The sequence below is a fragment of the Caballeronia sp. LZ033 genome, assembly GCF_031451265.1.
In the GTDB taxonomy this organism is placed as follows: domain Bacteria; phylum Pseudomonadota; class Gammaproteobacteria; order Burkholderiales; family Burkholderiaceae; genus Caballeronia.
In genome coordinates this window covers 57672-115342 of the sequence record NZ_JARUXQ010000002.1, presented here as the reverse complement: position 1 = coordinate 115342, position 57671 = coordinate 57672, and the positions used below count along the sequence as shown (strand labels likewise).

Sequence of the window (57671 nt, the reverse complement as noted above, 5' to 3'; positions counted from 1 at the left end):
ATGAGCATCGAGCGGCGGATACGCATCATTGCGGCCTCCGCGTCGAAGCTCGATGAAACAGCGCCGGAAGGCGCGGAGAGAGCATGCACGTACGCATTCGGTCGTCTCCTGAAGAAGCCCGCCGGGTCACTGCCGGCGGGTCTGCAATTCATTCTGTCAAGCTGTCGACAGTCGGACGATAGGGGTAAACGCGCCGCATCCTGCTTTTCCCGCAGTACGGCACGTTTCGCTGCAAGCCTTACAGCACAAGGGTTTGCGCGCCATGAACACCCGTGCGCTATGCGGTTCCTGCATAACAGGTATTCGAGCGTTTGCGTCGGGCTATCAATACGCTCCACCGAAACAACCCGCCATTGACGAACCATCCGGGAGGAGATACCCATGAGCATCGACGCAATCGACGGCGCCGCCGCGCAGTCCGTCGACGAAGGCAAGCTGTACAAGAAGCTGTTGTGGCGCATCGCGCCGATCCTGTTCCTCTGCCACACGTTTTCGTTTCTCGACCGCGTCAACATCGGCTTCGCGAAGCTGCAGATGCTCGGCGATCTCAAGATCGGCGACTCGGCCTTCGCATTGGGCGCGAGCATGTTCTTCATCGGCTATATCGCGCTGGAGATTCCGAGCAATATCGTGCTGCACCGCGTGGGCGCGCGACGCTGGATCGCGCGCATCATGCTGACCTGGGGCCTGATTTCCGCCGCCACGATGTTCACCGCCGAACTCGCGAAACTGTTCGGCGTCGAGAACGCGACGATGTTCTACATCCTGCGGCTGCTGCTCGGCTGTTGTGAAGCGGGCTTCTATCCCGGCGTGCTGCTGTACATCAATTACTGGTTCCCCTCCGACCGTCAGACCAAGGTGACCTTCGGCCTGTTGCTCGCGCTGCCTACCAGCCTCGTGCTCGGCGGCCCGCTGTCCGGCTGGCTGATGCAGCATTCGCACGGCTGGATGGGTTATAGCGGCTGGCAATGGATGCTGCTGATCGAAGGCGTCCCGGCGATGGCGCTCGCGTTCCTCGTCTACTTCGGTCTCGCCGACAAGATCCATCAGGCGAAGTGGCTCACCGACGCCGAGAAGCGTCTGCTCGACAAGAACGTCGTCACCGAAAACGCGCACAAGGAATACAAGTTCGGTCCCGCGCTGCGTGACTATCGCGTATGGCTGTGCGCGGGGATCATCTTTACCTACGCGACCGGCTGGTACGGGCTGTCGTTCTGGCTGCCGTCCATCGTGCGCGAGTCGGGCGTGAAGGACACGTTCCACATCGGCCTGCTCACGGCGCTGCCCTTCGTCTGCGCCGCCGCGACGATGCTCTTCAACGCATGGCATTCGAGCAAGACCGGCGAGCGCCGCTGGCACGCCGCGATTCCCGCGTTCGTGGGCGGTACGGCGCTCATCATGAGCGCGGCCTGCGCGGGCAATCTGCCGGTTGCGATGATCTGCCTGTGCGTCGCCGCATCGGGTGTGCTCGGACTCACGCCCGTAGTGTGGACCTATCCGGGCAGTCTGCTGTCCGGCACGGCGGCCGCCGCCGGTTTCGCGATGATCAACTCGTTCGGCAGCCTCTCGGGCATCGCGGGATCGTGGATCACCAGCGTCATGAAGCAGGTGACCGGCAACATCAACAACGGCACCTATGCGCTCGGCTGCGTGCTCCTCTGCACCGGCATCCTCGTGCTGTGCATGCCCGCGGCGACCTTCGTGCGCGGCGGCGCCCGGAAGGCGCCTGCCGGGCCGAACGTCGCGAACGATGCGCTGACCGATTCGCCGGCTTGAGGCGCTAAGGCCGTTCGTCGATCGCGCGCCAGACGCCGTTTCGCACCAGCGATTCGGTTTCCTGGCGCACGATGCGATACAGCGCCTTCATCGCGAGCGTGGCTTCCTTCTTCGGCGAGAACGCAATCGACAGCACGCCGGACAGCGACGGCTCGCGAAGGCGCCGCGCCTTCAGCGTGCCGCGTTCGAGGCGTTTCTCGATCGCGGCAAACGGCGCGATGCTGAAGCCCAGCCCCGCTTCGACGAGATCGAAGATGCCCGCCATGGCATCCAGCTCGACGACGATGTTCAGTTGCAGTCCCTGCGCGGTCGCGGCATCCTCGGCGAGCGTGCGCAGACCATGTGGACGCGGCGGCAGGACCCATTGCAGGTCCACGGTTTCAGCCAGCGCGATGGAGTCCGCCGAGGCATTCAGCACCTCGGCATCGGGCGGGCCGATCAGCAGCATCTCGTCCGACAGCAACGGCTCCACGCCGATCGTATTCAGCGACGTCACGTTGTACAGCACGCCGATATCGAGCTTCCCGGTCATCAGCCATTCGAGCAGATAGCCGCTCACGCTTTCGCGCAGCTTGAGCCGCACGTCGGGAAACTCCGCGCGGAAGCGCCTGGTGAGCGGCACCAGCAGGAATTCGCCGAGCATCGGCGGAATACCGATCGTCACCGTGCCGCCCGGGTTCGAGCGCAGCGCCTGCATCTGGTTCAGGGCGCTGTCGGTGCGCATCAGGATGTCGCTGGCAGAGGCGAGGAAGGTCTTGCCGCCGTCGGTCAGCGACATGCCATGACCGTTACGGTAGAGCAGCGCCAGGCCGAACTCCTGTTCGAGACTCTGGATATGGCGTGTCAGCAGCGACTGGCTCACGCCGAGCAGTGTCGCGGCGCGCGAGAGACTGCCTTCACGCGCGACGACCTCGAAATACCGCAACTGTTTCAGTTCCACTTGCGCACCCTCCGGACTTGCCGGTATTGTCAGCGGCGACGGATTTCAGGTTTTGCATAACTGGTATGCAAGCGGCGCGGATGTCGCGTCGCTACGCTTGCCTCGTTCCATTCGATCAAGATCAGGAGAGTGCATGCTGCCGAAAGCACCGGGCTTTTCATTGCATGGCAAGACAGCGTTGATCACCGGCGGCGGACGCGGCATCGGCCTCGCGGCGGCGGCGGCGCTGGCTCAGGCGGGCGCGCGCGTGACGCTGGTTGCGCGTTCCGCCGATGAACTCGAACGCGCGTCCGGCCAGATCAACGAGGAAGGCGGCCAGAGCGACTTCATCGCGTTCGACATCACCGATTCGGCCGCCGTCAGCGCCGCCATCGAGGCGCGCGAGCCCTACGACATCCTCGTGAACTGCGCGGGCACCAATCGCCCGAAGCCGCTCGTGGAGGTGACCGATGACGATATCAACGCGATCATCGACCTCAATGTAAAGTCGGTCTTCCATGTGTCGCGCGCGGTCGCGAAGGGCATGCTGCGCGCCGGGAACGGCGGCTCGATCATCAACGTGTCGTCGCAGATGGGGCACGTGGGCAGCCCGGGCCGCACGGTGTACTGCGCATCGAAGCATGCGCTCGAAGGCATGACCAAGGCGCTGGCATGGGAGCTCGGGCCGCACGCCATTCGCGTGAACACGGTGTGCCCCACGTTCATCGAGACCGTGCTCACGGCAAGCATGTTCGATGCGCCCGGCTTTCGTGACTGGGTCACGCAGCGCATCGCGCTGGGCCGCGTGGGACGCGTCGAGGAAGTGATGGGCGCCATCGTGTTCCTCGCCAGCGATGCCTCCACGCTCGTGACCGGCAGCGCGCTCATGCTCGACGGCGGCTGGACGGCTGCGTGATATAGACCATAACTCAAGCGAGACAATTGATGAACGTAGCGAAGATGAAGCTGGACAAGCCCGTTGCCATCATCGGCGCGGGGCTCGTGGGCGCGGGCTGGGCGATTGCCTTCGCGCGCGCCGGGCTGAACGTGCGCGTGTACGACGCGAATCCGCGCACCGCCGACAACGCCATTCCGTGGGCCGCGAACCAGTTGGCGGCGTTGCACAGGCACGGTCTCATCGACGAAGCGCCGGAGACCATCGCCGCCCGCCTGACGCTCGCCGATTCGCTCGCGCAAGCCATCGACGGTGCTGCGTACGTGCAGGAGTCGGTGCTCGAGCGCGTCGATGTGAAGCGCCAGCTGATGCTGGATCTCGACAAGGTGGCGGACGCCGATGTGATCATCGGCAGTTCGAGTTCGGGCATCAAGGCCTCCGACTTCGCCTGCGACCTCGCCATCTCGCCGCGCGTGCTAATCGCGCATCCGGTCAATCCGCCGTACCTCGTGCCGGTCGTCGAACTCGTGCCGTCGACGCAGACATCGTCGGCGACGGTCGAGTTCACCGATGCCCTGATGCGCGGCATCGGGCAAAGCGTCGTGCATGTGCGCAAGGAGATCGAGGGCTTCGTGCTGAACCGTCTGCAGGCGGCGCTGCTGCGCGAAGCGTGGGCGTTGCAGCGCGACGGCATTGCGAGTTGCGAGGATATCGACAAGACCGTGCGCGACGGCCTCGGCTGGCGCTGGTCGTTCATGGGCCCGTTCGAGACGATCGACCTGAACGCGCCGGGCGGCGTGGCCGATTATGCGAACCGGCTCGGACCGCTGTACCACTCGATCGTCAAGTCGCGCGTCGATGACGGTCCGTGGGATGAAGCGCTGATAGCACAGGTCGAGAAGGACCGTCGCCAGCATCTCTCCGCCGATGACCTCGCCGCGCGCCGCGACTGGCGCGACGAACGGCTGATGCAGTTCGCGGCGCAGCGGGCGAAGGAAGACGGCGAGCGTTAAGCGGCTTTAACGGCGGGCTTCGGTCGCCATTCTGAGCGCGAGGCCCGCGAGCACGGTGCCCATCAGCCAGCGCTGGATGAGCAGCCACGCAGGCTTGCGCGCGAGAAACACGGCGATGGAGCCCGCGGTCATCGCCACCGACGCATTCACGGCGATGCTCAGCGCGATCTGCACGAGGCCGAGCATCATCGATTGCGCGAGCACGCTGCCGTGTTGCGGATCGATGAACTGCGGCAGCAGCGACAGATACAGCACGGCAATCTTCGGATTCAACAGGTTGGTCACGAAGCCCATCGTGAAGAGCTTGCGCGGGCTGTCGACGGGCAGATCGCGCACCTGGAACGGCGAGCAGCCGCCGGGCTTCACGGCTTGCCACGCGAGCCAGAGCAGATACAGCGCGCCGCCGAAGCGCAGCGCGTCATAGGCGAACGGAATGGCGATCAGCAGCGCGGTGATGCCGAAGGCCGCGCACAGCATGTAGAACACGAAGCCCAGCGCGACGCCGCCGAGCGAGATCAGGCCGGCCGTGCGGCCCTGGCAGATGGAGCGGGAAATCAGGTAGACCATGTTGGGCCCGGGCGTCAGGGCCATGCCGAGCGCGACCAGCGCGAAGGCGATGAGGTGGGATGTCTGGGGCATGAGGGCGGGCTCCGGTGGGACGGGTGGAACATTGTCCCGTGCCAGGAGGTGGCGGGACAGGGACACATGCTGTGCGTGCCTTCGATACACTTGCCCACGGGTTTCAGCGCTTCAAGTCCGTGAAATGAGTTCCTGCACCAGCTTGCCGAGCCGCTGGCCCGTGTCCGCGAGCGCGGCTTCCTCCACCGGCGCGCCGGACGCCAGCAGCTTGCGCAAGGGCGTCACGTCGCCCCCGCTGTTGAGCGCGACCGCCGCCACTGGGCGCGCATCCCGCAGTCCGATCCACACCGCGCGAGCGCTGTTCTGCGTCGAGCCATCGCGCACGATCCAGCGCATGTCCGGCGCGAGCGGATCTTCCAGTCCCAGAAACTGCATGTTCCAGTCGGCCTGATCGGTCCAGAACCACGGCAGCAGCGTATAAGGCGTCTCGATACCGAGCGCGTTGGCCGCCGCCGCGCGGCTCTGCTGCTCGGCGTTCTGCCAGGACTCGACGCGCACGCGCCGCCCGGTCTCGCCAAACGGAAAGCTCACGCAATCGCCGGCCGCATACACGTGCGGCGCCGACGTGCGGCAAAGCCGGTCCACCGCGATGCCCGTATCAGTGACGAGCCCCGCCTGCGCCGCGAGTTCGACGTTCGGCAACTGGCCAATGGCGATCAGGCAAAGATCCGCGTCACAGGTCTCGCCGTCACGCAGTGAGACGCGCAACGGCTTTCCCGGTTCGTCGACGATCTGCTTGATCTGCCCGCCGAAGCGAAAGCGGATGCCGCGCGCCTCATGACGCTTCAGCAATTGCGCGGAGAGCGCGGCGGGCAGCTTGTCGGGCAACAACGAATGGCGCGATTCGATCACGGTGACGTCGATGCCCTGCGCACGTGCGGCGTCGGCACATTCGAGCCCGAGAAAGCCGCCGCCGATCACGATCAGCGAGCGCGCCTGTTGCAGGCGTTCGCGCAGCACGCGTGCATGCGCGAGGCTGCGCAACGTGAGCAAACGGGCGCCGTCGCCGCGGATGCGTCCCGGCCACGGGCGCGCGCGGCCACCGGTCGCGAGAATGCAGCGGTCATAGCGGAGCGTGCGGCCGTCGTCGAGATCGATGGCGTGTTCATCCGCACGCAGCTGCAGCGCGCGCGTGCCGAGCAGCAGGTCGATCCGCGCGTCGTCGTAACGAGCGGCTTCGTAGAGGTGTACGCGCGTGGCGCCGGCCTGCGCGCCGAGCATCGCCTTGGAGAGCGGCGGGCGTTCATAGGGCGCGTCGGGCTCGTCGCCCACCAGCGATACCGCGCCGTCGTAGCCGAACTCGCGCAGCGCATGCGCGCACCGCGCGCCCGCCTGCCCGGCGCCGACGATCACGACATGCGCCGGCGCGTTCATGCCGCGTCGCCGAGTTCGACCAGCACCGCGCCCGCCTCCAGCGCCACCCGATACACGCGCAGTCCGCGATCGACCGGGCCGCATTGCGCCGCGCCGGTGCGCACGTCGAAACGCGCCTGATGCAGCGGACACTCGATGCAGCCGTCCTCGAGATAGCCCTCGCTCATCAGCGCGTATTGATGTGGGCAGACGTTCTCCGTCGCGAAGTATTCCTCGTCGATGCGGTAGATCGCCACCTGCCGGCCGTCGATCTCCACGCCAAGCGGTTCGTCGTCCGGTACGTCGGCGGCATTCACCGCGTATACAAAGCCTTGCTCCATCCATTCACCTCGCGTGAGACGTTATTCATGTCCGCGTGTTTCAGCTTGTGCTTCAGCGCCTGCCCGCCGACGGCACCAGCAAGCTCAATCCGATCCAGCGCTGCATCACCAGGATGCCGGCCGCCGACAGCACCACGACGAGCGTCGAAAGCGCCAGGATCACCGGCTCGAAATCGAACTGCAACGACTGGAAGACCTGGACCGGGAACGTCACGTTGCCGTCGCTCGCGAGAAAAACGGTGACCGGCACGTCGCCGAAGGACACGATGAAGGCATAGAAGAAGCCCGCCACCACGCCGGTTTTCATCGCCGGAAAGACCACGCGCCAGAAGATGGTCCAGCGGGTCGCGCCCAGGCTCTGCGCCGCCTCTTCCAGCGCAGGATTCAGGCGCGTCAGCACGGCGGCGACCGTGCCCACCGCGTAGGGAATCGTGAGGAACACATGCGCGATGATGAGGCCGGTGAGCGTATCGATGAGATTCACGCCGCTGTCGGACAGACGGTAATAGAACTGCAGGAACACCACGCCCGTGACGACCGAAGGCACTTGCAGCGGCAGCCGGAAGAAGCTCTGCAAGGCGCCCTTGCCGCGATACGTGCCGCGCACGATGCCGAGCGCCGCCATGCTGCCGATGACCGTCGAGATGAGCGCCGCGCTCAGGCCCACGATCAGGCTCGTCTGCAACGAATGCAGATACTTGACGGGCAGATGCCGGTACCAGTGCAGCGAGAACTGCTGCGGCGGGAAGCGAAAATAGAACGTCTGGCTGCCGTCGAACGACGCAATGGCCACGGCCAGGATCGGCGCGAGCATAAACGCGTAGACGAGCGCGGTGATCGTGGTCAGGACGACGCGACGCGACGTGCGCCAGTGACGGTCGGCCAGCCGCGCGAGCGGAAGAGGCATGGACAGGTTCATCGCGGCTCCCTGCGGCGGGCACGGAAGAAGAAGGCGAACGCAGCGTTCAACGCCAGCACGAAGACGAGCAGGATGGTCGACAGCGTCGCGCCGGTGCCGTAGCTCACGTCCTGCACGATCTTCTGCTGGATCAGCAACGGCAAGGTCAGCACCTTGCCGCCGCCCAGCAGGACCGCGGACGTGAAGGCGCCCATGTTCATGTTGAACGTGATCAGCGCGCCGTTGATGATGCCCGGCGCGGCGATCGGCAGGACCACGCGGCGCAGCGTGCCGAGCCAGCTCGCACCGTGGATCTCGGCGGCTTCCTCCAGGCTTTCGGGAATCGTCTGGATCACGCTCAGCAGGATCATCACGAGCAGCGGCAGCGTGTACTGCACGAGCCCGATCACCACGCCCACGCCGTTGCTCGTCAGCTGCAAGGGCTCGTCGATCAGGCCGATACCGCGCAGCGCCGCGTTGATCAGCCCTTCGCGGTTGATCAGCAGCGACAGGCCCAGCACCTTCACGACCAGCGTGATGAACGACGCCATCAGCAGCAGCGCGAGCAGATGCGAAGCCCAGCGCGCCTTCATGCGCGCGAGAAGATACGCGCACGGCAGCGCGAGCAGCAGGCCCACGACCGTACCCATCACTGAAAGATAGAAGGTCACCCAGATGGTCTTCAGGTAGAAGACATCGGTGAGCACGCGCGCGTAATTGCCGAACGTGAACGCGGTCCCGGTCTGCCCCATGCCGAGATCGCGATGGAAGCTCAGCCAGACATAGAAGGCCTGCGGCACGACCAGCAGGAGCGTGGCGATCACGAGCGGCGGCCACAGCAGCGTCGACCAGCCGGACGCGCGCGACAATCCGGCGGGCCGTCCGCGCGTTGCGGTCTCGGCACTCATGGGCGGAGGCGGCGTAAGCGGTGCGCGGCGCTCGGCGTTCGGCGGCGAGTCGACGGCGTTCATGCGCGCGCGCCTTGTGCTGAAACATGCGCTGGATCATGCGGGCGCGCGTCGAGGGCGAAGCAGCGCTCCTGTCCGGGCGGCCACGCAAGCCCGATCCTTTCGCCGACCTGCGCGAGAATCTCATCCCCGCTCCGCTCCACGACAATTTCCCCGCCCGCGCCGAGATCGACGTGATAATGCACCGCGTTGCCCAGGAAGCGCCGCTGCGTCACCACGCCATCGAGACGGTTGCCCGTGGGCGGCGCATCGGGCGGCAGCGCGCGCAAGGTCTCCGGACGCAGCGCGAGCGCGACGCGCGCACCCAGAACCATGTCCCCGTGCCGCGCCGCGGCAATCCGTGCACCGCCGACATCGATCATGCAGCCGTCCCCCGCCACATGCATGACCGTGCCCTCTATCAAGTTGACCTTGCCGATGAACCCCGCCACGAACGGATTCGCCGGCCGCAAGTAGATGTCCTCGGGCGTGCCGGTCTGCTGCACGCGGCCGCCGTTCATCACGACGATGCGATCCGCCAGGCTCATCGCTTCCTGCTGATCGTGCGTCACCATGACCGTGGTGATGCCCAGTTCGCGTTGCAGGCGCGCCAGTTCCGCCTGCATCGCCTCGCGCAGCTTCAGGTCGAGCGCGCCGAGCGGCTCGTCCATCAGGAGCACGCGCGGACGCGTGGCGAGCGCGCGGGCCAGCGCGACACGCTGCTTCTGGCCGCCCGAGAGTTCGTCCGGATAACGCTGCGCCAGATCGGGCAGCCGGATCATGTCGAGACATTCGCCGACGCGCCGCGCAATCTCGCGCGAGGGCACCTTGCGCTGCTCGAGCCCGAACGCGACGTTCTTCCATACCGTCATGTTCGGGAACAGTGAATAGTCCTGGAACACCATGCCGACATCGCGCTTGCGAGGCGGCATCCAGGTAACGTCCTGACCATCGATGCGAATTTCGCCCGAGGTCGGTTCGACGAAACCGGCGATCATGCGGAGGGTCGTCGTCTTGCCGCAGCCGGACGGACCGAGCAGCACGAGGAACTCGCCCTCCGCGATGGAAATGTCCACGTCCGACACGACCGGCCCGGATGAATAGCTCTTGCACACACGCTGCAACGAAACGTTCGCCATGCTTCTGCTCCGACTTTCATCGCGGCCCGGCGGATGATCCGGGCCGAAGTTCAGACGCCAAACACTCAGGACGTACTACACACGCCGGATAAGCCCTAGCGCGTGATGTCGCGTGCCCAGCGGTCGTGCCAGGCGGCCAGATCGATCTTCGAGTAATCGACTTCCTTCATCGCGTTGATGTCGGCGTCCGAGAACTTGAGGATGTCCTTCACCGACGCTTCCTTCGACATCCGCTCGCGCGCCTGCGGGTTCATCGGCAGATCGCCGACGGCCATGCCGAAGCTGAACTGCGTGTCGGGCGCGAGGTACTGGTTCAGGAAGGCCTCGGCTGCGGCCGTGTTGGCCGTGCCCTTGACGATGTGGTACAGGTTCGGCCAGATACAGCCGCGCATCGTGTCGCCGAACTGCATGTAGGACACGGCGATCGGCAGGCCGGAGCGCTTCAGGCGCAGCGCCCACGCCGCCGACCATGGCGCGGCCCAGATCTCGCCGGAGCCGAAGCGCGTCGCCAGTTCGGTGGAGGCCGCGAAGTAGTAGGCGGGCTTGATCTTGTTGACGAGCGGAATGGCGCGCGCGATGGAAGATTCGTCGCCGCCCGCGTCATAGGCCAGGCCGACGATCGCGCCGAGGTGCTCGGTGTGATCGACGTCCGGGAAGGCCACGCGGCCCGCGAGCTTCGGATTGGCCAGATCCGAGTAATGCGTGGGCGGTGCGATGCCCGCTTCCTTGAACTTGTCGGCGTTGTAGACCACCACGTCGAGCAGCGCGAAGGTGGTCACCGCGTACGGCTTCACGGCGATGGCCGGCAGCGGCTTCATGTTGGGCACGTTGGCGGCATCGATCTTTTCGATAAGACCCGCGCTGACCATCCGGTTGACGAGTTCCGGCGCGCCTTCCATCGCGTCGAACGGACGGGCGCGGCCGCGTGCCGCGATCAGCTTGGCGAGATTGCCGGTCGGCGAATCGATCACATAGCCGACATTCGCGCCGCGCGCCGCCACAGGCTGGCCGACGAACTTGTCGAGGTTGTCGCGCCACGATCCGCCGTAGGTGCCGACCTTGAACGCTCCGTCGAGCTGTTCCGCGGCGCGCGCCGACGGCGTGAAAGCCGGCAGCAGCGACGACGCCGCGCCCGCCAGCGCGGTCTTGAGCAGACTTCTTCTACCTTTGCTGAACGAACCCGTCGCATCCATCGGCTTTCTCCCCTTCGCTGCGCGCGTGAAAAGTAGTGAGAACTTGTCAGGGCGTCTTCGGACGCGGTGTCCTCAGATCGCACAAACGTTCATCTATGTGAACGTCTATTTCCAATTATGTACATCCAAAAAATTCAAAGTACAAACTTTTCAATAAACTGTTCTCGCGCAGGATGAGGCGTTATAAAGGTTTGCGAGAAGAATGGACAGGAACGCACGGATTGTTTGACAATCCAAATTTGTTTGAATAGATTTAAAACACGGAACGTTCATTCACATATGTGAACGAATTTACCAAGGAGATGACTTGAGCAAGATTCCGTATCAGGCCACGCCCATCGACGCCGCTGACCCCGCAGCGTCGCGCGCCAGCGAGGACACCCGGGCCAAGGCCGCCGACAGTGCGGCAGAGCCGGGCCGCGGTGCGGGCGTGAAGAGCGCATTGCGGGTGCTGACCATCCTCGAATTCTTCGCGACCACGCGGCGCCCCGCCACGCTGGCGCAGATCGCGCGTCAGCTGGAGTGGCCGAAGTCGAGCCTGCTGGCGCTGCTCGAAACCTTGCGCCAGGAAGGCTATCTGTACTGGCTCGGCCGTGACGACGGGTATTACCCGACGCGGCGCTGTCTCGACCTTGGTCAGGCCATCACCGGCCACGACCCCATCCTCGCCGCTGCGCGGCCGTTCCTCGCGCGCATCTGCGAGGAGACCGACGAAACCGCCATCCTCGCCAAGCGCGAAGGGCTCGAAGTGCTGTATCTCGAAGTGGTGGAGCCGTCGCGCGCGCTACGCTACAGCGCGCGTCCCGGCCAGCTGAAGCCGATCCACAGCGGCGCGTCGGGCCGCGCGCTGCTCGCGCTGATGTCGGCGGAAACGCGCGGCGAGCTGATCCAGCGGCTCGAGCGGCGGCGCTTCTCGGACCAGACGCTGGTGGATCCGCAGGACATCGCGAACGCGGTAGAGATCGGCTCGGCGCGCGGCTGGCACGTGGCGGTCAATGAGTATCAGGCGGAAACCACCTCGATCGCGGCGGGCTTCCGCTTCGGCGCCGAAGACTATGCGTTCGTCGTCGCCGCGCCCAATGCGCGCGTGCTGGAACGCGAAGAGGAGATCGGCGCGATCGTCGCGGCGCAGGCCGCCGACATGTACCGGAGATATGCACGATGAGTCTTTCCACCCGGCTGGTCGACGCCTGGACCCAGCTCTTCGCGCTGTGCAAGCTCAAGTCCGAAGAGAGCGTGCTGATCCTGATCGGCGACATCACGGACCCGGAACATCACGCGGCGGCGCGCTTCGCGCTCGCCCGGCTGGGCAATCCGATGATGAGCGTGGAACTGGGCGCGTCCGTGGCGGTCAAGGTGGGCGGCGACAGCACCGCGCACTACGGACCCACCGCGCTGTCCGGCAACCGGCTCGCCATCGAGGCGATGAAGCGCACGGATCTCATCGTCGATTTGATGGGCATGTATCGCGGCTCCGAACAGGAAGAGATTCTCGAGTCCGGCGCGCGCATCATCCTCGTCAAGGAACCGCCCGAGATCTTCATGCGCCTGCTGCCCACGGAGACGGACCGGCTGCGCGTCAAGCGCGCCGAAACGCGCATGCGCGCGGCGCGCCGGCTGGACGTCACGTCGGCGGCCGGCACGCGCTTCAGCGCGCGCTTCGGCGAGTATCCGCCGCTGGTCCAGTACGGTTTCGCCGACGAACCCGGCCGCTGGGATCACGCGCCGAGCGCGTTCATCGCGCGCTGGCCGGACGAGGCGTCGAGCAACGGCATCGTCGTGCTCGACGAAGGCGACACCATCCTGCCGTTCAAGGACTACGTGCGCACGCCCATCCGCCTCACCATCGAGAACGGCTTCGTGACGGGCATCGAAGGCGGCCTCGACGCCCGCTACCTGCGCGATTACATCGCCTCCTTCAACGATCCCGACGGCTACGCGGTCTCGCATCTGGGTTGGGGCCTGCTCGACCGCGCGCACTGGACCATGCTCGGCATGTACGACAAGCGCCAAACCAACGGCATGGACGCCCGTTCCTACGCCGGCAATTTCATGTTCTCCACCGGACCGAACGCGGAAGCGGGCGGCACGCGCCATACGCCCTGCCATCTGGACATTCCGATGTCCGGCTGCAGCGTGCAGATCGACGGCGTGCCGGTGGTGATCGACGGACAAGTGATCGAAACCGCGCCGGATACCGTCCGCGCCTGACGCAACCAAGCACGTTCAAAACAAAGGAATCGCACCATGAATTCAGTCATGCAGACGTTCGACGACGAACCGGCGCACCGTACGCTGCATCCTTGGGACGGTGTGATTCCCGACGCGGATCTCGCTGCGTTCGACGCCGCCGGCTTCGACGGCCGCAGCGGCACCGGCCAGCGTCCGGCGCTGCTTGTCATCGACATGCAATACCGCTCCTTCGGCGAGACGCCGCGCCCGCTGCTCGACGCCATCGCCGAATATCCGACGAGCTGCGGCGAATACGCCTGGTCGTGCGTGCCGCACATGGTGCGTCTGCTGGCCGCGTTCCGCCGCAACCGCTTCCCGGTGATCTTCCCGCACGTCGCGCCGAAGGGCGTCCACGACGCCGGACGCTTCGGCGACAAGGTGCCCGGCATCATGGAGATCGACCGGCGCGGCTATGACTTCGTCGAGGAAGTGGCCCCGGCGGCGGCCGAACTGCGCATTCCCAAGTACCACGCGAGCGCCTTCTTCGGCACCGCGCTGACGAGCTATCTGATCGACCAGCGCATCGACACGCTGTTCGTCACCGGCGGCACGACGAGCGGTTGCGTGCGGGCCTCGGTGGTCGATGCGTCGTCGCTCGGCTTCAAGGTGGTGGTGCCGCACGAGTGCGTTTTCGACCGCTCGCGCATCTCGCACGCCGTGAACCTGTTCGACATGCACAAGAAGTATGCGGACGTCGTCGATACGGACCATGCGCTCGCGTTGCTGAGCGAGGCGAACGCGCTCGCGCAGCGCGGCGTGTGAAGGCTTTGTCAGACCCATTCGGCGCGCGGGGGCGAACGCCCGCGCCAGACGGTATTCCGGAGATCCCCATGAACGCCAATGTGCCGCTGCAATTCATCGACCTGCAAGACCGCTTCGCCCGGACCCGCGAGCAGCTCGCCGCCGCGCGTCATCTGCCCGGCGAGGTCTACGCCAAGACTGACGTGCTCGCCCTTGAAAAGCAGAAGATCTTCCTCGACACCTGGCTGTGCGTGGGCCGCGAGGAAGAACTGCCGAACGTGGGCGATTACCTCACCGCAAGCATCTGCGACGAACCGTATGTGCTGACGCGCACTACGTCGGGCGAGATCAGCGCGTTCATGAACATGTGCCTGCATCGCGGCGTCGCGATCGCGGAAGGCCGCGGCAATGCGCGCGACTTCAGTTGCCCGTATCACGCCTGGCTTTACGATCTCGAAGGCAAGCTGCTGGTCGCGCCAGGCATGGGCAAGACGCCGCTCGACATCGCCGGCAAGCGCCTCAAGCCGCTCGAAGTGCGCACCTGGCGGGGCTGGATCTTCATGAGCTTCAACCGCGAGCCGATGCCGTTCGAGGAATTCATCGGCGAATTCGCGGAGAACACGCCTTGGTTCCGCACCGACGAATGCCGGATGGCCGAGAAGATGCAGATCGAAGTGGCCTGCAACTGGAAGCTGCTGGTCGAGAATCTGGTCGACATCTATCACGTTCCGGTGCTGCATACCGGCACATTCGGGCGCTTCAACGACTACCGCAACCTCGATGTGAAGCTGCATGCGCGCGGCAGCTGGACCTACGACCAGAAGGCGCGTTCCCACTCGAAGACGGGCAAGAGTCTCTTCCCCACATTGCCCTGGCTCGAAGGCCTGCCGGACGACACCTCCTCGCGCGGCGGCCTGTTCCCGAACGTGACGCTCTCCATGCGCAGCGACAGCCTGCGGCTGTGGCAGGTGTGGCCCATCGACGCCGAACGCACGCGGCTCGACATCTACCTGATGTTCCCGCCGGTCGCGTTCGAGCAGCCCGATTTCGAAGCCAATCTCGCCGAATACAAGGCCTTCGTCGCGAAGCTCGTAGCGGAAGATGCGTCGATGGTGGTTTCGTTGCAGAACGCCATGAAATCGCCCTTCTACGAGCCGGGTCCGATGTCGTCGATGGAAGTCGCCGTGCATCACCTGATGAAAGCCTATCTCGACGCAATCGAACGCTGAGCCGTCATGTCCACCGCACGTCTGCCTCAAGGAACCTCTCAAGTGAGCCGTCCCGTTATCGAAACTTCGGTGCTGATCGTCGGCGCCGGTCCCGCTGGTCTTTCTCTCGCGCTCGACCTCGGCTGGCGCGGCATCGACTGTCTGCTGATCGACCAGCAGCCGTCCGCCGACGTGGTCCTCCCGCGCGCATCCGGACTAAGTTCGCGCACGATGGAGTTCTTCCGCCGCTGGGGCATTGTCGAGGATGTCGCGCGCGCGGGCTTCCCGCAGGACTATGCGCTCGACATCGTTTACTGCACGAGCCTCGCCGGACACGAACTGGCGCGCGAGCCCTATGCGCCGCTCGGCGGCCGGGAAGCACCCGACTTCACGCCGCAGGACCGGCATCGCTGCCCGCAGAAACTGCTTGATCCAGTTCTTGAAAAAGCGCTCGCACGCTTTCCTTCCGTCACGCTGATGCGCAGTCTGCGGCTCGCCAGTTTCTTTGATGACGGCCAGGGCGTGCGCGCGTTCGTCGACCGCCTGCCGGGCGGCAAGCGGCATCAGTTCACGGGCGAGAACATCGACCGTGTGTTCATCGGCGAACGGGCGGAGCCGCCGCAATCCGGTGTGGAGACGCTCGAGATCCGCGCGAAGTACATGGTGGCGTGCGACGGCGTGGACAGCGGTATCCGCAACGCGCTGGAGATTCCGCTCGAAGGCACGCCGGTCCTGAACTACACGATGAGCCTGCTGGTCGACGCCGAGCACCTGCAGGACAAGCACAAGATGGGCGCCGCCGAGCGCTACATGATGATCGGGCCGGAAGGCGTGTGGGGCAATCTGACCGTGGTGGACGGCCATACGGAATGGCGGCTGTCGCTCTCGGGTTCGGCGCAGAAGCTCGATCTCGCCAATCTCGACACGGACGCGCTCGTGCGCCGCTGCTTCGGCGACGACACCATTCCGTTCAAGGTCCGCGCAATGTCGCCGTGGCGGCGCCGCGAAGTGGTGTCGTCAAAGGTGCGCGCGGGGCGCGTGTTCATCGCCGGCGATGCGGCGCACGCGATGTCGCCGACGGGCGGCTTCGGCATGAACACGTGCATCGGCGATTCCGTCGATCTCGGCTGGAAACTGGAAGCCGTGCTGAAGGGCTGGGGGGGCGAGGCGCTGCTCGATACCTACGAATGCGAGCGCAAGCCGGTCATGACCCGCTTCGTCAAGGCCGCCGCCGATCTCTTCAAGCCGTGGATGCTCAAGCTCGACTACAGCGCCGTGCTCGACGAAACGCCGGAAGGGGAAGCCGCGCGTCGGCATGTCGGCGCGACGCTCAAGGACGCGATGCTCGCGGAATGGGAGATCGCGGGGACCTCGATGGGGTATCGCTATGACCGCTCGCCGATTGTCATCGGCGACGGCACCGAGCCGGTGCCCGACGAACCGATGGTATATATCCAGAACGCGCGGCCTGGCTCGCGCGCGCCGCACGCCTGGCTCGACGACGGCCGCTCCACGCTCGACCTGTTCGGCGAGGGATTTACCCTGCTGTCGTTCGCCGGCGATGCGCCGTCCACGCAGGCGCTCGAACGGGCGGCGAGCGAGCGCGGCATGCCGCTTTCGGTGGTGCAACTCGACCGCCCGGATATTGCGGCGCTGTACGAGCGGCGTTTCGTGCTGGTGCGTCCGGACGGTCACGTGGCGTGGCGCGGCGACGCGCTCGACGCACCGGACGAACTGCTCGACACCGTGCGCGGTGCACGCTGCGTGGCGCAGGCCCAGGCCGCGGCATGACTCACACGCCACCGGCGACGCCCATGTCCAGCACCTTCCAGTACGGCGCGCATGTCAGCGCGAACGGCATCCGCCAGCATTACCTCCGCTTCGGCGGACGCGGGCCGGCGCTCGTTATCGTGCCCGGCATCACGAGTCCGGCAGCCACATGGGATTTCGTCGGCGAGGCGCTGGGCGAACAGTTTGATACTTACATCCTCGACGTGCGCGGACGCGGCCTGTCTGAAGCGGGTCCGCATCTCGAGCACGGCACTGCGGTCTATGCGGCCGATGTCGCCGCGTTCGCCGGCGCCATGCGCTTCACGCGCTTTCACGTGCTGGGACATTCGCTCGGCGCGCGCGTCGCGGCTCGTCTTGCAGCCAGCGCTCCGGGCGCGCTGGAGCGGCTGATTCTCGCCGATCCGCCGGTCAGCGGACCGGGGCGCCGGCCGTATGTGAAGTCGCTGCCGTTCTATCTGGATGCGATTCGCGAAGCGCAATGCGGCGGTCTCGATCACGAGGCCATGCGCAAGACCTACCCGACGTGGTCGGATGCGCAACTGCGGCGCCGCGCCGAATGGCTACATACGTGCGATGAAACCGCGATCGCCGCGAGTTACGCGAGCTTCCAGGACGACGATTTCCATGCCGACCTGCCGCGTATTCAGGCGCAGACGCTGCTGATGGTCGCGGGAAGGGGCGACGTGATCCGCGAGGAAGAACTGCTCGAGATCGAGGATCAGGTGCTGGATCTCAAGGTGGCGCGCTTCCCGCATGCCGGACACATGATTCCATTCGACGATGCCCGCGGGTTCACGTCATGCGTGCTCGAATTTCTGGGCACGGACTGAAGGTGTCATCCGGCGGCGCTGTCGAGACCCAACGCCGAAGCCAGCCCGCGCGACTCGCGCCAGGCGATTTTCACGAACGGATCGGTGGCGTCGTAACGTCCTTTGCCCGTCGACATCACCAGATTCGCATCGGTGAGCGCCAGTAGTGCGTTCTGGATCGCACTCTGCGAGACCGGCATGCCAATCTCAACAGTGAGCGCCTGATTGGTTTCAGAGGAATAGAACCCGCCGGTGGGTCCGTCGCTCAGGCAGATTCGATTGAACAGGGTCGTGGCAAGATCGCCCAGGCTCTCGGCTCGCGAGATTTCGACATCGGCCGCGGCATGGCGCAACGCCTGCACGATGATCGGCAACTGGGCGTCGGGCGCGAGGTCGGAGGGGCTGTCGCGCAGAGCAATCAGAGCCTTCAACAATTCTTCCGGCCGGCTGCCCAGCTGCTGGAAGGCGTTGACCGCAGCAGGCAATGTGGTCAAGCGTTCGCCGAGCTGCTCACGCGTCAGGTCCAGCACATGCATCACGTAGTCCTGGCCCAGCAGCGGGAACGCCTGCGACCATGCACCCTGAAACGCCTGATTGCCGCGCATCACCATTTCCTGCACCTGCGCCCGGTGCGACCCGGTGCCGATGATGAACAGCCGCCCGGGCATGCCGGGCTCCAGATTGACCGCGTCCCGGGCCGCCTTCAGGGCCAGCAGCAGTTCGTTGCCGGCGACGCTGCCCATTGCGTGCTGAATTTCGTCGATGATCAATACGACATTGGCACGTGTTTTCTCCACGACCTCAGTGAACACGTCCGCCAGAGTCGGTCCGGTTTTCTTGCCCAACTGATCCAGCCTGAAGCCGAATTCGAAGCCGGCGCCCCCTATGTCGATTTCTGAAACACGCTTGAGCTGCCGGGAAATTCGGCCGAACAGGTCGGATGCCGGCGTCTGCAGGTCCGCCAAGGTTTGTTCCATGGCGCCCGTGACCAGATCCGCAGGATCGGCCTGTACCTGACTCCACAAATCGGCATACATGACGATGGCGTCCTGACGCTGCAGCGCCGGCATCAGATCCTCCCGGATGAAAGTCGTCTTGCCGATGCGCCGCGGCCCGGACAGAAACACGCCGGCCTCGAAGTGCGGATCGAGCGCTCGGGGATGAAAGATCTGCCAAACCATTTCTTCAGCCAGCTCCGTGCGGTGGTAGGCCATGGCAATTATGAAAATTATTTACTTGGGGTAATTACCCCATCCAAATAATTTTGGTTAAAGGCCGCCCGCGCCTCTTCGCTGTCAAAGAAAGTGCCCTCCTCAACCCCGCAAGGCCAGCCCGATATAATCGCCGGACCATTCCACGAGGATCCGCGCATGAAAATTCTTGTCGCCCTGAGCACTGCCCTGGCCCTGTCGAGCACCGCGTTCGCCGCCAACACCACCGAAAAGCTGCCCTCCGGCGTCGTGGTCGAGCACCTGAAGCAAGGCACCGGCGCACAGCCGACGGCCAGCGACGTCGTCCGCGTCAACTATCGCGGCACACTCGCCGACGGCACCGAATTCGACAGTTCCGCGAAACACGGCGGCCCCGCCACCTTTCCGCTCGGCCGCGTGATTCCGTGCTGGACGCAAGGCGTACAGAAAATGAAAGTGGGCGGCAAGGCCAAGCTGACCTGCCCGTCCGCCACCGCCTACGGCAGCCAGGGCGTTGGCCCCATTCCGCCGAACAGCGATCTGACCTTCGAAATCGAACTGCTCGGCATCGGTCAGTAAGCCATCGCGCAGTAACCATCGCGCAATGAAAAAGGGCGCCGCAGGAGTTCATCCTGCGGCGCCCTTTCTTTCGCGCCGTGGCGCGTCAGCGAATTACATCGTCACGGTGTCGGCCACTTGCTTGAAGTCGTCGATACGGTCGAAGTTCAGGTACTGATAGATCTTGTCGCCATTGGCGTTGATCACGCCGATGTCGCTCATGTACTCGTCCTTGGTCGGAATCCGGCCCAGACGCGAGCAGATGGCCGCCAGTTCCGCCGAGCCGAGATACACGTTCGTGTTCTTGCCCAGACGGTTCGGGAAGTTGCGCGTGGACGTGGACATGACCGTGGCGCCCTCGCGCACCTGCGCCTGGTTGCCCATGCACAGCGAGCAGCCCGGCATTTCGGTACGCGCGCCGGCCGTGCCGAACACGCCGTAATGGCCTTCTTCGGTCAGCTGCTTCTGGTCCATCTTGGTCGGCGGCGCGACCCACAGCTTGACCGGAATGTCGCGCTTGCCTTCCAGCAGCTTCGACGCCGCACGGAAGTGGCCGATGTTCGTCATGCACGAACCAATGAACACTTCGTCGATCTTCGCACCGGCAACATCCGACAGCGTCTTCACGTCGTCCGGGTCGTTCGGGCAGGCCACGATGGGCTCATGCACGTCGGCCAGATCGATCTCGATAACCGCCGCATACTCGGCGTCCGCATCCGGCGCGAGCAATTGCGGATTGGCGAGCCATTCTTCCATCGCCTTGATGCGGCGCTGGAGACTGCGCGGGTCCTGGTAGCCCTCGGCGATCATCCACTTCAGCAGCGTGATGTTGCTGTTGAGGTATTCGATGATCGGTTCCTTGTTCAGGTGCACCGAGCAGCCTGCCGCCGAACGCTCGGCCGAGGCATCCGACAGTTCGAACGCCTGCTCCACCTTCAGATCCGGCAGCCCTTCGATTTCGAGGATGCGGCCCGAGAAGATGTTCTTCTTGCCTTGCTTGGCGACCGTCAGCATGCCCTGCTTGATGGCGTACAGCGGAATGGCATTGACGAGGTCACGCAGCGTGACGCCCGGCTGCATCTTGCCCCTGAAGCGCACCAGCACCGATTCCGGCATGTCCAGCGGCATGGTGCCGGTAGCGGCCGCGAAGGCCACCAGTCCCGAACCCGCCGGGAAGCTGATGCCGATGGGGAAACGCGTGTGCGAGTCGCCGCCGGTGCCGACGGTGTCGGGCAGCAGCATGCGGTTCAGCCACGAGTGGATCACGCCGTCGCCGGGACGCAGCGCGATGCCGCCACGGTTGCTGATGAAGTTCGGCAGGGTCTGGTGCGTCTTGACGTCGACCGGCTTCGGATACGCGGCGGTGTGGCAGAACGACTGCATCACCAGATCGGCCGAGAAGCCGAGGCACGCCAGGTCCTTCAGTTCGTCGCGGGTCATGGGGCCCGTGGTGTCCTGCGAGCCGACCGAGGTCATCTTGGGTTCGCAGTACGTGCCCGGACGCATGCCTTGGCCTTCCGGCAGGCCGCAGGCGCGGCCGACCATCTTCTGCGCCAGCGAGAAGCCCTTGGCCGTGCCGGCCGGCTGTTGCGGCAGACGGAACAGGTCCGACGGCGCCAGGCCCAGCGCTTCACGCGCCTTGGCCGTCAGCCCGCGGCCGATGATCAGCGGAATGCGGCCGCCGGCGCGCACTTCGTCGAACAACACTTCCGACTTGACCTGGAATTCCGCGATGACCGCGCCGTTCTTCAGCGCCTTGCCTTCGTACGGACGCAGCTCGACGACGTCGCCCATTTCCATCTGCGACACATCGAGTTCGATGGGCAGCGCGCCCGCGTCTTCCATCGTGTTGTAGAAGATCGGCGCGATTTTCGAGCCGAGGCACACGCCGCCGAAACGCTTGTTCGGGATGAAGGGAATGTCTTCGCCCGTGAACCACAGCACCGAGTTGGTGGCCGACTTGCGCGAGGAACCCGTGCCGACGACGTCGCCCACATAGGCGACCAGGTGGCCCTTCTCCTTCAGCGACTCGATGAAGCGCACCGGGCCGCGCTTGCCGTCTTCTTCCGGCGTGATGCCGGGACGCGCGTTCTTCAGCATGGCCAGCGCGTGCAGCGGAATGTCCGGGCGCGTGGTGGCGTCCGGCGCCGGCGACAGGTCGTCCGTGTTGGTTTCGCCCGTCACCTTGAAGACGGTCACGGTCAGGCTGTCAGGCACTTCCGGACGGCTCGTGAACCATTCGGCGTCCGCCCAGCTCTGCAGCACGGCGCGCGCGTGGGCGTTGCCCTTGTCTGCGAGTTCCTTGACGTCGTGGAACTGGTCGAACATCAGCAGGGTTTTCTTCAGCGCGTCCGCGGCGACGGCGGCCACTTCGGCGTCAGAGAGCAGTTCGATCAGCGGCGCGATGTTGTAGCCGCCCAGCATCGTGCCGAGCAGTTCGGTGGCGCGCTGGCGCGAGATCAGCGGGCAGGCGGTTTCGCCCTTGGCCACGGCGGCCAGGAAGCCCGCCTTGACGCGTGCAGCCTCGTCCACGCCGGCCGGCACGCGGTTCGTGATGAGGTCGAGCAGGATCTGCTCTTCGCCTGCGGGCGGATTGGTCAGCAACTCCACCAGCTCGGCGGTCTGCTGAGCAGTCAGGGGCAGAGGCGGAATGCCGAGCGCGGCGCGTTCGGCGACATGAGCGCGAAAATTTTCAAGCATGAGGGGACCGTTCGTTTGCGTTTCAAAGGACGACTTTCCAGTCGCGCCGAGGCTGCTCCCGGCATTGCTTCGAGCGCAATTTTAGCGTTTTGACCGTGTCGCGTCAATTATCTTATGTCTTATGTCTTATACAAGACTCAGGCTCAAAGCCTGTTGCGACTGTCGGTTTTCATGGTTCGACGGCATGCCTGACTGGCGCCCCGCGCTCACGCCGAAGCCGACGGCCACGAAGCTTCGATCGCCTGCAACGCACTCGTCACGATGGAACGGTTCAGTGCCGCCGCCAGCACGCCGTCGCGTTCCTCATAGGCTTCGCACAGGCGTTGATGATCGGAGCACGAGCGTTGCAGGCGTCCGGGCAGCGACGTACTCAGGCGGCGCAGTCTATTGATACGCATGCGCATGGATTCCAGCACCTCCTTGAAGATGCCGTTGCCGCACACGCGCAACTCTTCATCGCGGAACGCGACGTTAGCCCAGAAGTAGGCATCGACGTCGCCGCGCGCGGCGGCCTCGGCAAGGTGCCGATGCGCGTGCCAGAGCCGCTCGATGTCCTGCGGCGTCGCCCGCTCGACCACGCCCAGCGAGATCTGCGCGTACAGCAGCGCGCGCAGTTGATACAGCTCGCGCGCGTCGTCGATCCTGATGGCCGAGACCCTCGGACGCTTGCGCGGCGGCCAGTCAACCAGTCCTTCGCGGCTCAGGACGAACAGCGCTTCGCGCACCGGCGTGCGGCTGACCTCGAAGCGCCGTGCGAGTTCGACGGAGTTCAGATCGTCGCCGGGTGCGAGCCGCCCTTCGATGATCCCGCGCGCGACCCAGTCGATGATCTCTGCGGTTGCGGGATTGAATGTGTCGACACTTTCGCTCATGACGATCATTCCAGATGTCTGGTAAGGTGCCTAAGGTGCAATAAGACGCTAATAATTCTACCTTCGCCGCGATGGAGTTCGGCATCAGATACTCCATCTGTCGACACTTGGAAGAATTTCCACTACGAGGAGACAATGCATGTCCGAGCGCCATCGGCCTCAACGTCGCAGGCTGTTGCAATCCGCCGGCGCACTCGCCGCGCTGTCGCTGGGCGGTTCGCGCCTCGTCTTCGCTGCGGACGAAAGCGCGAGCGAAGCAGCGAGCACCGGCGCAGACAGCGAGCACATCACCGCGCAACTCGCGCGCTACATGGCGCAGGCCCGCACGATGCCGCTCCCCGCTCCCGTCGTCCTCGCCTGCAAGCACCGGATTCTGGACACCTTCGGCGCGATGGTCTCCGGATCGCGCATGCGCCCCGGCATGCTCGCGGCGAAATACGTCGGCACGCTCGGCGGCGCGCCGCAGGCGACGGTCATCGGCACGCACGTGCGCACGAGCATCGTCAATGCGGCGCTGGCCAACGCCATGTGCGCCCATTCCGATGAAACCGACGACTTCGAACCGGTGACGAAGGCGCATCCGGGCAGTTCGGTGGTGCCGTCGGCGCTGGCCATGGCCGAGCACGGCGCGCAAAGCGGCGAAACGATGATCCGCGCGGTCACGCTCGGCTATGACCTCGCCTGCCGCCTGCTGATGGCGCTCGGTCCCGATCTCGTGCGCGGCTCGCATCGCAGCGCGGAAGGCACGGCCTCGACCTTCGGCGCGCTCGGCGCGGCGTCCGCCCTTGCGGGCCTCGACGAAACCGCGATGCGCTATGCGATCTCCTATTCGGCACAGCAGGTGTCGGGACTGTGGAGCTGGGTCAAGGACAAGGACCACATCGAGAAAGCCTTCGACTTCGCCGGCATGGGCGCGCGCAACGGCGTCATGGCGGTGAGCATGGTGCAGTCCGGCATGACGGGCGTGCGCGACGTGCTCGACGGCACGCACAACCTGTTCATCGCGCTTTCCACTCAGCCTGATCCGCACGCGATGATCGACGGGCTCGGCTCGCGTTTCTACGTGACCGAGACGGCGATCAAGACATACTCGGTGGGTTATCCGATCCAGTCTCCGCTCGACGCGCTGCTCGCCCTGCGCAAGCAATACGGCCTGACGCCGGACAACGTGAGCCGCATCGTCGTGCGGATTCCGCCGGATGCGGAAGGCATCGTCGGCGATAGCGCGATGCCCGACGTCAACTGCCAGCATCTCGTGGCGCTCGCGCTGGTGAAGGGCGCGGTGTCGTTCCGCGACAGCCACGATGTCGCCCTGATGCGCGATCCCGCCATTCTCAAGGAACGCGCGAAAGTGACGGTGCAGCCGGACCCCGCGTTGCACGATCCCGCCGCGCCGCGCGGTGCGAAAGTGCAGGTCACGCTGACGGATGGCAGCACGGTCGAGCACTTCACGCGCTTTGCACCCGGCACGAAGGAGAACCCGCTGTCGAGCGAAGCGGTCGCGGCCAAGGCGCGCGACCTGATGGCGCCCGTGCTGGGCGCCGCGCGCACGGCCGCGCTCATCGAGAAGATCGAGCATCTGGAAACGCTCAGGGATGTGCGCGAACTGCGCCCGCTGCTTACCGCCTGACGCCCGACACACTACAAGGAGACGAACACATGGCCAACATCGACCGGCGCTACTTCCTGAAGACCGGCGCGGCGGGCGCACTCGCGTCCGCCACCGTGGGCACGAGCGCGCTGGCGCAAGGCAACAGTGCGGCATCGCGGCCCGGCGCCACGAATGCGCGCCCGCCGAAGGTCACGCGCATCCTTGCCGAATTCATCGGCAAGACGCGCTACGAAGACCTGCCCGCACCGGTGCGCCGCGAAGGCGTGCGCACGCTGATGAACTGGGTCGGCGTGGCGGTGGGCGGTTCGCACGACACGACAGTCGATCGCGCCGTGGCCGCGCTCACGCCTTTCTCGGGGCCGCCGCAAGCGAACCTGCTTGGACGCACGGAGCGCTTCGACATCATGAACGCGGCGTTCATCAATGGCGTCAGCAGTCATATCTTCGATTACGACGACACGCACCTGAAGACCATCATTCATCCGGCCGGTCCAGTGGTGTCCGCGATTCTCGCGTATGCGCAATACCAACCCGTGTCGGGCAAGGACTTCCTCAATGCGCTGGTGCTGGGCGTGGAGACCGAGTTGCGCATCGGCAATGCGGTGTACCCGAATCATTACGATGTCGGCTGGCACATCACCGGTACCTGCGGCGTGTTCGGTTCGGCGGCGGCGATGTCGAAGCTCATGGGCCTCACCGTGCAACAGACGGTCTGGGCGCTGGGACTGGCGGCGTCGCAGCCGGTCGGCTTGCGCGAGTCGTTCGGGTCGATGAACAAGAGCTTCAATCCCGGCCGCGCCGCTGCCAACGGCATGTTCGCGGCGATCCTGGCGAGCAAGGACTACACGAGCTCGGACGGCATGATCGAGGCGAAGCGCGGCTGGGCGAACACGATCAGCACCAAGCAGGATTATCGCGAGATCACCGACGGGCTCGGCACGCACTACGAGTCCACGCTCAACACGTACAAGCCGTTTGCGTGCGGCATCGTGATTCATCCGGCGCTGGACGCCGCCATCCAGCTGCGCGACCAGAACCATCTCAGCGCCGATCAGATCGAGCGCATCGACTTGCGCGTGCATCCGCTCGTCATCGAACTGACGGGCAAAAAGACGCCGCAGATCGGCCTCGAAGGCAAGTTCAGCATCTATCACGCGGTGGCGATCGCGATCATCGACGGCGCCGCCGGCGAGAAGCAGTTCAGCGACGCCAAGGTGCGCGATCCGCAGACCGTCGCGCTACGCGAGAAGGTGAATACGATCGTCGATCCTTCGATCAAGCCGGAACAGGTGGACATGACCATCACGCTGAAGGATGGCCGCAAGCTGCACAAGTTCATCGAGCATGCGATCGGCAGTACGGAGGTGCCGATGAGCGATCAGCAGCTGGAGAAGAAATTCTCCGGTCTCGCCGACGGTATTCTGCCGGCGGATCAGACGCGGAAGCTGATCGACACGTGCTGGCATGTCGAGGCGCTGAAGAATGCGGGGGATATTGCGGTGGGGGCGGTGAGGCGGTGACGTCAAACGCCGGCCTTAGCGCATCTCGTGCCCTCTACATCGAAATACTTGGGCCAGGGCCGTGTTCTACGCAGTCAAACTAAGGCCGCCAATTCTGACGCTCTACGCGCTCGTCCTCGCGGCGCCCAAGATCCTCATAGTGTTGCGCCAGTTCTTCAAGGGACTGTGCGGTGCGAGGATATTCATAGGCGATCGCTTTCGCCCATTCTCTGTACTTCGCCGCCTCAACTCGTTCGAGGTCGCCACCGTCACCGTATGAACGCGTGGTCGCACCTCGTCCGTTGATCTTGCCGACCCAGAAACCTTCGATCATCGGCTTGCTGCGAAACAAGTCGATTACTTCCCGCACCGCTTCGGCGGGCCAATTGTTATCCGTTCCCATCGGTGATGCCGATAGCATTCTTCCGATGCGATCGTCAGCGATATCTTCAAGTCCGACTTCTTTAGCAAGCGAGCGCGCCTTCTTGATCCAGTCCTCCAGTTTCTCCGTGTCGATCGAACCGTCATCGCGAGTGCCCGGCAGGACATCCCATAGTTCCAGGAGGTTATATGCCTGAGTACCGATATCGCGAGCGTGTTCGAGACTCTGCGTTTCGACTTTTGTCTCGTCATCTTCTTCGATCGTCCCGAACGCCGCTTCGAGCATCTCGACAAACAGAGCGGGCTGTTCCGCGAGCGTTCTCGGCAGTACTCTGGCTGGTCTGCGCGAATATTCCAGCAGCGGCAGATAAACCCATTCAAGCCTGGCGAGCGTCTCACTGCTGACATCGTCACGCTCGTCGAGCACTTCGAGTATTGTGGTCACGAAGTGCTCAAACATAGTTGTGTCATTCACATCGTCCGCGCCCTCGCTGGGCTGACGCACAGCCTGAAGCAGCACACGCATAAGCAAATCGGACGGAAGAAGCTTCCCGCGACGATGCCCTGCAAGCCATAGCGCAGATCGAGCCCGGCCCACGTCGATAAGTCTCTGGACAGCGAACTCGACCTCGTTCTCGTCTTCACTCGCCCAGAAAACCGAAACCTGACGCCAGTACGCCTCTTCGATCTCGCCGCCCGCTTTAGCAACCTCACTCCATGTCGACCGGTCGAGCGGAAGAGCATGCAGAATGGTCAATAGGGCTGCGCCCCCCCAGGATTCTGCTTTCACCCTTCCAATCAAGGCCAGGACCCACGGCAACTTCCCGTCGCGCAATGCCGCAACGATCAGGCCCTGGGCGACGTCGCGCTCGCGCGAGTTGTCACTTCGAAGCGCGCCTGTCACAAGCGTATCGAGATCAGACTCGGCAAGCCTCTGGTGATAGAGCGCGTCTCCGATAAGAGCGGCACGCTCCACCAACCTCGCAAGCGCCAGGATAGCCGTTGCACTACCCTCATTGAACAACGCTTGCGCTGCCTGCTGCCGGGCGGAATTGACGTCGCGCTCATCCGTCTCCCAACCGCTCGAAACTGCCGGAAGACTCACTGACGGTGCGAACAACCAAGCCACCCGCTGCATCGGATCCAAAGGCGCAAACCGCTCGTAGATGATGTCGAGGCGCGCAAGCACCTCTGTCGGCATCGACCATTGCTGATCAGGCGCTATTCGATGGTGATGAATAACACGCCTCAAGCTTTCCCATAGCACCGCGCGGTCAGCTTCATCCGACATTGCCCGTTCGGCCGCCTCCAGCATGACCAGCGCCGACTCCTGGTCCGGAGCGAGATCTCCAAACCGATCGAGCAATTGTGTCCAGCGTTGCGGGTCAACGCCCACGTCGTGAATGAGCCGCTCGCTGATGGCAACCGCACCCCGTTTCATCAGACCCCAGGTCACCACTTCAACAACGTCGGCGCTGAAGTCACGCCATCTTGGCTTTGGAGAAGGCGTCGCTGTGCCATGGCCTCGAGGAAGCACGCCCAGCATCAGCTTCCAGGCAGCAGCGCTTTCTCGCTTCCTGATCGAGTCAAGCGCTCGAAGCCGTTGATCAAACGTTGCATAGGTCTGCGGGTTCCAAAGAATATGAATCTCACGAAGGCTGTTTGCCGGCCGGTTCGAGAATCTTCCGGGCGAGAGATCGAGCCCATCGAGGCGAGCTAGAACGAGGCTCACCCGCGGCATCAACTCAGCCGACCAAGCCAGAGATTCCAGCGCCCACAGCAAATCGGAAAGATGCTCGGTACCAATCACACCGCCCTCGTCAACGGCGAACAGCGAGCGAATAGGAGGATCACTCTGGTCAAGACTGTCTTCAATGACCTTCAGGAAAGTCTTCGGCGCAGCCTCAGCCAGAAGCCGGAAATCCCTGGAGAGCGACCACCATCGCTGCCGGTCTGCGTGCCCCAGAAGCTTCTCGACGATTGAGTCGACGCGCCGGCCGGCATCTGGAACGGTCTTGATCTCGTTGCCCCAGAGGGCAAGCAAGATGAGAACTTGCGCGATTCCGTGCCGAAGCATGCCGGAATACGCTGGATGAACGTCCAGCACCGGCGCCATCCAGCGCTTTTCCGGATCCATGTCGAAGCGTGGATCGGCAGAACCGAGCACGTCATGCGCCACAGCCTCGAAGCGAGCAAGATCGGGGGTGGTAAGGTGACGCGCCAGCAAAAACCACGCGTCGAACGGCGACGCCACGCGCCAGGTCATTCCGATCTTGTGCAGCGCGCTGTCAAACCTTCCGACATGTTGAGCAAGCGCGGCAATGACAGTCTCGAAGGGTTGGTCAGCTATTTCGGCAACCTTGGCGCGGTCCGCTTCCGAATTTTCGTCCCAGCCTCCGACCAGCAGCGCTGCAAGCAATGCACGAGGCGGCACTTCGGCTGCCCAAGTCGGAAGTCGTCCGGGCGCACCGGGAATGAGACGACGAAGAACTGCCAGATTTCGGGCACAGTCGCGCGCGAGCGCCCGTGCTCTTGGCTCGGAAATGCCTGCGGCAGTCAATCCGCTGGCGATTCCATCGCGTGAAGGACGCGCCAGGACGCGGACCTCGCCACGAGCGCGCGGGCGTTCGTCATAAACCTGCAGGACAAAGTGGCCGCGCTCGGACAAGGTTAGGGCCAGGCCCGGCTCAGGGTCGGTCAACAACACGATCAGCGGCGTAGGCGCGCTCGCAAGCGCACGTGCACTCACGGCGGTGGTTGCGACGAGAGACCTCGCCCGGTAGCACGCCGCCACGTCATCGGGAAGCATATTGACCGTGGCATGAAAGAACGCCACGACTTCCTCGACCGTGGTCGCCTGCAGTGAGAGAACGGACGGCTCGCCGCGCAACCAGCGAAAGACCGCTGCCGAATCCTGGTCACGATCGCAGAGAACCAGGTCCTCCGTAAGTGGCCATTGCGTCGCGCGAGACCATTCTTCCCAGAACCCCTCAAGTTCGCGCGTACCGTCTGGCCGTTTGCCGAGACGAGTCGCCAGCCAGAGGCCGACCGCAGGCGCTTGCTCAATCCAATGAACAAGATCATCGGCGTCGTAAGCGCGCACTTCTCGCCAGACGCGTTCATCTGTTCTGGCTTTGGCCCATGCGTCCTTATCCGGCCAGTGCCGCGGCGTGACAAAGATATATGTCGAAGTGTGGGGGTCCAGAGGAGCGGGATTCTCAGTACGCTTTTTGTAGTCCTCGGTTGCTTTGCGCTGAATGTTGGTCCGTTGGGTTCCAATCTCCCAGCCCGCTTCCCCTTGTGGCACATAGATGCTTTTGCCTTCAGTTTCCGTGCGGCCGTCCCAGCCAGGATGCAGAACGCCTTCGTCGGAGGGAAAACGGAGCCGAACCGCCGTGCCGTGGACCGCGCGAACCAAAAACTCAATCAAGGTCGGCAGACTGAACGCCCCATCGACTCGATTTGCCCAATCGGACAGATCTTCAGCGTCTACCCATCGGATTGGAATTCCCGGGCGTTCGGTCGAAGTAGCTAGCGGAACGGGCGGCCCAATCACCGCCCCGGTAGGCAGGAAGTGAACTCCGGCGCCTTCAAGTGCATCCCGGATAGCCTGCGTGTTGTTGGGTATCGGCGTTCGATGACCTCGTTCGAAATCTGCAACAGTCGAGCTTCCGACCCCTGCCGCCTTGGCCAGATCCTGCTGAGACCATGCCAGAAGGGCTCGGGCGGCACGAATATGTTTTGGTGTCAGAGTGGACAAAGGAGTAGACTGGCTCATGGTCATAGAAAATATATGACATCAGTCTTTTTTGCGCAACCGTTACTTTATGTAGACTTGTTTCAGAACTTACCATCAATTAGTAACATCGATGATCGACACGCCCACGACATTCCGGGATCTCGCGCTTAGTCTCATTCGGGAGCTTGGGATCGCGCGCGCCCGCGACTTCAAGGCCGCGGGAATCCCTTTGACCTATCTGAAGCGCATGACCGACTCCGGCGACCTGGTCAGGCTTGCCCGTGGCCTTTATCAGGATCCAGAACGCGTCGGTGAGCATGTGGCCCATGACCTGGCGGAAGCAGCCCGTCTGGTTCCGAACGGCGTTGTCAGCCTGCTGAGCGCACTTCGACACCACGAACTCACCACACAACTGCCGCACGCGGTGTGGATGACGATACCCCAGAAGGCCAGAGTGCCGAATGCACGCGGCATACGTCTTGAGATCGTTCGCGCGTCCGGCGACGTCTTGATGTCTGGCATCGAACACATTCAGGTAGAAGGCGTGCAGGTACCCATCTTCAATGTCGCCAAGACCGTCACTGATTGCTTCAAGCATCGACGTCATGTCGGAGAGGATGTCGCCATCGAGGCGCTTCGGGACGCCCTGCGCCAACAAAAAACCACCGCAAGCGACCTTTTGAAGTACGCCGCAATCAATCGCGTCACTGAGCGGATCGAACCGTACCTCAGGGCGATGCAATGAAGATAGCGGTTCTGAAAGATACCGCCGCCTCTATCAGGGCGCGCCTGCTGGAACACGCGAAGCGCAACGGCGACGATTACCAGCGCGTGCTGACGCGCTATGCAATCGAGCGCTTACTTTTCAGACTCACCCAGACCGCTGCAGCCGAACGCTATGTCCTCAAGGGCGCCATGTTGTTCGTTACCTGGCCCGAGCACATCTTTCGACCTACCGGCGATCTCGATTTGCTGGGTAATGGTGATCCGAGTCCTGACGCCATCCACCAACTCTTCACTAGTATCTGCCGAGTCGAGGTTCCTGACGACGGAATCATTTTCGCTCCCGACTCGCTTAAAATCGAACCGGTGCGAGAAGCGGACAAATATCGCGGTGTTCAGCTTACCCTCAAGGGTGACGTGGCCAAGGCGCGTGTCCATGTACAGGTAGACATCGGATTTGGAGACCACGTTTATCCGCGGCCTACGCTGCGAATCTTCCCAACGTTGCTTCCGGATCTACCAGCGCCACTCATCCTGATGTATCCGCCCGAAACGGTAATCGCAGAAAAATTTGAAGCGATGATCCGCTTCGGAGAGTCCAACGGAAGACTGAAAGATTTTCACGACATATGGATTACGACCCGCACGTTCTCCTTCGAACTTTCCAGTCTGGTTGAAGCGGTTGGGGGCACCCTGAAACGTCGCGAGACAGATTTTCCGCGGGGTATACCAGCAGGGCTTGATCAGGGCTTTGCGCTTATCGTCGAACAGCGAGGACTGTGGCGTGCGTTTCTGCGTCGGAGCCCGCCCGTCTTTCAGCCGCCTTCCTTCGAAAACGTGCAACTTGAGTTGAGGCGCTTTTTCGGGCCAGTGATTGCAAGTCTTGCCCACCCGGAGGCCGCCAAAGGACGCTGGGATCCACATGGCGGACTTTGGCAATGAGTTCGGTGTCGCGTTGAACCACTGCGTCGCCATCGATGCAGCAAACGCAAAGAACGACCACTCATCGTGATCTCCCGAGCGCTGCAGCTCGGGAGACGCCTCGATTGTCCACGCTCTCCAGCGTGGCCAACACTTCCCACTCAGCGCATCCCGCCACTCGCAATCAGACTCTCACCCGTCAGCCACCGCGCATCGTCCGAGGCAAGAAACACCGCAACGGCCGCAATATCATCCGGCCGCCCAACCCTGCCGAGCGGCGTTTGCGCCAGCGCCGCCGTTTCGAATTCCGAACCGATGACGCCCGCCGTATGCGTGCCTTCCGTCACCACGACGCCCGGATTGATCGAGTTCACACGGATCTTCCTCGGACCGAGTTCGCGCGCCAGCGAACCGGTGATGGCATCCACAGCGCCTTTGGTGCCGCTATAAACGGCAGTAGTCGCCGGCGTGATGCGGCTCACGACCGAACTCACATTGACGATGCTCGCGCCTTCGCCCATATGCTTGACGGCGGCCTGCGCGGTCAGCAGCGTGCCCAGCACGTTGACATTGAACTGCTTGTGGAAGTGCTCTTCGGTGATCTCTTCCAGCGCCGCGAATTCATAGACGCCGGAATTGTTCACGAGAATATCGAGGCGGCCGTAGGTTTCGATTGCCGCGTTCACGATGCCTTGCGCATCCGCCGCCTTCGATACATCTCCGCCCACTGCAACCGCACGGCCGTTCGCCGCGGTGATCGCGGCGACGACGGCATCGGCGCCTTCCTTGCTGCTGGCATAGTTGACGACCACCGCCGCGCCTTCGGCTGCGAGCGCCTTGGCGATGCCTGCTCCGATGCCCTTCGATGCACCCGTGACCACCGCGACCTTGCCTGCAAGTTTGCTCATGATGTCTTCCCTGAAAAGTTGACTGGGCGGTAGAGGACCGGCTGCTTTGTTGTCTCGCTGGGTCGGCCCTGCCATGGTGACAATGTAGTTGGGCTGTCACCACCGATAAAGCGGACTAAAGTGAATTGACATGCAGGCAAACGCGAATAATGAACCGGCGCCATGGAGGCAGACCGCATGAGCATGCTTCGAAGCGATGCGAACTTCGCTGGACCGATCGCCGGGCTGTATGAACAATTACTCGTGCCGATGCTCTTCGCGCATTACGCCGATGACCTCGCCCGCCGTATCGCCGCACTTGATCCATCGCGGGTACTGGAAACCGCCGCGGGAACCGGCGCATTGACGCGTGCGATGTCGCGCAGGCTGCGTCGGCAGGTTACCATCGTCGCGACGGACCTGAACCAGGCCATGCTCGACCACGCAGACGCAGTAGGGACGCCCGCGAACGTCACGTGGCAACAGGCTGATGCGCAAATCCTGCCGTTCGCCGATGCAGGCTTCGATGTCGTCGCCTGCCAGTTCGGCGCGATGTTCTTTCCCGACAAGCCGGCTGCCTTCGCGGAGGCGCGTCGCGTGCTGCGGCCGGGCGGGACGCTGTTGTTCAACGTGTGGGATTGCATCGAAGAAAATGCTTTCGCCGATACGATCACCACCGCGCTCGGCCACGTGTTCCCCGATGATCCGCCGCTGTTCATGAAACGCACGCCGCACGGCTATTTCGATGCGCACACGATCTCGACGGACCTCGCCCGCGCAGGCTTCGATGCAACATCGCGCATCGAAACGGTAACCGCGCAAAGTCATGCGCCATCCGCGCGGGCCGTCGCCGTCGCGTACTGCCAGGGAACGCCTTTGCGCAATGACATAGAAGCACGCAAAGGCGCGACGCTCGACGAAGCCACGGCCGTCTGCGAAGCTGCAATCGCGGATCGCTTCGGCACCGGACCCGTGCACGCGAAGATGCAGGCGCACATGATCGTCGTGCGCCGCTGAAGCCTCACGCGCGATCCAGCACCCGCGTGAGCCATGCGATGAGCGCCTGCCCATCGCAAGACGCGCTGCGGTAGCCCAGATGACCATCGGGCCGCACCGCCCACACCATGCCGTTGCGCGCGCCGAACTGCGCCGCGAACTCGCCCTGGAAATCGCTCAGCGTGCGATAACGTTCGTTCGCGCCGTTCATGATCGAAGGGGACATGATCAGCACCACGCCGCCCGTGAGGCCGAGCGCGGCGCGCCATGCATCGACGGCTTCATCGAACGCGGCGCCGCGCGCGCCATCCTCGTCATCGTCGATATAGCCGAGCAGCGTATGCCGGCCACGCCCGATGTGATCCTGCAAACGCTGCACCTGGCCGACGAACGCCTGCGCCAGACCGCCCACTTGCGGCACGCGGTCGCCGGGCGCGGGCAGTTCGGATGCCATGTCCCGGCATTCGTCGACGACAGCGGGACTGCCGCGATAGCCCACCAGCAACTGCGTCTCGCGCATGCCGGGCCGCATCTCGCCATGCGCGAGCACGGTATGCATGGCGCGGCTCGTCGACTCGACCACATCGAGCCCGACGGGCCGCCGTTCCGCTTCATAACTGTCGAGCAGTTTCGGGCCAGCCATCCCGCGCGCCGTCAGGCCGATCTTCCAGGCGAGATTGTGCGCATCCTGCAAGCCCGTGTTCATGCCCTGCCCACCGACCGGCGGATGGATATGCGCGGCATCGCCGGCAAGGAAGACGCGGCCCCGCGCATAGTGCTGTGCAATGCGATGACTCACGCGATACACCGACGACCAGCGCATCGACGACAAGCGTGTGTTGCGCGGCAGGATCGGCAGCATGATGCGCTCGACTTCATCGAACCCGGGCGCCGAGTTCAACGCGTGCAGCGCGGCATCGTCGGGAAGCAGCACCATCGACAGGCGATAGCGGCGCTTCGACCCGCGCACCGGCAACGCGGCAAGCGTGGTGGATTGGGGCGCGGCGCCTTCTTCCGTGCCCTGAACCTTGCCGGAGAGATTGAAGCGGTACATCGGTCCACGCGGCAGATTCCAGTCCACGTCGACATCGGCGAGCATGAAGGTCTGCGGGTATTGATCGCCTTCGAAAGGCACGTTCAACTGATGCCGCACGCTGCTGCGCGCGCCGTCGCAACCCACCAGCCAGCGGCAGCGAACCGTGCGGATCTCGCCGCCCGCCATCTGCACGCGGGCATCGACGGCGTCGCCCGAGTCGGTGAAGTCCACCAGCGTCGCGCCATAGTCGACGTGCCCGCCATGCACCGCGAGCGCCGTCTCCAGCAGGCGCTCGGTTTCGAACTGCGCCAGCGAAAGTGCGCCGTAGGGCATGCCTTCGCGCGGAAACTGCGCGCTGAACACGGGATCGCCGTCCTGGAAGGTCTCGGCGCCCGTGAGCCAGACGCCCGTGTCGATCGCATCGCGCGCGATGCCCAGGTCTTCGAAGATTTCCAGCGTGCGCGCTGTCACGCCCAGCGCCTTGACGAAGAAAGCACGCGTTTCGTGCGCATCGATCAGGCACACATCAAGCCCGTCGCGCTTCAGTTCCGCGGCGAGCAGCAGGCCAACGGGGCCGGCGCCGGCTATCAACACATCGGTCGTATCGTTCATGATGCGATTTCTCCCGAGGAATGCGATGCGTGCGCGTGTGACGCGCGAGATCGTCGTCCGGCGAAAGGGAGAATAACCGTTGTGCCTATGCTTGTGCCGCCATTCGATCGCCCGATCCGTCAGCCGGCGAGCGGACCGAGCCGCACGCCGAGCACGCAGCCGGCCGCGATCACGGCGAGCACGGCGGTGGCGAGCGCGGCGTAGAGCGTGTTGCGCTGCCGGGCGAACACCGCGAGCAGCAGCGCGACGCGCATGACGGGAAGCAAGACGAACAGCGCGACGCCCGCCGTCATGGCCTGCGCGGCCCACGGCACGGGCCACGCCTGAAGCACCAGACCCGCGCCGATCAAGCCGCACGCGATCCACGTTCCGGCCTGAAGAAACACGGCGAGCAGGCGGTCGAGCGAAACATGCGCGGGCGACTTTGTCATCCGGCGAGTTCCGTGAGGTTGATGCCCATGCCTTGCAGCACCATCTGGCCCGCGACGATGACGAGCACGGAAAGAAACAGCACGCGCAGGCGTTCGCTGCGCACCTTCATCAGCACCCGTGCGCCGAGCACGGCGCCGAGCACCGAACCGAGCGCGACCGGCGCGGCCAGCGCGCTGACGATCTCCCCGCGCAGCAAGTACGCGCATCCGCTGGCGGCAGCCGTTACGCCGATCATGAAGTTGGAAGTGGCCGTTGAAACCTTGATGGGCAGCCGCAACGCATTGTCCATGGCGGGAATCTTGAGGATGCCGCTGCCGATCCCAAGCAACGCCGACACCATCCCGGCCACCACCATCAACGTGAGACCCAGCGGCACACGCTGCACGCGATAAGCGACGTCGCGATGCAGCCGATGATCCGGATAGCTCGAATGCAGTTCGAGCGCGGCGGCGAGCCCATGCGAAGGCGCGGTGGAGGTAGCCGACGCCGGATCTTCGCGCCGCACGAACATCTGCCATGCCGACACGAGCAGCACGCCTGCGAACAGGAAGTCCAGCGCCGATACCGGCACGACGCCCGCCAGCAGCACGCCGCAGAGCGCGCCGAGCGTCGTGCCGGTTTCGAGCACGAGGGCCAGCCGTACATTGGTCAGCCCGCCGCGCAGGAACGCGGCCGCGCCGCCGCACGAACAGGCGATGACCGACACGATGCTGGTGCCGATGGCCGCATGCATGTCGACGTGAAAGAACATGGTCAGGATGGGCACGATGAACAGGCCGCTCGCCATGCCGAGCATGCCGCCTGCAGCACTTGCGCCGAGGCCTGCGCAGAACAGCCACAGCGTTGTCTGCAAGCTCATTGGATCCGCTCTGAGGAGATCAGTGAGCTTGAACTATAACATGTCATAACAAGTATGAAAATGCATGACGGACAGCCCGTCATGCATCCGGCTACACCAACTTCACTGGAACTTCACCGGCACCGGCCGCGTGAGCAGATCGACATAGAACGCGAAGAAGCGGTTGTTGTCATAGCGCGTCACATACGTGATCTTCTGCGGCGAAGCGCCGGCCGCAGGCGCATCGGGATAGACCATCACATGCCCCTGATCTTCTCCAGGCGTCGTGTCGATGTCGAGATACGCGCTCTGCGTCTGCGTCGCATAAGTGGGATCAAGAAAGTATCCGATCGTCAGCGTGTCGTAGATGTCGGTGTTGTTGGCGAACGCGCCCGCATTCTCGATGGCATATACCTTCGTCACGGCGGTCTGTCCCGTCGGCGGATTGACGATCTGGTTATAGACGGTCTCGGTCAGCGGAACGGTATTGGTGACGTCGAGCGGAATCACCTTCTGCGGGATCGTGGTCTGCAACAGCGTGCGCACTGCGACGGGATCGAACCACCAGTTCAGTTCGCCCACTGCGTTCGCGTTACCCGGCACGTTCATCGCACCGCCCATGTAGACGATCTGCTTGATGAGCGGCACGATCTCCGGCGCCTTCTGCACGGCGGTCGCGAGATTGGTGGGCGGCCCCACTTCGATGATCGTCACCTGGTTCGGATAACGCTTGATGGTGTCGATCATGAAGTCCGCGGCGGCCTGCGCTTGCAGCTTCGTCGAAGTTGCGAAGCCGTCGGGCGGCGCGGTCAGTTGCGATTGCTGAGTGGGTTCGGGACGCATCCACGCGCCGAAATAGCCATTGGGATTGGCGGCCTGCTGCGCGCGAATGCTTGCGACGTCATATTGCAGCGGATAATTCGCGCCCGCATAAACGCCTACCTTGTCCTGCACGCCCATGCGCTCGACGGCCTTCAGCGCATCGGCCTCTTCTTGCAACAGCCAGTCGTTGCCGGTCACGACACACAGGCCAAGCAGATTGACCTTGCCCTGCCCCATCAACTGCGTGGTCATCGCGAAGAGCTGGCCGTCGTCGCCCATCGTGTTGAAGTCCGAGTCGATGATGATCTTCGGTGCATTCGAATAGGCAGGCTGATTATTGTCGGACCCGCCGCACGCGGCAAGCGCGACGACACACGGAATGATCAGGATTACCGCTTTGCAACGCTGCATGGTCGTGTCTCCCGAATCGATATAAGTAGAGTGGGCGCACCGCCGCAATGCAGGCAAGGCGCCACTCATTCTACGTTCGATCCGGGAACCGCATGGACCGCGTACTCACTCGTTCCAGTGCCCCGCGCTGCCCGCGAAAGCCGGCACGCCGAGCTGGTCGCGCTGTTGTTGCGCTTCACGCGCCTCGTCGGCCTCGACGGTCTTGCTCGTATCGATGAACAGCGCCGCGACCGCACCCACGCCGAGCAATGCCGCCGAGATCGTGAACGGCACGTTGTAGCTGCCGGTCTGCTGGATCAGATAGCCGAACACGACGGGCGAAGTCATCCCCGCAATGCCGAAGCCCGTGTTCATCATGCCGCCGGCCGTACCCGCATACTTGCCCGCGATGTCGAGCGGCAGCGTCCACAGGACCGGATTCGTGATCTCGAGGAAGAAGAACGAGCCGGTCAGGAACCACACGGCGGCCACGGGACTGGGGGCGTTGACCATCGGCAGGAGGAAGGCCAGCGAGCCGCCCATGCCCACCACGAGGATGCTGCAGCGCGCGAGCCGCAGACGGCCGGTCAGTTTGTAGATGCGGTCCGAGATGACGCCGCCGAGCGTGTCGCCGACGACGCCCGCCAGCAAGGGCAACGCGGTGAAGAGCGCGAGATGCTTGAGGTCGAAGCCGCGCGACTCCTTGAGATACGACGGCAGCCAGGTCAGATAGACCCACAGCAGCCAGCCATAGCAAAAGTCGACGAAGGTCACGAGCCACATGCGATGAATCAGCTTGCGCCAGGGCGTCACGCTCTTTCGGGCACGCGCACAATCGCCCGCGCGATAGCCGATCTCCGCGGTCTCCTCCGGCGTGATGCGGCGATTCTCATCGGGCGAATTGGTGAACACGAAGAAGTACAGCACCGTCCATGCAAGGCTTGCGATGCCCAGCAGGATGAACGCCTCGCGCCAGCCGCTCGCGGCTACCACGGCCAGCACGAGCGGCGGCGTGAGCGCACCGCCCAGCCGCGAGAAGCTGTGCGTGATGCCTTGCGCAAAGCCCCGTTCATGCACCGGCATCCAGTACGTGAAGGCGCGCGTGGCGGTCGGGAACGCGCCGCCCTCGCCGATGCCGAGCGCCAGGCGCAGCACCACGAGCATGCCGATGCTGCCCGCAAAGCCCGTCGCCAGCGTGGCCGCGCCCCAGATCAGCGAGAGCACGATCAACACGAGCTTCGGACCGAACTTGTCGGCCAGCCATCCGCCGACGACCTGCATGACCGCATACGGATACGCAAATGCCGAGAACACGAGTCCGAGCTGCACGGAGCTCAGTCCCATCTCCTGACGGATCAGCGGACCCGCTACCGCAATGTTCACCCGGTCGATGTACGAGATGAAGTACATCAGGCACATCACGCCGAGGATGATATGGCGCGTCTTCACGCGCTGACGATGCTGGTTCATTGTGTCTCCCATGTCCATCTGATGTGGAATGTGCAAGTCCTGCCGTGAAGCGCGCGCCCGCTTATCCCGCCGGCTGCGGCTTCTCGACGAGCTTCAGGCGCTGCACCTTGCCCGAGGGGCCGCGCGGCAAGGCATCGGTGAAGCGGAATTCGCGCGGTGTCTTGTAGCGGCCGAGTTCGCGCAGGCAGTGCTCGCGCAGATCGGCGGGATCGGGAGGAGGCGCGCCGACATGCGGCACGATGAACGCGACGATGTCCTGCCCGTAGGCCGGATCCGGCACGCCCACGGCAGCCGCTTCCAGCACGCCCGGATGGCGCAGCAGCGCTTCGTCGATCTCGCGCGGCGCGATGTTCTCGCCGCCCTTGATGATCAGTTCCTTCGCGCGGCCGTTGATGTAGAAGAAGCCGGCTTCGTCGCGATAGCCGAGGTCGCCGCTGTGCAGCCAGCCATCGGCGGTGAAGGCGTTACGGGTCTCCTCGGGCCGCTTGTAGTAGCCGCTCATCAGTTGCCCGCCGCGCAGCACGAGTTCGCCGGTCTCATTGGCCGCGCATTCGCGGCCTTCGGGATCGACGATCTTCGCCTCGCCGCCCGACGGCAGACCGATGCTGCCGATCCTGCGCAGCGCCGGGTCATACGGGTTGCTGAAGGCGGGCGCGGCGGTCTCGGTCATGCCCATCGTCTCGATCACGCCGATGCCGAAGCGCGCCTCGAACGCGCGATGATGATCGGCAGGCAGCGCCGCCGACGCACTGCGGCAGAACTTGAGCGCCGACAGATCGAAGCCTTGCGCGCTTTCGCCGTTGAGCAGATAGGCGACGATGGTCGGCACCACGTTGATCCAGGTGCAGCCGTGCTGCGACGCTTCGCGCCAGAACGTGCGCGCGGAAAAGCGCGGCGTCATCACGGCCGAGCCGCCGTGTTGCAGCGGCGTGAGCAATGCGACGACGAGGCCGTTGATGTGATACAGCGGCAGCGACACGAGCACGCGGTCGTCCTCGCACAGGCGATGTTCGGCGCTGATGTTGCGCATGTTCGCCAGCAGGCTGCGATGGCTCAGCAGCACGCCCTTGGGTGCGCCGGTCGTGCCCGAGGTGTACATGAGCAGCGCGGTGTCGGCGGGGTCGGCGCCTTTCGCGACGATCTGCGTGGCATCGTCGCCAGGCGGCGGCATGGTGCTGGAGGCAAGCACGGGTATCGCGGGCAAATCCGCTGCATCGGGCGATGTGCGCACTACCGCGATATCGCGCGCCACGCTCTTGAGCGCTTCCGCGACGGTCTCGTGCGTATCGTCGGCCACGAAGATCAGGCGCGTATCCGAATGCTCGACGATGTAACGCACCTGCGACGGCTGGCACAGCAGGTTCAGCGGATTGGCGACGAGCCCGCTGTACATCGCAGCGAGCAACAGCCGCGCGGTCTGGATGCCGTTGCCCATGAACACCGAGACCACATCGCCAGGCTTCAGTCCCGCCGCTTCGAAACGCGTTGCGAGCGCACGGCAGTCGTCACGCAACGCGCGGAACGAGAGTACGTTGCCGCCCTCGGCATCGAGCAGGAACGGCTTGTCGGGAGCATGTTCAGCGCGCGCGTCGATCAATGCGCGCAAGGTCGTTGCATCGAGCGGCGCGTGCCCGGAAGATGCAATGCGATCAGCGAGCGTGCTCATCGTCCGATCCTCCGGAAGTAGTCGCCGAGCAACGCGTCGACTTCCGGCACGCGTTCCGCAATCGGGTACGCGACGCGCGTCACGTTCATGTATTGCCGGTAGCCGAGGTTCGCCGAGAAGTTGTTGCCGCCCCAGGTGCCGCAGCCCATCGAGAGCGAGAACGGCAGGCCGTTGTCGAAGTTGCCGCCGGTCGCAAGGCAATGCGCCTGATTCACGATCACGCGCGCCACCGGCAACTGCGTGCCGAGCAGAACGGCCAGCGCATCGTCCGCGCCATGCACGCCCACCGAATGTCCCGCGCCCATGTAGCCGTAGATGCCGCGCACGATGTCCATCGCGTGTCCGGTATCACGCGCGCGATACACGGTCAGCACCGGCGAGAGCTTCTCTCCCGAGAAAGGATGGTCCTTCCCATAGCCGGTTTCCTCGACCATCAGGAACCTCGGCTCGCGCGCGGCGATGTCATCGAGGCCGGCTTCACGGGCAATCGCCGCAGCGGAGCGCGCCGTGCAGCGCGCCGACAGCTTGCCGTCCTGCCACAGCACTGCCTGCAAGCTTGCCTTCTGCGCGGCGTCCAGCAACACGCCGCCCTGCTTGCGCAGCGCATCGAGCATGCGGGCATGAATGGCGTCCTCGATCACGACGCTGTTCTCCGACGAGCAACTGGTCGCGTTGTCGAAGGTCTTGGAGATGGCGATCTTGCGCGCCGCGTCATCGGCATCGGCCTGCGCGGTCACGATGGACGCCACGTTGCCCGCGCCCACGCCGAAGGCCGGCGTGCCGCTCGTATAGGCCATGCGCACATTGGCCTGCGAACCGGTGGCGACGACCAGATCGGCGAGGCGCATCAATGCGGCCGTCGCGGCCTTGCTGGCGGGCGGCGGCAGCATCTGCACGAGATCGGGATCGAGACCGGCCTTGGCGAACTCGGCGTGAATGAAGCCGATCAGCAACGCGCACGACGAATAACCCTTCGGCGAAGGCGCGACGATGATCGCGTTGCCGCACTTGAGCGCATTGATGATCTTGTTGGCGGGCGTCGCGCCGGGATTGGTCGAGGGCGTGATGGCCGCCACCACGCCCACCGCGCGCGCGATCTCGACGATGCCATGTTCCTCGTCCCGCGCGATCACGCCCGTCGTCGCGACGCCATGCAGGTCGCGCAACAGGCCCAGCGTCTTGCGATGGTTCTTGCGGAACTTGTCGTCGGCGTTGCCGAGTCCCGTGTCGCGCACGGACAGGTCCGCCAGTTGCCGGTTGCGCGCGGGCTCCATGATGGCCCACGCGGCGGCGGCCACGGCCGTATCGAGCGTGTCCTGCCCCGCGTGTTCGAAGCGTTGCTGCGCCGCGCGCGCCCGCTCGACGAGCGCGCCGACCGCGCGTTCCGCTTCCGCCTGCTGCGCGGCCTGAGTGGAGTCCGGCGTGGAGTTCGGCGCGTGTGCGCGTGAACGCACGAGTGTTGCGCCGCTTGCCATGTCATTCATGCGATGAACCTCGGCTGATGATGGATGGGAGGTGCTATCCAATCTAGTCAGCTCTGTTCGTCGCGCGGTCCCGTTTTCCGGAGTAACGCATGCAGCGACGGCGCGTGCATCGGAAAGTGTCGATTTCGGGACTTTCCAGAGTCCCGAAAAACAATGTTTTCGACGCACAATGAAATAAAAACGCAAGCGACACATATAAAGCAGGAGACAGCGTGACATCGAATCAATCGAATGCCGCCGCCGTGCGCGCGTTCCGCGTGCTGGAAACCCTGGCGGAAGCGAACCGTCCTCTATCGATGACCGAACTGGTCGATGCGCTTGGCCTGCCGAAGCAGACCGTGCACCGCATCCTCGTGCAACTGATGGATGCGTGGCTCGTCACGCGCGGCGCCAGCGACAGGCTCTATGAGTGCTCGCCACGGGTGCGCACGCTCGCCATCAACGTGCTGATGCACGCAGGGCCTGCTGCGGCGCGGCATGCGTTGCTCGAACAACTCGTCACGCGGGTCGGCGAGACCTGCAATCTGACGATGCTCGCGGGCAACGACGTCGTGTATGTGGATCGCGTGGAAACGGGCTGGCCGTTGCGCATGCATTTGCAGCCGGGTTCACATGTGCCGCTGCATTGCTCGGCGAGCGGCAAGCTGCTGCTGAGCTTCCTGCCGAAGGAGCGGCGCGAGCGCATGATCGAGCGCCTGCCGCTACGGTCTTACTCGGAACGCACCATCACCGACCGCGACGTGCTGCGCCGTGAGCTCGCCTTGACGCGCCGCCGCATGCTGGCCATCAACAATCAGGAGCATCTGCAGGGGCTCGTTGCGATTGCGGTGCCGGTGATGCTGGACCGCAATCGCGCATGCGCCGCGATCGCGATCCAGGCGCCGGTGGGACGCGTCGCGCTCGATCAACTGCTTGCCTTCGAGCCCGACCTGCGCCGCACGGCTGAAGAAACCGCGCGGACTTTCAGGGAAGAATGAAGCGGTTCAACGTTCGGCGGTTTGCAGATGCTGCGCTGCGTGCTCGTCGGCGTGCACCTCGACCTCGTTGCGGCCGCGCTTGAACACGAAGTACGCGACGATCAGGATGCCCAGACTCACGACGCCGAGCCACAGCGGCTTGCGTTGATCCGGGATGAACGCCATGGCGATGAGAATCGCGAGCATGCCGACGATGGCGAGCCAGGTGAGATAGGGAAATCCCCACATGCGCACGCGCAGGTCGTTCGCCTCGAAGCTCGTCATGCGGCTGCGCAGGCGCAGTTGCGAGAACGCGATCAGCAGGTACACGAAGATCGCGACCGTGCCATACGAGTTGACGAGGAACGCGAACACCGTATCCGGCGATACATACGACATCACCACCGATACATAGCCGAACACCGTGCCCAGCAGGATGGCGCGCGTCGGCACGCCGCGCTTGTTGACCTTCGCGAGTCCGAGCGGCGCATCGCCATGACGCGTCAGTGCGAACAGCATGCGCGACGCTGCGTACAGACCCGAATTCAGCGCCGACAGCACCGCCGTCAGCACGATGGCGTTCATCACGTTCGCGGCAGCGGGCATGCCCATGACCTTGAGCGCGCTGACATAGGGCGTGGCCATCTGATGCGAATTCCACGGCACCAGCGCGACCACCAGCGCCACCGACCCCACATAGAACACGAGCACACGCGTGATGACCGAATTGGTTGCCTTCGCAACTGCCTTGGCCGGCTCCTTCGCTTCCGCGGCTGCGATTGTCACGATCTCCGCGCCGAAGTAGAAGCCTGTCGCGGCCACCGCACCTGTCAGCACCGGTCCGATACCCTTCGGCATGAAGCCGCCGTGCCCGAGGAAGGTCGTGGCGACGTCGGTCGTATGCATCGAGGCGGGCCACAGGCCGCACACATAGAGGCCGCCGAGGAACAGGAACACGATGATCGCGCCGACCTTGATCGACGAGAACCAGAACTCGAACTCGCCATAGCTGCCGACCGAGATGAGATTGGTCAGCGTGAGCACGACCAGCAGCACGAGACTGATGATCCACGCGGGCACGTCGGGGATCCAGAACTGCACGAGCTTGGCCCCGGCCACCGCTTCCAGCGCGATCACGATGACCCAGAAGTACCAGTACATCCAGCCGGTAAGGAAGCCGGCCATCTTGCCGGGCCCGCGCTGCGTCCTGAAGGCGAGCCGCGCGTATTCATAGAACGAGCCGACGGCCGGCATCGCGCAGGCCATCTCGCCCAGCATGCGCATCACGAGCACCACGAGCACGCCCGTGATGAGAAAAGAAAGAATCGCGGCGGGTCCGGCCTGCTGGATCACCACGCCGCTGCCGACGAAAAGTCCGGCGCCAATGACGCCTCCCAACGCGATCATCGTCATGTGGCGCTGCTTGAGGCCACATTTGAGATCGCCCTTGTCCGTGCTCGATTGCATCTCGTCTCCTGATTTGCTGTGTTCTGCCTGAGTCAAATCCCGCCTCGCCGGCCGATACGTTGCCGGACGGTCGAGGCGTTTCCCTGCGTCACGCGATGCCGGTTTCCCTCATGCGTCAGAGGGCGGGGCGGTCCTTGCGGAAAGCGTTCTTCACCGCGATCTTGCCGCAGCTGAAGGTGAAGACATCCACCATGCGCGCCTCGATGCGCGAGCCGTCCGCCTTCGTGCCGCGAAACGTCGATTCCGACACGCCGCGCTCGCCGCTGACGAAATGCTCGCCTTCCTTCCACGAGGCATCGGGGCAGGTTTCCCAGGCGAGCGTGAAGCCCTTGCGCACTTCGTCGCGACCGCTGAAGGTGCGGCCCAGCACGTCGGGGCCGGCCACGCCGTGAAACTCGCAGCGCTCGGCCATGCAGTCCATCAGCGCGTCGATGTCGTGGCGGTTCCAGGCATCGTTGAAGGTCTCCAGCAGGCGAAGATAGTCGTGATTCGTCTCAGTGCTCATGTATCGCTCTTGTCCATAGGTTCGAAAGGGTTAGCGCTTCTCGTCCTGCGCCAGGTACTTGTGATACAGAAAGCGTTGCCCGACCCGGCGGAACGGCGCAAAGCCCTTCCAGCGCACCATGTTCAGCACGTTCGGGTATTCGAGCGCGGATTCGTAGATCGGCAGGGAATCGCGGCTGTGCTGCCACTTGCCGGCGACGCGCTCCGCGAGGCGGCGCCCCGCGTGCGCCGAGAACGACACGCCGTTGCCGCCATAGCCGACCGCATAGAACAGGCTCTGCTGCGGATCGGGCTGCGCGACGCGCGGCATCATGTCGTGGCTCACGTCCACCCAGCCCCACCACGAATAATCGACACGTATGCCGCGCAAGGCCGGGAACTTGCGATGCAGCCCTTCCACGAGCACCTCCATGTGCCGGGGATTGGCGGCGTCGGCGCCGGTGATGGCGCTGCGGCTGCCGATCTGCAAGCGGTCGTCCGGCAACAGGCGGTAGTAGAAGCGCAGGGTGCGGGTATCGGTGATGACTTCGCGCGTCCTGAAGCGGGTTGCCTCGAGTTCCTGCCTCGTCAGCGGGCGCGTGACCAGCGAGTTCGACAGGATCGGCATGATCTTCGCGTTCAACGCGCGATGCATGTCGTTGCGCGTATAGCCGCCGGTCGCGAACGCCACGGCCTTGGCGCGGATCACACCGCGCGGCGTGCGCACGTGATGCACGCCGCGAATCGTCTGAACGTCCAGCACCGGCGTGCCCGGATGCACCTTCACGCCCAGCGAGCGCGCCATGCGCAGGTAACCGAACGCCAGTTTGAGCGGATGCACGCCGATGCCGTCCGGTTCATGCAGCGCACCGCAGCTTTCCTGGTCGTCGACGTAGGATTGCGCCACTTCCTGTGCGTTGAGCATGCGTGCGTCGTAGCCGAAGACATCGCGCATCACCTTGCATTCGTTGCTGAGAAACTCGAGCTTGCGCTCGCGATGCGCGATATACAGATGGCCGCCCGGCTGCGGATCGCAAGCGAATTCGCTCACCAGCTTGCGGAAGGTGTCGAAGCCTTCGCGGATCTCCGCATCGAGCTTCAGCGCTGTCTGCTTGCCCCAGCGCTCGATCCACTGCGAACGGTAGAGCCGCCCGCTCGCGTTCTGGCCTTGCCCGCCATTGCGGCTCGTGCAGCCCCACGCGGTGAGGTTCGCATCGACGACGGTGGCGCGGATGCCATGCTCACGCGCAAGGAACAGCGCCGTGGACAGTCCGGTGAAGCCGGCGCCGACGATCAGCACGTCCACGTCTGCATCGCCGGGCAAGGGTCCGTCGTCCCCGGGCGGCGTGCCCGCCGTGGCGACCCAGTAGGTGGGCGCATAGTCCATGGCCTCGCGCTTCATCGGCGAGACGAGCGGGTCGTAGAGTGGATCGTATGGGGCGCACGCGCCACCCTGGGCCGGCGCAACGAATTCGAGAGTAGCCACCGATAACTCCTTGGAAAGTGGCTTCATGTTGCCCCGAACCCCGTGCGCGGCTTAGTGCCAGCCAAAAACCTTCGTTGGTGCCAGGGGACGGGCCGGACAGCGGGCTTGCTGGACCTAGCGATTGCCCTGCTCTGGCACTACGGCCAGCCATTTTTGTCTGGTCATACTGCACCGAATTCCTTTCTCTTCCGCGCGATGCAAGCCCTGCGCGGGCCAATGATCATACGGAGTAGACCATGCTCAAAGTCTTGATCGGACTCGGTTTGCCGTTTGTCGGCGTGATCGGCATGCTGCCGTGGGCGGCATCGAACGATATTTATGTGTTCGGCATTCCGTTTATTTATGCGTGGATTTTCGGCTGGTTCATAGCCACCTCGGTCTGCCTGCAACTCTGCTGGGTCCTGTTCGACAAAAAAACGGAACGGCGCGAAGCGCGCGGCGCATAAGGAGAAAACCGACATGGCTTCCACCGTATTTCTCGGCTTCATCGCGCTCTCCATCTGGCTCGCCTTGCGTGCAGGCAAGGGACGCGGTGGCCAAAGCGTGCATGACTTCTTCGTCGCGTCACGGCAGTTCGGCGCGTGGCTGGTGTTCTTTCTCGCTGCGGGCGAGATCTACAGCATCGGCACGATGGTGGGCTTTCCCGGCGGCATCTACGCCAAGGGACCGACTTATGGCGTCTGGTTTCTGGGCTACATCCTGCTTGCCTACCCGATCGGCTATTTCATCGGCCCGAAGATCTGGGAAGCGGGCCAGCGCCACAACGCCATCACGCTGCCCGATCTCTTCAAGGGCCACTTCAGCAGCCGTGCGCTCGAACTGATCGTCGCCGTTTCATCGCTCGTGTTCCTGCTGCCCTGGGGACAGCTGCAATTCACGGGTCTCGTCGCGGCATTGAAAGGGCTGGGATGGAACCTGAACCCGGTCTTTCTCATCATGATCTCGGCGCTGCTCGCGTTCACGTACATCGCCATCGCGGGCGTGCGGGCGTCGGCGTACATTGCGATTCTCAAAGACCTGCTGATGGTGGCCGCCATCGTCATCACGGGTCTGGCCGTGGCATGGGAAGCCGGCGTCGAACCCGTGTTCAGGGCCGCCAGCCAGCATGTGTCGAATGCGATGAACGCGCATCAGCTGACCTTCTCCATGAGCACCATGCTGTTCCAGTCGCTCGGCTTCTATGTCATGCCCTTCGCGATTCAGAACTTCTTCACCGCGAAGAGCAGCAACACCATTCGCCGCTCGCAAGTGGTCATGCCCCTGTACATGCTGATGTACCCGTTTCTCGTGGTGGCGTCGTACTACGCGATTGCGCAGAACGTGCCGCTCGGCTCGCCGAACGAAGCGTTCTTCACCGCGGTCGTGCATCTGCTGCCGTCGTGGCTCGTCGGACTGGTTGCGGCGGGCGCTTCTCTGTCGGGCCTGCTCGTGCTCGCGGGCATCTGTCTCGCCATCGGCCCGGTGGTCACGCGCAATCTGCTGCCCAACATGCCCGAGACGCGCCAGAAGGCGAGCGCCAAGGTGGTGATCGGTTTGTATCTGCTGCTGTCCATCGGCATGACGCTCGCAACGCCGAACCTGATGCTCACGCTGATCAACATGACCTACTACGGCGTCACGCAGTTCTTTCCCGGCGTGATCGCGATCATCTTCGGCCTGCGGGTCGGCGCGCGCGCGATTGCGTCAGGCATGCTCGTGGGACAGGTGCTCGCGGTCGTCCTGTATGTGCTGCATGTCGATATCGCGGGCCTGAATCTCGGCCTCATCTGCCTGGCCGTCAACGTGCTGGTCGTGTTCCTCGCGAATCCGAGCGCAGGCCGCAAGCACGTCCACGCCGATCTGATCCACTCGAACGACTCATGACCCAAAACTCAATCGATAGCCAGGCGGTGAAGGTGTTCGCCGCCCGCAAGATCCTGACCATGAATCCGCGCCAGCCGGTCGCGACGCACGTTGCGATCCGCGAGGGCAGGATTCTCTCGGTCGGCACGCTGGACGAGATCCGCCAGTGGACCGACGCCGAACCCGACACGACCTTCGCCGACAAGGTGCTCATGCCAGGTCTCGTCGAAGGCCATTCGCACCTGATGGAAGGCGCGATGTGGAGCGCTGTCTATGTCGGCTACTACGAGCGGCGCGGTCCCGACGGCACGCGCTGGCCGGGCCTGCAATCGCTCGATGCGGTGATCGCGCGCTTGCAGGAAGCGGAGCGCGCGCTGGACAGCACGGACGCGCCGCTGCTCGCCTGGGGCTTCGATCCGATCTTCTTCGGCAGCGAGCGGCTGACCGTGACGCAGCTCGACAGGGTATCGGCCACGCGGCCCGTCGCTGTCCTGCATGCAAGCGTGCATCTGATGAACGTGAATTCGCCGATGCTCGCACTCGCGGGCATCGACGAAGACACCGATGTCGACGGCATCGTGAAGGACGGCGAAGGCCGCCCGACCGGCGAACTGCAGGAGTTCGCGGCCATGTTCCCGGTGTATCGCGTGATCGGGCCGAAGCTCTCGATCTCCGCGAGCGACAATCCTGAAGCGATCCGCGCCTTCGGCAAGGTCGCGCAGCTCGCGGGCGTGACCACCGCCACCGACCTGCTCAACGACCTCTCCGACACGGGCATGCGCAATCTCGTCGAAGTGACGCGCGACGCGCGCTTCCCGATCCGCCTGGTGCCCGCGTTCGGTCCGCAGCGTAATCCGGAAGGCGGCCCGGACCGTGTGCTCGAAGCGATCAGGCTCAATGCGGACAAGCTGCGTTTCGGTCCGGTGAAATTCATCGTCGATGGTTCGATACAAGGCTATACCGCGCGCCTGCGCTGGCCGGGTTATGTGAACGGCCATGCCAACGGCCTGTGGCTGATTCCGCCCGAGCAGTTTGTCGAGACCTTCCTGCCCTATCATCTCGCCGGCCTGCAACTGCATATCCACACGAACGGCGACGAGGCCACCGAGCTCGTGCTCGATGCCATCGAGACCATTCTCGCGCGGCATCCGCGCCCGGATCATCGGCATACGCTGCAGCATTGCCAGATGGCCGATGCGCGGCAACTCGCGCGCGCCGCGCGTCTCGGCATGTGCGTAAATTTTTTCTCGAACCATATCTACTACTGGGGCGACGCGCATTACGCGCAGACCATGGGCGCCGATCGTGCGAACCGCATGAACGCGGCCGCCACGGCTCAATCGCTCGGCATCACGTTCGGCATGCATTCAGATGCCCCGATCACGCAGCTCAACCCGCTCTTCACGGCGTGGTGCGCAGTGCAGCGCAAGACCGCCTCGGGCCGCGTGCTGGGCGAGACGGAATGCTTGAGCGTGCCTGACGCGTTGCGCGCGATCACACTCGGCGCGGCGCATACCATCGGCATGGATGATGCGATCGGCAGCATCGAGGTGGGCAAGTTCGCGGACTTCGCGGTGCTCGATGAAGATCCGCACGAGGTGCCTGCCGAACGTCTCGGTCAGTTGCGTGTGTGGGGCACGATTCTCGGCGGACGTGTGTTCGAGGCGCCGGCATGAAGCCGCCCATTCCGCTGGCCGTCATCGGCGGCTATCTCGGCGCGGGCAAGACCACGTTGATCAACGCGCTGCTGACCAACACCGAAGGCCGCCGCGTCACGGTGCTGGTCAACGATTTCGGCGCGATCAACATCGACGCCGCTTTGATCCGCGAGCGCAGCGACGACGTCATCGGACTGGAGAACGGCTGCATATGCTGTTCGATCGGCGGCAAGCTGATGGAGACCTTGATCGAGATCAGCGCGCGCGAGACGCGGCCTGATCTGCTCGTGATCGAAGCGAGCGGCGTGTCGGACCCGTTGCGCATCGCGCAGGTCGGCATGCTGGATCGTGCGTTTCGTCTGCAAGGCATCGTGGTGGCCGTGGATGCGCAGCGTATCGATGAAACGCTGGCCAATGCGTATGTGGGCGAGATGGCGCGGCGGCAGATCGAGACGGCGACGGCCATCGTGCTGACCAAGACCGATCTGCTCGACGATGATAACGCGCGACGAGCGCGAGCACGGGTGCAGGAGATAGCGCACACGTGCATCGTGTTCGACGGCGATCAGGGCAAGGTACCGGGCACGCTGTTTTTCAGCGATACGGCGGCGTCGGCTCCGCTTGGACTTTCGCGATCCATCGTGCCTCTGCATCAACTTGCGGCTGGCTTGCGGAGCGTGATGTTCCATTCGAACGAGCGCTTCGACAAGCGCAAGCTCAAGGCCGCGTGCCTGTCTTTCTCAAACAAGCTATTGCGCGCCAAGGGCTTCGCCCGCCTCGACGACGGCTCGTGCATCGAGCTTCATGTCGTCGGCGCGCGCTGGCATGCCACGCCATGCCGCGACGTCGCGCATACGGAGATCGTCTTCATCGGCATGATCGACGACAATGACATACAGCGCGCGCTAGCTGCTGCTCCTGCGGCGCGCGCCGAGCCAGCCTGCGAGCTTCGCGAAGAGTGTCATGTCGGGCGGCACGGATAGATCCACGCCGAAGCTGTGCCGATAGTACGGGCTCAGATCGAGTCCGACACCGAGCCCCAGCACCTCCACACCCTGAAACGCCTCATGACGCTCGACCACTTCGCGCAGGTGCTGGTCGAGATAGTGGGCGTCGTTCGCTTGCGCGGTCGCGCTGTCCATCGGGCTGCCATCCGACACGACGACCAGGATGCGCCGCGGCTCGTTACGCGCGAGCAAGCGCCCGCACGCCCAGTCCACCGCTTCTCCGTCGATGCCTTCGCGAAACAGATCCGCCTTGAACAGCGCGGCGATGTCACCGCGCGCGGCACGCCATCCCGCATCGGCTTCCTTGAAGATCATGTGGCACGCTTCGTTGAGCCGTCCCGGCGTGGGTGGACGTCCTTGCGCCAGCCAGTCCAGCTTCGCGCGCCCGCCGTTCCATGCGCCCGTGGTGAAGCCCAGCACTTCAGTGGTGACGCCTGCCATGCCGAGCGCACGCACGAGCACGTCGATCATCACCGCGACCGGTTCGATACTCGCCTTCATCGAACCCGAGCAGTCGATCAGGAAGCTCACCGCGCAATCCGCCGTGGGCGTGTCGCGTTCGCGCCTGAACACGCGTCGCTCAGCCGGTGACGCGATCACCTGCGCCAGACGCCTTCCGTCGATGCGCCCTTCCTCTTCGCCGAACGACCAGCCGTCGCGATGCGGCACGGCAATGGCCGCCTGCAACATGCGCGCGAGGCGTGCAACGTTGATGTGGCGTGCGGCGATGAGGTCGTCGAGACGCTCGCGGTATTCGCGCAGCAACGCGGCGCGGATCAGCGCGGCGGGATGGATCGTCTTGTCGTAACGCGTCGTGAAGATGCGATAGCCGTCGCCCGACGCATCGCGCGCGCTGCTGGCGCCGCTTGCGGCAAGCGCGAGCCGTTCCGCCTCGCCCTCTTCGTCGTCGATGTCGAACCAGGTGCCGAGCATCGTGCGCGCGGCGTCTTCCTCGGTGTCGTCGGTTGAAGCGTGATACTCGACGAAGGCGTGACGCACGTCGCGCACCATCTCGCCGATGCGGTTCGCAATGGCAAGCGCATGGTTCGCATAGGCGCGCTGATCGGCGCAGTCACGCCGCAATCCCGCCAATGCCACGCCGAGCAGGGGCGCGAGCGCCGCACGCGTCGCCTCTATCAGCCCTTCGGTCTGTTCGACCACCGCTTGGCCTGAGAGACGCGACTCGGCAATTTGCGCGACCGTATAGATCAGCAGACCGATATCGCTGTCCAGCAAGCCGCCCTTGTAGCACGCCAGCGACCACGTTTCGAAGCGATGCCGCACGTTGCGCCGCACGCCCGCCATGCCGTCCGGCACGCGCGCTTCACAGCGCAGTTGTTCGAGCAGGTCGAAGACCATGCGGGCGACCGGTTCTTCCGGTGCGAGGCTGTCGTGCAACGCCGCATCCGAATACACGATGCGCAGCGCCGATGCATCCGCCGCGCCGCGCGTGGAATCGAGATCGTCCGCTTCCCTGCCTTCGCCACGCAGATGCGGTGCGTGCAGCGCGACCGGCCGCAGATGCCTGAACAGACGTCCGCCGCGATAGTGCAGCGTGCCGTCGCCGGTCAGCGCGCGCACGGTCGCCGCGCACAGCGCGTCGCGCCGCGTAAGTTCGCGAGCGTCGTTTCGCACGGCGTTCATTTGCTGCGCTCGTCGTGCCACTGCGACGGCGTTTCCAGTTCCTCGCCGAACGCGCGCTGAAAATATTCCGCGACAACCGGCCGTTCCGCTTCGTCGCATTTGTTCAGGAAAGTGAGACGCAACGCGAGCTTCACGTCGTGAAACAGCTCGCAGTTCTCCGCCCAGTTGATGACGGTGCGCGGCGACATCAGGGTGGACAGGTCGCCGGCCTGGAAGCCGCGCCGCGTCAGCCCCGCCATGCTCACCATCGATGCGACGAGCGCGCGCCCACGGTCGTTTTCGAGTTGCGGCACGCGCGCGAGCACGATGCGCGTTTCTTCCTCGCGCGACAGATAGTCGAGCGTCGCGACCACGTTCCAGCGGTCAATCTGCGCATGGTTGAGCATCTGGGTGCCGTGATACATCCCGTTCAGGTTTCCGAGACCCACGGTATTCGTTGTCGCGAACAGACGAAAAAAAGGATGCGGCTGGATCACGCGATTCTGATCGAGCAGCGTGAAGCTGCCCTCGCGTTCCAGAATTCGCTGGATCACGAACATCACGTCGGGACGGCCCGCGTCGTATTCGTCGAAGACCAGCGCCACGGGCCGCTGCAACGCCCAGGGCACGATGCCTTCCTGAAACTCGGTGACCTGCACGTCATCGCGGACCACGATTGCATCCTTGCCGACCAGATCGAGCCGGCTTACGTGACCGTCGAGATTGACGCGCATGCACGGCCAGTTGAGGCGCGCCGCGACTTGTTCGATATGCGTGGACTTGCCCGTGCCGTGCAGGCCTTGCACCATGACGCGCCGGTTGAACGCGAATCCCGCAAGAATCGCAAGCGTGACCTCGGGATTGAACCGGTACGCATGATCGATTTCCGGAACATGCGGATCACGGCCGCTGAACGCGGGCACCAGCAGGTCCGAATCGATGCCGAACAGCGCGCGCACCGGCACGCGCTGATCCGGTTCTTCCATCCACGTGTCGCGCATCATGATGCCTGCCTCCGTGCTTGCCGCCGTTTTCGAGCGACCATCTTAGCTTCAATTGTTTTTCGGAACAAATCATTTCGTTTATTTGTATCCATTCGGCCGATGGCGGCGGGACTGAGGCCCCATTTACAATAATGTCGAACGAAATCAAACGGAAAACGCCGATGGACAAGCCCGACACGCCCACGCTGCGCGCCTTCGCGCTGCTCGAATATCTCGTGCAGGCGGGCAATCCCGTGTCGCTCACGGACATGGCCGAGGACATGGGCATGCCCAAGCCTTCGCTGCATCGCATGCTGGCTTCGCTGGAGGCGGGCGGTCTGGTGATCCGCGAGCCGGGCGACCGCAATGCCTATGTCGTGGGCCCGCGTCTGGCGCAGCTGGGTCTGAGCGTGATGACGCACGCGGGTGCACGGCGGCTGCGCCACGCCATTCTCACGCGGCTCGTTGCCGATCTCGGCGAAACCTGCAATCTCACGATGCTGCACGAGAACGAGGTGCTGTATCTGGACCGCGTCGAGGCCCCCTGGCCGCTGCGGCTGGACCTCAGGCCGGGATCGCACGTGCCGGTGTGGTGCAGCGCCAGCGGCAAGCTGCTGCTCGCCATGCTGCCGCGCGAGGAGCGCAACGCGCTGGTGCGTGCGATGAAACTCGAGCGCTTCACGGCCAACACCATCACGGATACCGAGATGCTCGAAGCGGAACTCGATCGCACCGCAAGGAAGGGCGTCGCAATCGACAACGAGGAATTCGTGCAGGGCATCGTGTGCGCGGCGGCGCCCATCGTCGACACATATGGCTCGTGTATCGCGGCTATCGCGGTCCATGCGCCGGTCTCGCGCTCGCCGCTTTCGCGTGTGCTGGAGATGCTGCCGCGCCTGAAGGAAGCCGCCGAGGACCTGAAGAAGACGTTCTGATAGCGTCGAAGTTCAAAATAAAAACGCAACTGTACGTTCCGAAAAATGTAGCGCGCGACGCCCGAACCCGCGTAGAGTACCCGTAATCCGAAACCATTCGTTCCGATTCCGGTTCATGCGCGACGTCACTCATCTCGATCCCGCCGACCTCGCCGGCGACGAAGCACGGACGCTTCGTCCGCTTGCGGTGCTCGAACAACTCGCCTCCGCTGGCCAGCCATACACGCTGTCCCAGCTTGCCGCCCGCGTGCGGATTCCCAAAGCCACGCTGCTGCGCCTCGTCGAGGCGCTGGAATCGCAGGGCTACGTGACCCACATGCCCGATTCGCGCGGCACCGACCGCGGCATCGCGCTCGGTCCGCGCGCCGCCCAGCTCGCACTGGCGACGCTCGCCAACAACTCGTTCACGCGCGGGTGCCGTTCGCTGCTGCGCTCGCTCGTCGACGTGATCGGCGAGAGTTGCAACCTCACCGCGCTGGACGGGGATACCGTGCTCTATATCGAGCGCGTCGAAACGCCCGAGCCGCTGCGTCTGCACATGCAGGCCGGCATGCGCGTGCCGCTGCATTGCACGGCCAGCGGCAAGCTGTTCCTGTCGCACATGACGCTTGCCGAACGCCGCCAGATACTCAGCCGCCTCACGCTGACACGAAGAACGCATCGCACGCTCACGGACCCGGCGTTGCTCGAGGCCGAACTCGACCGGCTCGCCGCGCGGGGCCTCGGTATCGACAACGAGGAATTCGTGCTTGGCATGGTGGCCGTGGCGGTGCCCATCACGGACGCTGCCACGGGTCGCGTATTGGCGTGCCTCGCCGCCCATGCGCCGACCGCGCGCGCCAATCTCAACGATCTGCTGAAAGCCGTGCCGCAACTCCGCGTGACGGCCGAGAAGCTGGCGACGCTGATCGATACGTCCGAAGGTCTGACGCTCATGGCGCGGCAGCGCCAGGCTGCGCGCTAGCCGATTCCGCGCCCTGCAGAACCCCGCCGCACAACGCGCGCGGCGCCGGATGCATTTATTCGTCGCAGCGCGTTATAATTTTTTTAGAGACGATTCATTCCATTTATTTGAAAAACCGGTTGACGTCCTGATCGACCAGTCCTACGATGTCTCCACGATACACATTCCGGAACCAAACGTTCCGTTTTTCATTCGGAGACATCTCATGAGCGAGCACGACCAAGCCCGTCCTTCCAAGACCACCGCCGCAGCAACCGCGGCCCCGAGCGGTCCGCAGGCGATGACCCCCTCGGAAGCCTTCGTCGAAACGCTCGCTGCCAACGGCGTGACGGAAATGTTCGGCATCATGGGATCGGCCTTCATGGACGCGATGGACATCTTCGCGCCGGCCGGCATCCGCCTGATTCCGGTCGTGCACGAGCAAGGCGCCGGTCACATGGCCGATGGCTATTCCCGCGTGTCGGGCCGCCACGGCGTCGTGATCGGCCAGAACGGGCCGGGCATCAGCAACTGCGTGACGGCCATCGCGGCGGCCTACTGGGCGCACAGCCCGGTCGTGATCGTTACGCCGGAAGCCGGAACGATGGGTATCGGTCTCGGCGGCTTCCAGGAAGCCAAGCAACTGCCGATGTTCCAGGAATTCACCAAGTACCAGGGCCACGTGACGCATCCGGCACGCATGGCCGAATACACCGCGCGCTGCTTCGATCGCGCGATGTCCGAGATGGGACCGACCCAGCTCAACATTCCGCGTGACTACTTCTATGGCGAGGTCAAGGTCGAGATTCCGAAGCCGCAGCGCCTCGATCGCGGTCCCGGCGGCGACCAGAGCCTCAACGAAGCGGCGGATCTGCTCGCCGAAGCCAAGTTCCCGGTCATCATCTCGGGCGGCGGCGTGGTGATGTCCGACGCCATCGAGGAATGCAAGGCGCTCGCGGAGCGCCTCGGCGCACCGGTGGTGAACAGCTACCTGCACAACGACTCGTTCCCCGCGAAGCATCCGCTGTGGTGCGGCCCGCTCGGCTATCAAGGATCGAAGGCCGCGATGAAGCTGCTGAGCCAGGCCGATGTCGTGATCGCGCTGGGCTCGCGACTGGGACCGTTCGGCACGCTGCCGCAGCACGGTCTCGATTACTGGCCGAAGGAAGCGAAGGTCATCCAGATCGATGCGGACCACAAGATGCTCGGCCTCGTGAAGAAGATTTCGGTCGGCATCTGCGGCGATGCCAAGGCCAGCGCCATTGCGCTCACGCAGCGCCTCGCGGACCGCAAGCTCGCCTCGGACGCGACGAAGGAAGCCCGCGCGAAGACCATCGCCGATGAAAAGGCCGCCTGGGAGAAGGAACTCGACGAGTGGACCCATGAACGCGACGCCTACAGCCTCGACATGATCGAGGAGCAGAAGGGCGAGAAGCCGTTCAGCGGCGGCCAGTTCCTGCATCCGCGCCAGGTGCTGCGCGAACTCGAGAAGGCGATGCCGGATGACGTGATGGTCTCGACCGACATCGGCAACATCAACTCGGTGGCCAACAGCTATCTGCGCTT

The 57671-nt window shown here is 64.2% G+C and carries 49 protein-coding genes (2 of these 49 cut by a window edge); 23 read left to right on the top strand and 26 right to left on the bottom strand.

Annotated features, from left to right (window positions below; genetic code table 11):
* Positions 1-29, bottom strand: partial view of a CoA ester lyase gene (locus QCE62_RS16100; RefSeq protein ID WP_309920224.1) — the start only. 829 nt of this gene lie to the left of the window's left edge; 29 of the gene's 858 nt are visible here — the first part of the coding sequence; its start codon is at positions 27-29; its stop codon lies beyond the left edge, outside the window.
* A 352-nt stretch (positions 30-381) separates the two neighbouring features.
* On the opposite strand from QCE62_RS16100, the gene QCE62_RS16095 reads away from it, so the two are divergent.
* Positions 382-1776: an MFS transporter gene (locus tag QCE62_RS16095; protein ID WP_309920221.1), complete on the top strand. Its 1395-nt coding sequence runs from the start codon at positions 382-384 to the stop codon at positions 1774-1776.
* Between the two features lie 4 nt (positions 1777-1780).
* Here QCE62_RS16095 and QCE62_RS16090 read toward each other — a convergent pair whose 3' ends face one another.
* A complete protein-coding gene (locus tag QCE62_RS16090) occupies positions 1781-2716 on the bottom strand; it encodes a LysR family transcriptional regulator (RefSeq protein WP_309920218.1) in 936 nt (311 codons plus the stop codon).
* A 133-nt stretch (positions 2717-2849) separates the two neighbouring features.
* Here QCE62_RS16090 and QCE62_RS16085 point away from each other — a divergent pair, with 133 nt between their 5' ends.
* Positions 2850-3611, top strand: a complete 762-nt coding sequence (locus QCE62_RS16085) for a glucose 1-dehydrogenase (protein ID WP_309920215.1) — start codon at positions 2850-2852, stop codon at positions 3609-3611.
* Positions 3612-3640: 29 nt separating this feature from the next.
* Entirely contained in the window at positions 3641-4603 is a 963-nt protein-coding gene (locus QCE62_RS16080) for a 3-hydroxyacyl-CoA dehydrogenase (protein WP_309920212.1), read from the top strand.
* 6 nt (positions 4604-4609) lie between these two features.
* On the opposite strand, the gene QCE62_RS16075 is transcribed toward QCE62_RS16080, so the two are convergent.
* From QCE62_RS16075 to QCE62_RS16045, 7 genes are all read right to left on the bottom strand, one after another.
* A complete protein-coding gene (locus QCE62_RS16075) occupies positions 4610-5242 on the bottom strand; it encodes a LysE family translocator (protein ID WP_309920209.1) in 633 nt (210 codons plus the stop codon).
* A 111-nt stretch (positions 5243-5353) separates the two neighbouring features.
* Positions 5354-6616 carry an FAD-dependent oxidoreductase gene (locus QCE62_RS16070; RefSeq protein WP_309920207.1) on the bottom strand — a complete coding sequence of 421 codons (1263 nt, stop codon included), beginning with the start codon at positions 6614-6616 and terminating at the stop codon, positions 5354-5356.
* Positions 6613-6936 carry a non-heme iron oxygenase ferredoxin subunit gene (locus QCE62_RS16065; protein WP_309920204.1) on the bottom strand — a complete coding sequence of 108 codons (324 nt, stop codon included), beginning with the start codon at positions 6934-6936 and terminating at the stop codon, positions 6613-6615. The genes QCE62_RS16070 and QCE62_RS16065 overlap by 4 nt, the downstream gene beginning before the upstream one ends.
* A 52-nt stretch (positions 6937-6988) precedes the next feature.
* Complete coding sequence (locus QCE62_RS16060) at positions 6989-7855, bottom strand: ABC transporter permease (protein WP_309920201.1); 867 nt, start codon at positions 7853-7855, stop codon at positions 6989-6991.
* A complete protein-coding gene (locus tag QCE62_RS16055; RefSeq protein ID WP_309920198.1) occupies positions 7852-8805 on the bottom strand; it encodes an ABC transporter permease in 954 nt (317 codons plus the stop codon). The genes QCE62_RS16060 and QCE62_RS16055 overlap by 4 nt, the downstream gene beginning before the upstream one ends.
* On the bottom strand, positions 8802-9920 hold the full coding sequence (locus QCE62_RS16050) for an ABC transporter ATP-binding protein (protein ID WP_309920196.1): 1119 nt from the start codon (positions 9918-9920) through the stop codon (positions 8802-8804). The genes QCE62_RS16055 and QCE62_RS16050 overlap by 4 nt, the downstream gene beginning before the upstream one ends.
* A gap of 95 nt (positions 9921-10015) precedes the next feature.
* Complete coding sequence (locus QCE62_RS16045) at positions 10016-11113, bottom strand: extracellular solute-binding protein (RefSeq protein WP_309920195.1); 1098 nt, start codon at positions 11111-11113, stop codon at positions 10016-10018.
* A 307-nt stretch (positions 11114-11420) separates the two neighbouring features.
* Here QCE62_RS16045 and QCE62_RS16040 point away from each other — a divergent pair, with 307 nt between their 5' ends.
* The 6 genes from QCE62_RS16040 (at position 11421) to QCE62_RS16015 (ending at position 17915) form a co-directional block, all read left to right on the top strand.
* A complete protein-coding gene (locus tag QCE62_RS16040) occupies positions 11421-12278 on the top strand; it encodes an IclR family transcriptional regulator (RefSeq protein WP_309920192.1) in 858 nt (285 codons plus the stop codon).
* Positions 12275-13324, top strand: a complete 1050-nt coding sequence (locus QCE62_RS16035; RefSeq protein ID WP_309920189.1) for a 2,5-dihydroxypyridine 5,6-dioxygenase — start codon at positions 12275-12277, stop codon at positions 13322-13324. Before QCE62_RS16040 ends, QCE62_RS16035 begins: the two co-directional genes overlap by 4 nt.
* A gap of 36 nt (positions 13325-13360) precedes the next feature.
* Positions 13361-14107, top strand: coding sequence for an isochorismatase family protein (locus QCE62_RS16030; RefSeq protein WP_309920185.1), 747 nt, complete (start codon positions 13361-13363; stop codon positions 14105-14107).
* Between the two features lie 68 nt (positions 14108-14175).
* Positions 14176-15315, top strand: coding sequence for an aromatic ring-hydroxylating dioxygenase subunit alpha (locus tag QCE62_RS16025; RefSeq protein ID WP_309920182.1), 1140 nt, complete (start codon positions 14176-14178; stop codon positions 15313-15315).
* 42 nt (positions 15316-15357) lie between these two features.
* Positions 15358-17085 carry an FAD-dependent monooxygenase gene (locus QCE62_RS16020; RefSeq protein WP_309920179.1) on the top strand — a complete coding sequence of 576 codons (1728 nt, stop codon included), beginning with the start codon at positions 15358-15360 and terminating at the stop codon, positions 17083-17085.
* Positions 17086-17108: 23 nt separating this feature from the next.
* Positions 17109-17915 carry an alpha/beta hydrolase gene (locus tag QCE62_RS16015; RefSeq protein WP_309920177.1) on the top strand — a complete coding sequence of 269 codons (807 nt, stop codon included), beginning with the start codon at positions 17109-17111 and terminating at the stop codon, positions 17913-17915.
* Positions 17916-17920: 5 nt separating this feature from the next.
* On the opposite strand, the gene QCE62_RS16010 is transcribed toward QCE62_RS16015, so the two are convergent.
* Positions 17921-19108, bottom strand: coding sequence for an AAA family ATPase (locus QCE62_RS16010; protein WP_309920174.1), 1188 nt, complete (start codon positions 19106-19108; stop codon positions 17921-17923).
* 156 nt (positions 19109-19264) lie between these two features.
* Between QCE62_RS16010 and QCE62_RS16005 the strand changes: the two genes are divergently transcribed.
* Positions 19265-19663: an FKBP-type peptidyl-prolyl cis-trans isomerase gene (locus QCE62_RS16005; RefSeq protein WP_309811983.1), complete on the top strand. Its 399-nt coding sequence runs from the start codon at positions 19265-19267 to the stop codon at positions 19661-19663.
* A 93-nt stretch (positions 19664-19756) separates the two neighbouring features.
* Here the strand turns inward: QCE62_RS16005 and acnB are convergent, their stop codons facing one another.
* Together acnB and QCE62_RS15995 are read right to left on the bottom strand one after the other, a co-directional pair.
* A complete protein-coding gene (gene acnB, locus QCE62_RS16000; protein ID WP_309920171.1) occupies positions 19757-22342 on the bottom strand; it encodes a bifunctional aconitate hydratase 2/2-methylisocitrate dehydratase in 2586 nt (861 codons plus the stop codon).
* Positions 22343-22548: 206 nt separating this feature from the next.
* Entirely contained in the window at positions 22549-23214 is a 666-nt protein-coding gene (locus tag QCE62_RS15995; RefSeq protein WP_309920168.1) for a GntR family transcriptional regulator, read from the bottom strand.
* A gap of 139 nt (positions 23215-23353) precedes the next feature.
* Between QCE62_RS15995 and QCE62_RS15990 the strand changes: the two genes are divergently transcribed.
* Both QCE62_RS15990 and QCE62_RS15985 read left to right on the top strand, forming a co-directional pair.
* Positions 23354-24844 carry an MmgE/PrpD family protein gene (locus QCE62_RS15990; RefSeq protein WP_309920166.1) on the top strand — a complete coding sequence of 497 codons (1491 nt, stop codon included), beginning with the start codon at positions 23354-23356 and terminating at the stop codon, positions 24842-24844.
* Between the two features lie 29 nt (positions 24845-24873).
* The gene (locus tag QCE62_RS15985; RefSeq protein ID WP_309920164.1) at positions 24874-26346 is read left to right on the top strand and encodes an MmgE/PrpD family protein; all 1473 of its coding nucleotides are present in this window, start codon (positions 24874-24876) and stop codon (positions 26344-26346) included.
* A gap of 79 nt (positions 26347-26425) precedes the next feature.
* On the opposite strand, the gene QCE62_RS15980 is transcribed toward QCE62_RS15985, so the two are convergent.
* Positions 26426-30466: a helix-turn-helix domain-containing protein gene (locus QCE62_RS15980; RefSeq protein WP_309920161.1), complete on the bottom strand. Its 4041-nt coding sequence runs from the start codon at positions 30464-30466 to the stop codon at positions 26426-26428.
* Between the two features lie 109 nt (positions 30467-30575).
* Between QCE62_RS15980 and QCE62_RS15975 the strand changes: the two genes are divergently transcribed.
* Positions 30576-31190, top strand: coding sequence for a type IV toxin-antitoxin system AbiEi family antitoxin domain-containing protein (locus QCE62_RS15975; RefSeq protein WP_309920158.1), 615 nt, complete (start codon positions 30576-30578; stop codon positions 31188-31190).
* Positions 31187-32110 (top strand): nucleotidyl transferase AbiEii/AbiGii toxin family protein, encoded by a 924-nt coding sequence (locus QCE62_RS15970; RefSeq protein ID WP_309920155.1) that lies wholly within the window; start codon positions 31187-31189, stop codon positions 32108-32110. Before QCE62_RS15975 ends, QCE62_RS15970 begins: the two co-directional genes overlap by 4 nt.
* 140 nt (positions 32111-32250) lie before the next feature.
* Here QCE62_RS15970 and QCE62_RS15965 read toward each other — a convergent pair whose 3' ends face one another.
* Positions 32251-32997 carry a glucose 1-dehydrogenase gene (locus QCE62_RS15965; RefSeq protein ID WP_309920153.1) on the bottom strand — a complete coding sequence of 249 codons (747 nt, stop codon included), beginning with the start codon at positions 32995-32997 and terminating at the stop codon, positions 32251-32253.
* A 177-nt stretch (positions 32998-33174) separates the two neighbouring features.
* Here QCE62_RS15965 and QCE62_RS15960 point away from each other — a divergent pair, with 177 nt between their 5' ends.
* Positions 33175-33993, top strand: a complete 819-nt coding sequence (locus tag QCE62_RS15960; RefSeq protein WP_309920150.1) for a methyltransferase domain-containing protein — start codon at positions 33175-33177, stop codon at positions 33991-33993.
* A 4-nt stretch (positions 33994-33997) separates the two neighbouring features.
* On the opposite strand, the gene QCE62_RS15955 is transcribed toward QCE62_RS15960, so the two are convergent.
* From QCE62_RS15955 to sauS, 7 genes are all read right to left on the bottom strand, one after another.
* Positions 33998-35620 carry an FAD-dependent monooxygenase gene (locus QCE62_RS15955; protein ID WP_309920148.1) on the bottom strand — a complete coding sequence of 541 codons (1623 nt, stop codon included), beginning with the start codon at positions 35618-35620 and terminating at the stop codon, positions 33998-34000.
* Between the two features lie 119 nt (positions 35621-35739).
* Complete coding sequence (locus tag QCE62_RS15950; RefSeq protein ID WP_309920146.1) at positions 35740-36051, bottom strand: DUF1634 domain-containing protein; 312 nt, start codon at positions 36049-36051, stop codon at positions 35740-35742.
* Positions 36048-36911 carry a sulfite exporter TauE/SafE family protein gene (locus QCE62_RS15945; protein ID WP_309920143.1) on the bottom strand — a complete coding sequence of 288 codons (864 nt, stop codon included), beginning with the start codon at positions 36909-36911 and terminating at the stop codon, positions 36048-36050. Before QCE62_RS15945 ends, QCE62_RS15950 begins: the two co-directional genes overlap by 4 nt.
* A 102-nt stretch (positions 36912-37013) precedes the next feature.
* Positions 37014-38123, bottom strand: a complete 1110-nt coding sequence (locus QCE62_RS15940; protein WP_309811964.1) for a nucleoside hydrolase — start codon at positions 38121-38123, stop codon at positions 37014-37016.
* 105 nt (positions 38124-38228) lie between these two features.
* Entirely contained in the window at positions 38229-39572 is a 1344-nt protein-coding gene (locus QCE62_RS15935; RefSeq protein WP_309920140.1) for an MFS transporter, read from the bottom strand.
* Between the two features lie 61 nt (positions 39573-39633).
* On the bottom strand, positions 39634-41238 hold the full coding sequence (locus QCE62_RS15930) for an AMP-binding protein (protein ID WP_309920137.1): 1605 nt from the start codon (positions 41236-41238) through the stop codon (positions 39634-39636).
* Positions 41235-42722 (bottom strand): acylating sulfoacetaldehyde dehydrogenase, encoded by a 1488-nt coding sequence (gene sauS / locus QCE62_RS15925; protein ID WP_309920134.1) that lies wholly within the window; start codon positions 42720-42722, stop codon positions 41235-41237. The genes QCE62_RS15930 and sauS overlap by 4 nt, the downstream gene beginning before the upstream one ends.
* A 212-nt stretch (positions 42723-42934) precedes the next feature.
* On the opposite strand from sauS, the gene QCE62_RS15920 reads away from it, so the two are divergent.
* Entirely contained in the window at positions 42935-43699 is a 765-nt protein-coding gene (locus QCE62_RS15920) for an IclR family transcriptional regulator (RefSeq protein ID WP_309811956.1), read from the top strand.
* Positions 43700-43705: 6 nt separating this feature from the next.
* Here QCE62_RS15920 and QCE62_RS15915 read toward each other — a convergent pair whose 3' ends face one another.
* The 3 genes from QCE62_RS15915 to QCE62_RS15905 all read right to left on the bottom strand — a co-directional run bounded on the left by QCE62_RS15915 (position 43706) and on the right by QCE62_RS15905 (position 47030).
* The gene (locus QCE62_RS15915) at positions 43706-45145 is read right to left on the bottom strand and encodes an amino acid permease (RefSeq protein WP_309920132.1); all 1440 of its coding nucleotides are present in this window, start codon (positions 45143-45145) and stop codon (positions 43706-43708) included.
* Between the two features lie 115 nt (positions 45146-45260).
* Positions 45261-45650 (bottom strand): nuclear transport factor 2 family protein, encoded by a 390-nt coding sequence (locus tag QCE62_RS15910; protein WP_309920130.1) that lies wholly within the window; start codon positions 45648-45650, stop codon positions 45261-45263.
* Positions 45651-45680: 30 nt separating this feature from the next.
* Positions 45681-47030, bottom strand: coding sequence for an FAD-dependent oxidoreductase (locus tag QCE62_RS15905; RefSeq protein WP_309922840.1), 1350 nt, complete (start codon positions 47028-47030; stop codon positions 45681-45683).
* Between the two features lie 320 nt (positions 47031-47350).
* Here QCE62_RS15905 and QCE62_RS15900 point away from each other — a divergent pair, with 320 nt between their 5' ends.
* From QCE62_RS15900 to QCE62_RS15885, 4 genes are read left to right on the top strand one after another with little or no spacing between them, the layout of a single operon-like run.
* Complete coding sequence (locus QCE62_RS15900) at positions 47351-47560, top strand: DUF3311 domain-containing protein (protein WP_309811950.1); 210 nt, start codon at positions 47351-47353, stop codon at positions 47558-47560.
* A 13-nt stretch (positions 47561-47573) separates the two neighbouring features.
* Complete coding sequence (locus tag QCE62_RS15895) at positions 47574-48977, top strand: sodium:solute symporter family protein (RefSeq protein ID WP_309920127.1); 1404 nt, start codon at positions 47574-47576, stop codon at positions 48975-48977.
* Positions 48974-50632 carry an amidohydrolase gene (locus QCE62_RS15890; RefSeq protein WP_309920125.1) on the top strand — a complete coding sequence of 553 codons (1659 nt, stop codon included), beginning with the start codon at positions 48974-48976 and terminating at the stop codon, positions 50630-50632. The genes QCE62_RS15895 and QCE62_RS15890 overlap by 4 nt, the downstream gene beginning before the upstream one ends.
* The gene (locus QCE62_RS15885; RefSeq protein WP_309920123.1) at positions 50629-51597 is read left to right on the top strand and encodes a GTP-binding protein; all 969 of its coding nucleotides are present in this window, start codon (positions 50629-50631) and stop codon (positions 51595-51597) included. Before QCE62_RS15890 ends, QCE62_RS15885 begins: the two co-directional genes overlap by 4 nt.
* Here the strand turns inward: QCE62_RS15885 and QCE62_RS15880 are convergent.
* Together QCE62_RS15880 and QCE62_RS15875 are read right to left on the bottom strand one after the other, a co-directional pair.
* Positions 51520-53265, bottom strand: coding sequence for a cobaltochelatase CobT-related protein (locus QCE62_RS15880; protein WP_309920120.1), 1746 nt, complete (start codon positions 53263-53265; stop codon positions 51520-51522). The genes QCE62_RS15885 and QCE62_RS15880 overlap by 78 nt on opposite strands.
* Positions 53262-54248, bottom strand: a complete 987-nt coding sequence (locus QCE62_RS15875) for an AAA family ATPase (RefSeq protein WP_309920117.1) — start codon at positions 54246-54248, stop codon at positions 53262-53264. Before QCE62_RS15875 ends, QCE62_RS15880 begins: the two co-directional genes overlap by 4 nt.
* 161 nt (positions 54249-54409) lie before the next feature.
* Between QCE62_RS15875 and QCE62_RS15870 the strand changes: the two genes are divergently transcribed.
* From QCE62_RS15870 to xsc, 3 genes are all read left to right on the top strand, one after another.
* A complete protein-coding gene (locus tag QCE62_RS15870; RefSeq protein ID WP_309811938.1) occupies positions 54410-55162 on the top strand; it encodes an IclR family transcriptional regulator in 753 nt (250 codons plus the stop codon).
* Between the two features lie 115 nt (positions 55163-55277).
* Positions 55278-56126: an IclR family transcriptional regulator gene (locus QCE62_RS15865; protein ID WP_309920114.1), complete on the top strand. Its 849-nt coding sequence runs from the start codon at positions 55278-55280 to the stop codon at positions 56124-56126.
* Between the two features lie 205 nt (positions 56127-56331).
* Positions 56332-57671: the 5' portion of a sulfoacetaldehyde acetyltransferase gene (gene xsc / locus QCE62_RS15860; RefSeq protein WP_309920112.1), read on the top strand. Its footprint extends 502 nt past the window's final position; only the first 1340 of its 1842 coding nucleotides appear in the window; it begins with the start codon at positions 56332-56334; its stop codon lies beyond the right edge, outside the window.

Coding starts and splice junctions, on each gene's coding strand:
- QCE62_RS15910 (WP_309920130.1), bottom strand. CDS start 45,650: ATGAGCACTGAGACGAATCACGACTATCTTCGCCTGCTGGAGACCTTC.
- QCE62_RS15960 (WP_309920150.1), top strand. CDS start 33,175: ATGAGCATGCTTCGAAGCGATGCGAACTTCGCTGGACCGATCGCCGGG.
- QCE62_RS16005 (WP_309811983.1), top strand. CDS start 19,265: ATGAAAATTCTTGTCGCCCTGAGCACTGCCCTGGCCCTGTCGAGCACC.
- QCE62_RS16080 (WP_309920212.1), top strand. CDS start 3,641: ATGAACGTAGCGAAGATGAAGCTGGACAAGCCCGTTGCCATCATCGGC.
- QCE62_RS15945 (WP_309920143.1), bottom strand. CDS start 36,911: ATGAGCTTGCAGACAACGCTGTGGCTGTTCTGCGCAGGCCTCGGCGCA.
- QCE62_RS15875 (WP_309920117.1), bottom strand. CDS start 54,248: ATGATGCGCGACACGTGGATGGAAGAACCGGATCAGCGCGTGCCGGTG.
- QCE62_RS15935 (WP_309920140.1), bottom strand. CDS start 39,572: ATGAACCAGCATCGTCAGCGCGTGAAGACGCGCCATATCATCCTCGGC.
- QCE62_RS15975 (WP_309920158.1), top strand. CDS start 30,576: ATGATCGACACGCCCACGACATTCCGGGATCTCGCGCTTAGTCTCATT.
- QCE62_RS16025 (WP_309920182.1), top strand. CDS start 14,176: ATGAACGCCAATGTGCCGCTGCAATTCATCGACCTGCAAGACCGCTTC.
- QCE62_RS15940 (WP_309811964.1), bottom strand. CDS start 38,123: ATGCAGCGTTGCAAAGCGGTAATCCTGATCATTCCGTGTGTCGTCGCG.
- QCE62_RS15965 (WP_309920153.1), bottom strand. CDS start 32,997: ATGAGCAAACTTGCAGGCAAGGTCGCGGTGGTCACGGGTGCATCGAAG.
- QCE62_RS16075 (WP_309920209.1), bottom strand. CDS start 5,242: ATGCCCCAGACATCCCACCTCATCGCCTTCGCGCTGGTCGCGCTCGGC.
- QCE62_RS16055 (WP_309920198.1), bottom strand. CDS start 8,805: ATGAACGCCGTCGACTCGCCGCCGAACGCCGAGCGCCGCGCACCGCTT.
- QCE62_RS16070 (WP_309920207.1), bottom strand. CDS start 6,616: ATGAACGCGCCGGCGCATGTCGTGATCGTCGGCGCCGGGCAGGCGGGC.
- QCE62_RS15880 (WP_309920120.1), bottom strand. CDS start 53,265: ATGAACGCCGTGCGAAACGACGCTCGCGAACTTACGCGGCGCGACGCG.
- QCE62_RS15870 (WP_309811938.1), top strand. CDS start 54,410: ATGGACAAGCCCGACACGCCCACGCTGCGCGCCTTCGCGCTGCTCGAA.
- QCE62_RS15865 (WP_309920114.1), top strand. CDS start 55,278: ATGCGCGACGTCACTCATCTCGATCCCGCCGACCTCGCCGGCGACGAA.
- QCE62_RS15905 (WP_309922840.1), bottom strand. CDS start 47,030: ATGAAGCGCGAGGCCATGGACTATGCGCCCACCTACTGGGTCGCCACG.
- QCE62_RS15990 (WP_309920166.1), top strand. CDS start 23,354: ATGTCCGAGCGCCATCGGCCTCAACGTCGCAGGCTGTTGCAATCCGCC.
- QCE62_RS16085 (WP_309920215.1), top strand. CDS start 2,850: ATGCTGCCGAAAGCACCGGGCTTTTCATTGCATGGCAAGACAGCGTTG.
- QCE62_RS15895 (WP_309920127.1), top strand. CDS start 47,574: ATGGCTTCCACCGTATTTCTCGGCTTCATCGCGCTCTCCATCTGGCTC.
- QCE62_RS16050 (WP_309920196.1), bottom strand. CDS start 9,920: ATGGCGAACGTTTCGTTGCAGCGTGTGTGCAAGAGCTATTCATCCGGG.
- QCE62_RS16015 (WP_309920177.1), top strand. CDS start 17,109: ATGTCCAGCACCTTCCAGTACGGCGCGCATGTCAGCGCGAACGGCATC.
- QCE62_RS15915 (WP_309920132.1), bottom strand. CDS start 45,145: ATGCAATCGAGCACGGACAAGGGCGATCTCAAATGTGGCCTCAAGCAG.
- QCE62_RS16030 (WP_309920185.1), top strand. CDS start 13,361: ATGAATTCAGTCATGCAGACGTTCGACGACGAACCGGCGCACCGTACG.
- QCE62_RS15885 (WP_309920123.1), top strand. CDS start 50,629: ATGAAGCCGCCCATTCCGCTGGCCGTCATCGGCGGCTATCTCGGCGCG.
- QCE62_RS15970 (WP_309920155.1), top strand. CDS start 31,187: ATGAAGATAGCGGTTCTGAAAGATACCGCCGCCTCTATCAGGGCGCGC.
- QCE62_RS15890 (WP_309920125.1), top strand. CDS start 48,974: ATGACCCAAAACTCAATCGATAGCCAGGCGGTGAAGGTGTTCGCCGCC.
- QCE62_RS15930 (WP_309920137.1), bottom strand. CDS start 41,238: ATGAGCACGCTCGCTGATCGCATTGCATCTTCCGGGCACGCGCCGCTC.
- QCE62_RS16010 (WP_309920174.1), bottom strand. CDS start 19,108: ATGGCCTACCACCGCACGGAGCTGGCTGAAGAAATGGTTTGGCAGATC.
- sauS (WP_309920134.1), bottom strand. CDS start 42,722: ATGAATGACATGGCAAGCGGCGCAACACTCGTGCGTTCACGCGCACAC.
- QCE62_RS16095 (WP_309920221.1), top strand. CDS start 382: ATGAGCATCGACGCAATCGACGGCGCCGCCGCGCAGTCCGTCGACGAA.
- QCE62_RS16045 (WP_309920195.1), bottom strand. CDS start 11,113: ATGGATGCGACGGGTTCGTTCAGCAAAGGTAGAAGAAGTCTGCTCAAG.
- QCE62_RS15955 (WP_309920148.1), bottom strand. CDS start 35,620: ATGAACGATACGACCGATGTGTTGATAGCCGGCGCCGGCCCCGTTGGC.
- QCE62_RS15900 (WP_309811950.1), top strand. CDS start 47,351: ATGCTCAAAGTCTTGATCGGACTCGGTTTGCCGTTTGTCGGCGTGATC.
- QCE62_RS15995 (WP_309920168.1), bottom strand. CDS start 23,214: ATGAGCGAAAGTGTCGACACATTCAATCCCGCAACCGCAGAGATCATC.
- QCE62_RS15950 (WP_309920146.1), bottom strand. CDS start 36,051: ATGACAAAGTCGCCCGCGCATGTTTCGCTCGACCGCCTGCTCGCCGTG.
- acnB (WP_309920171.1), bottom strand. CDS start 22,342: ATGCTTGAAAATTTTCGCGCTCATGTCGCCGAACGCGCCGCGCTCGGC.
- QCE62_RS15985 (WP_309920164.1), top strand. CDS start 24,874: ATGGCCAACATCGACCGGCGCTACTTCCTGAAGACCGGCGCGGCGGGC.
- QCE62_RS16060 (WP_309920201.1), bottom strand. CDS start 7,855: ATGAACCTGTCCATGCCTCTTCCGCTCGCGCGGCTGGCCGACCGTCAC.
- QCE62_RS16065 (WP_309920204.1), bottom strand. CDS start 6,936: ATGGAGCAAGGCTTTGTATACGCGGTGAATGCCGCCGACGTACCGGAC.
- QCE62_RS16035 (WP_309920189.1), top strand. CDS start 12,275: ATGAGTCTTTCCACCCGGCTGGTCGACGCCTGGACCCAGCTCTTCGCG.